Origin of the sequence: Sinosporangium siamense (assembly GCF_016863435.1) — a bacterium.
In the GTDB taxonomy this organism is placed as follows: domain Bacteria; phylum Actinomycetota; class Actinomycetes; order Streptosporangiales; family Streptosporangiaceae; genus Sinosporangium; species Sinosporangium siamense.
The window spans coordinates 1-56,520 of record NZ_BOOW01000058.1 but is presented as its reverse complement, the minus strand read 5'-3'; the positions used below and the strand labels follow the sequence as shown (position 1 = coordinate 56,520).

The window sequence follows — 56,520 nt, the reverse complement described above, 5'->3', positions numbered from 1 at the left end:
GGTGTGTGGCCCGGGAAACTCGACATACAACGATTTCATTGGCCCCTCCCCAGGTACACGGTCTGCCCTTCGGCCGCGCTCTTGTACGCGGCCTCGATGATCTGCATGGATGTAATGCCGTCCGCTGCGTCCGGCGAGGGATGCGCCCCTTCGCGGACCAGCTCGAAGAACGCCCGCATCTGCCCGTCATAGCGCTGCTGAAGTGCGGTTTCGGTGAGCTCGGCGGAGAACCCCGCCTGTGCCTCGGGCTCGGCACCGGTCTTGACGAGTGTGCCGGGGAAGGTCTGCGCGTATGCCTCGGTGCCGCACACATGCACGCTGCCAGAAGGCCCCGGCGCGTAGGGGTGCCACCAGCCCGCCTCCACGCTGGAGCTGGTGCCGTTGTCCCAGTCGATCGTGAGGATCGCCGTGTCGTCGACCGGCAACTCCCGATAGAACGTTCCAATGCGTGCCGTCACGCGCAGCGGCTGCGGATCACCCAGCACGAACCGGCTGGCGTCGATGGCGTGCACCCCGAGGTCCAGCATCGCACCACCCCCCGCGAGCACGGGGTCGGTGAACCAGCCACCCGGCCCAAACCCGGCGTGTACGGCATAAGCCGTCGTGTGCACCGGCCGCCCAAGTGTGCCGTCGCGCACCAGATCGCGCACCCACCGCACCTGCTCGTCGAAGCGCAGGCAGTGGGCGAGCATGACCCTGGCACGCGGCCCGCTTTCGGCGGCGGCGATGGCGGCCGACTCGGCGACGGTCATCGCCATGGGCTTCTCCAGCAGCACTGGAATGCCCGCTTCGAGGGCCTTGGTGGCCTGCTCGGCGTGCAACACGTTGGGCGTGGCGACGATCAGCGCGTCGATGTCGCCGTCGGCCAGCAATGCGTCGATGTCGAGGTATTGGCGGCGGAAGCCGTACCGCTCGGCCAGTGCGGCCAGGGACTCGGCGCGGTGGTTGACGGCGGCGACCAGCTCGCCGCCGGCGGTGGCGACGGCGCGGGCGTGGTAGTCGGCGATGTAGCCGGTGCCGGTGATGGCGACGCGTGGGCGGCTCACGTGAGCTCGTCCATGCGCACGAAACGGGCACCTGCCGCACGCAGACCGTCGATGACCAGCGGTAACGCCCGCCTGGTCGCGTCGGTCCACGGATGGAACAGCACCACCGCGCCGTCGCCGTGCGCGGTCGCCTCTTCGATGACGGTGCGGGCGACCTTCACGCCGGTCGCCTTGCTGCGCCAGTCAAAGGGGTCCACGTGCCACCTCGTCTCCTGATAGCCGAGTTTCTCCAGAACCGACAGGACTGTTGGGTCATGGGTGCCGTCGCCGTACGGGCAGCGGAACCACGGCCGGGTGTCGATCCCGGTGATCCGGCGAATCGCCTGTTCGGCGGCGCGCACATCCTGGGCCAGCCCGTCGGGGGCCAACCAGGTTGACTTCGCGTGGTGATGGGAGTGATTGCCGACCAGGTGACCCTGCGCGGCGATCGTCTTGGTGAGTGCGGGATATGCCTGAGCCCAGCGCCCTTGGATGAAGTGCGTGGCCGTCACGTCGCGTTCGGCGAGCGTGTCGAGCACGAGCTTCGTGCCGTCGGGGTGGGCGGGATGGTCGGAGTGTTCGACGTCGAAGGTGAGTGCGACCCGCCATGGGGCCGGGGGGTGGTGAGGGGACTCCGTCACGTCTGGCCTGCCTTCGGGGAGAAGGAAGTCGATGCCTGCCGTCTTGACAGTGATACCGACCGTAACGAATATTGCTGACAACATTATCATCAAGCAACTGCTTGGCAAGAGTCCGACTCGGAAGGGACTTCGCAAGAATGGCCCGTTTTCGGCTGGAGGCCGGCCCCACCCCCCTGCACCACCAGGTGTATCTCGACTTGAGCTCCGCGCTCGACGAGGGAGAGTGGCAGCCTGGCGACCGGCTACCACCGGAGCGGGAACTCGCGCGCCGCTACGGATGCAGCCTCATTCCAGTACGGCGTGCCCTCGACGAGCTGGCCCGGGAAGGCCGCCTGGAACGCACCCGGGGCCGCGGCACGTTCGTGTTGCATCCCCGGCTCGAAGTCGACCTCGCCACAAGCGAGAGCTTCGCCGACCTCATGCACATGCACGGCATGGACCCCGACACCAGGCTGGTCGACTCCTCCGTCGAACCCGCCGAGGACGCGGTGGCCGCCGCATTGGCTCTTCCCCCGGCGGCGCCGATCATCTACCTTGAGCGTCTACGCATCGCGGACGGGAATCCGCTCATCCTCGAACAGGTCTATCTGCCGGGGGAGCGGTTCAGGGGACTGCTCAACCACGACCTGGAGCGCAACTCCCTCTACAACCTGCTCGTCGAGCAATTCGGGGCCCGGTTCGTCCGCGCTCACGAGACCATCGAACCCATTTTGCTTCGCCCGCACGAGGCTCGCCTGCTCAACAACCCTCCCGCGCGGCTGGCGCTACTCGTTGAGGGGACCGCTTTCGGTCCGGACGGCGAGCCCATCGAATTCACCCGCAGCTACATACCCGGTGGCAGGGCTCGTCTGTCCTTCGAGAGGAAAATCCTTCGCCGCCAATGGTCCACCGGCGCAGACGGCGCCGGAGGGGACACACATCCCCCTGAAGGAGACACATGAAAATCCGACTTCGACTTCTCGCCGCCCTCGGCGCCACCGTGTTAGCTCTCGCGGCATGTGGATCGGGCTCGGACGCGGGTTCGGGCTCGGGTTCGGGTTCCGGCTCGAACGCGGCGCCGGTGGAGATCCGATGGTTCTGCTGCCTCGGCACCGGTGAGCAGGCCGAACAGGTCAAGGCGCAGCAGAAAGTCGTCGACGACTTCAACCGCAAGCAGAAGAAGATCAGGCTCAAGCTCGAAGTCGTCACCTACAACGTGGCCCGCGACACCCTCGCGACGCAGATCGCCTCCGGCAACGGGCCCGACATCGTCGGCCCGGTCGGCATCGGCGGCGCCGCGGCCTTCAACGGGCAGTGGGCCGACCTCGGGCCGCTCATGAAGGAGGCCAACTTCGACCTCAGCCCCTTCGAGAAGGGCAGCGTCGACCTCTATCGCATCGGCTCGGTGCAGGAAGGCATCCCCTTCGCCATCTACCCCTCGACGGTCTTCTACAAGGCCGACATGTTCGAGGAGGCGGGCCTCGCCGTACCTCCGCACAAGTACGGCGAGAAATACAAGTGGCCGGACGGCCGCGAATCGGAGTGGAACTACGAGACCCTGAAGGAACTCGCCCGCAAACTCACCGTCGACAAGAACGGCAAGGACGCCACCGAGTCCGGCTTCGACGCCAAGAACATCGTGCAATACGGCTTCGAACCGGCTCGCGACGACCTTCGCTACCAGGGCTCCGCTTTCGGTGCCGCCTCACTGGACTCCGGCGACGGCAAGACCGTGAAGATCCCCGACACCTGGGCCGACGCGTGGCGTTACTTCTACGACTCCATGTGGAAGGACAAGTTCGTCATGACCGGTCAGGTCTTCGAGACCGACCAGTTCAACGGCGAGGGCGCCGCGTTCTTCTCCGGAAACGTCGCCATGAGCGTGAACTTCCTGTGGTCGACCTACGGCGTGGCCGGCGCGGGCAAGGACTGGAACGTCGCGGCGATGCCCTCTCACAAGGGTAAGACCACCTCTCCCACCAGTGCCGACACCTTCCGCATCCTCGCCAAGAGCAAGCACCCCAAGGAAGCCTTCGAGGTGCTCAGTCACCTGGTGGGGCCCGCCTCCAACGAACTCCTCGCCGCCTACGGCGCGATGCCCGCGCGCACGGCCGACCAAGACGCCTTCTTCGACGTGCTGGCCAAGCAGTTCACCAACGAAGTGGACTGGCAGGTCGTGAAGGACAGCGTGCAGTTCGCCGACAACCCGCACTCCGAATTGCACACCCCGAAGTACAACCAGACCCTCACCATCCTCGGCACCTATCGCAGCCGGTGGATGACCAAGAGCGGGCTCAACATGGACAACGAGCTCAAGAAACTGCAGGACGAGATCCAGGCCGTCTGGAACAACTAACCCCTCGACACCCCCGCCGGCCGCGCCGCCTCGTGAAAGGCTTCCCGTTGACCGCCATCCGTATCCGCCGACGGCCCCCGCTGACCGGAATGGCCCGTCGGGAAGCCCGACACGGGTTCCTGTTCATCCTGCCCTGGATCATCGGGTTCGTCGTGTTCACCCTGACGCCGATGGTCGCCACCTTCGTCTTCACGTTTCTCAACATCTCGCTTGAGGACCAGGGCCCGGTGCGATTCGTCGGCCTGGACAATTACGCCCGCCTGCTCGGCGACGAGCAGGCGTGGGAGTCGCTCTGGGTGACCACGAGATACGCCCTGATGTGGTTGCCCGTGGTCGTCGTCCTGCCGTTCCTGCTCGCCCTCGTCGTCAACAGCAGCCGCGTTCGCGGCACGGGGCTGCTGCGAGTCATGTTGTTCATGCCGTATGTCGTGCCCTTCGTGGCAGGCGGGCTGATCTGGCAGAACATGCTCGTCGAGGACGGCTGGGTCAACAGCGCCCTGCAATGGATCGGCATCAGCGATCCACCGAGCTGGTGGAACGACGCCACCTGGGTCACCCCCGGCCTGGTGATGGTCGGGCTGTGGGGGCTCGGCGCCGGCATCATCATCAACCTGGCCGGCCTGCAGGCCATGCCCAACGACCTTTACGACGCCGCCCGGCTCGACGGCGCGGGATGGTGGCGGCAACTCGTCAACGTGACCGTGCCGATGATGTCACCGGTCATCTTCTACACGCTGATCCTCGCCGTCGTGGAAGTGCTCCAGTATTTCCTCATCCCGCTGGTGCTCTTCAACGGCACGGGTGACCCCGACGGCGCCACCCGCTTCTTCAACCTCTACCTGTATCAAACCTTCTTCACCTACCAGGAGATGTCCTATGGGTCGACGCTGGCCTGGCTGCTTTTCGTCATCACGCTCATCGTGACCCTCGTGTTGTTCCGCGCCTCCCGGCGCTGGGTCTACTACCGCAGCGAGAGGTGACACCGTGAAGAGAATGGATGTCACACGCCGCATCCGCACCGCGCTGATGACCATTGTGGCCTTCGGCATCGCGGCGGCGATCCTCTCGCCGCTCGTCCAGATGGCGTTGTTGTCGGTGAAGAGCAGGGAGCAGGTCTCTCAAGCGCACTCGCCGGTCCTGCCGTCCGACCCGCGCACCTTCGAATACAAGGGCGAGAGCCACGACGTCTACCGGGTGCCGATCGACGGTGAGATCCGAGAACTCGCGCTGGTCGAGAAAGGCCGCACCGAAAGCGGATTCATCGACCCCGACAATCCCGGCGCGGGCCTCATCACCTGGGAGGGGTCCTGGCGCAACCTGGAACCGAGCTGGGAGATCGCGCCGAAGTGGTCCAACTACACCGACGTGTGGGGCCTCATCGACTTTCCTCAGCTTCTGACGAACACCATCGCCCTCGCGGTCATCAGCACCATCGGCACCGTCCTTTCGTGCACCCTGGTCGCGTACGGCTTCGCCCGCTTCCGCTTTCCCGGCCGGGGGGCGTTGTTCACGCTCCTCATCGCCACCATTTTCCTGCCGGCGACCGTCACGCTCATCCCGACCTACACGGTCTACGCGCACATCGGCTGGGTCGGCACCTGGTTGCCACTCCTCTTGCCGACCTTCTTCGCCAACGCCTACAACGTCTTCCTGATACGGCAATACATCATGACCATTCCCCGGGAGGTGGACGAGGCCGCCTCCCTTGACGGAGCCGGTCCCCTGCGCATCCTGGTCTCGGTGATCGTGCCCCAGGCATGGCCGGTCATCACGGCGGTGACGCTGTTCAACTTCGTCTACACCTGGAACGACTTCCTGGTCCCGCTTATCTACCTGTCCGGCAGTCCCGAACTCCAACCCCTCCAAGTGGGCCTAGCCGCATTCAGCGGTCTCCACGCCACCAACCCCGCTTACGTCCAGGCCGCCACCATGATGACGATCGCGATTCCCGTGCTGCTGTTCGCCTTCTTCCAGCGCACATTCGTCCGCGGCATCATGAGCACTGGAATGGACAAATAGCAGAAGCGCTGATCTCGCGGGTCAGGGCTTATCGCTTGCAGGGGATCCGCCGGCGAACGAGGGGGCCGCCGATCGCGACCCCCTCCATGCAACCCGCCGCCTACGAAGCGCGCTCCCTTACAAGGGGATGTTCAGAGGATGTCGAGCGACGGAAGTGCGAGGTTGGGATACGGCACGAGCTGGGTGGGAGCCGGTACGAGCAAGACATCGGGAAAGCTGAAGCTGGTGCCCCCAGCCGGACCGCCCAAAATCGACGGCACCGGGTTGGCGGCCATGGCGGCCGGGGCGACCGGGCCGCTCATCGCGGCAACGAGAAACAGGACGGCGGTGAGACGTTTCGTGATGCGCACGGACAGCCTGCCCTTCATCGAAGTTACTCCCACCAGGGATGATAGCTAGATGAAACTAGATAACTACCTAAAGTGATGACGAAGGGTCGCCTCCCGGTGCCCTCAGAGGTCGTGCTAGCTATGAGGGGGTCGCGGGCCAAGACCTTCGGCGCTCATGAGGACACCTACCGCCGGTCGAGCGGGCGTCGGCTCATCTCAAGCCGAGTGGTCCGGCCGCTCGTGACCGGCCCCACGCAGTGAACCGCCGTTGTTAGAGCATGCTGTGCGGGCAAAGCCCGGGTTCGCGGGAATGCGCACTGAATGCCACCTCTGACGGAGCGCGAAAGCGAGGTCATCGACCGGTAAGCCGCAATCGGGCAATGGCAGCTCGTTCCTGTGTGCCCCTGCCGCTCATCGATCCCACCGCCCAGACGGTTTTGCCGTCCGGCTCGAATGCCATCGCCTCCACCGCGAAGAAGTCACCCTTCCCCGGCGTTTCCGGCAAGGCGGTCAGGCGGCGCATGGTGACCGAGTCCCCGGCGGGCTCCACGTGCCAGCTTTCGCGGAGCAACCGGCCGCTGGTGGCCATGACGAACCCGTCGCCGTCGTCCGAGGCTAGCTTGTGGCAGCAGTAGGGGAACTTGTGCCGCATGGCCACCTTGCGCCATGTCGTCCCATCCCAGCGCACCAGGGCGACCTCGTCCTCCGGTTCGTTCTCTACCTCGCCATGGTTGAAGGTGTGCATGCCGATGGCCCACCCCTTGCCGTCCAGCATGGACACGCCGCTCAAAGAGGACTCCTCCTCGGGGGCGCCCGGCGGCGGAAAGCGATACTCGGGGCTGGGCACCAGTCGCCACGAACCACCGGCGAGGCGCATCGTCGCAGGCTGAGTCAGCGGCTCCTGCGGCTCGGTGGCACGGTGCCCCACCGCCCACAGATCGCCGGGGTCACCCCCTGACAATGCGACCGCACTCGCGGGCAACCGTACGGCCCGCCAGCCGTGCCCGTCCCAATGGTGCGCCCACTCCCCGCCGTAAACCGCCCACACGTTGTCCGGCCCTGCCGTCTTGAGGTCGCTCACCCAGGCGTTCTCCATCCCGGGCCACGGCGGCAGCTCGCCCTGGGAGCGCCACTGCGAACCGTCCCAGCGAAAAGCCGTCAACTGCTTCCCGGGTGTGGCACGGCCCAGCAGCCAGACCTCGCGCGAGCCGGCCGCGGCGAGCCGCACCGGTTCGTGCGGGTTGAGCCCCGAGGGTGCGGCGACCTCGTTCCACCGAGTGCCGTCGAACCGCAGGAGCAGGAGGGAGGACGCCTCCGACCCCTCGGTGTGCGTCGCCCCGATCGCCCACGCGTCGCCGGGGCCGGAGACGACGATGTCCTTCAGCGCGCCGCCCGTTTCACCGAGGTATGCCTGCTGCCACGCGCCGGACGCGATGGGAGGGGCGGACGCGGCCTGGCTCCCGCCGTCGTCGCCTGGGCTGGAAGTCACCGCAGGAGCAGAGGATGTACGGCTCCCGCCGGCGTCGCGTGGGCCGGGGGTGTCGGCCGTGCACGCGGTGAGGAACATGAGGAGGAAGGCCGTGGTCGCCGCTAGCCGGTTCATAACACCTACATACCAGGGCCGGGTTCGCTCGCTCGACCCCCCCAGGAGATCTCCTGGCATATCGGGATGGGAACGGTTCAGGAGACGAAGCCTGGACAATGTGAATCGCAGTTGGAGATCATGACCTGCTGGCTAACCCGAAATTCTCTGGGTGAAATGTCAGCCTCTGTCCCTCGAATCATCATTGGGTAGCCAGTTCCATGCATGCACCCCCCGGGGACCTCCCCTTTGCCCCGCTAGGCCCTGGCGACCCGCGCCAAGTGGGACCTTTCCATCTTTCCCACCGGCTCGGGGAAGGTGGCATGGGGGTGGTGTTCGCCGGCACCGACCGGGACGGTCGTCGTGCCGCGGTCAAACTCATCCACCGCGAACTCGCGCACGACCCGGAATTCCGCCAGCGTTTCTCCAAGGAAATCGATCTCCTCCAGCGGGTCGGCGGCAGATTCACCGTCTGCGTGCTGGACGCGGACGACAAAGCACCACAACCCTGGCTCGCCACCGAATACGTCCCCGGCCCCACCCTCGCCCAGCACGTGGACAACGGGGGACCGCTCGGCGAGGAGCAACTGCGTGCACTCGCGGCCGGATTGGCCGAGGCACTCTGGTCCATGCACGCCGCCGGAGTGATACACCGCGATCTCAAACCCACCAATGTGATCCTTTCGCCCACCGGGCCGCGCGTCATCGACATGGGTGTGGCCCGGGCGTTGGAGGAGAGCAGCGTCACCGGAACCGGGGCGGTGGTGGGCTCACCCGGTTGGATCAGCCCCGAGGAATACCGAGGCGACGAGGTCGGCCCCCCTGCCGACGTCTACGGGTGGGCGCTATTGCTGCTGTTCGCGGCCACCGGGCGCCTGCCGTACGGCATGGGCCGGCCCGAGGTGCTCTCGGTGCGCGTGCTGACCGAGACCCCGTCGGCCAAGGCACTCCCGCCGGCGCTGCGCGGCCTGGTCGAGGGGGCACTCTCCAAGGACCCCGCCGGACGCCCCGGGATCGAGCGGCTCCTGCGCGCCACGACCGGGGAGGGAGAGCCGGAAAGGGCCGGCCAGACCGTGCGGGACGACGTCACCCGTTTCGTCGAGCGGACCTGGGTCATGCCGCTCGGCATGGAACGGGCGTGGACAAGCCCCGCCCCGGGGATCCGGCGGCGGAACAAAACCGCCCTGATCGCAGGGGGAGTGGTCGCCATCGCGGCGGTTTTGGCCGCAGGGATGTTCATCGCCCGGGGCGGGGGACAGGGCAGCGCTCGCCTCGCCTCCGCCGGCGCACCCCCCACGGCGACCGCGTCGGCGTCCACGACCGGCTCGGAGGTGCCCCCGACCACCACGCCCCCGGCCGTCGCCGTCGCCACCGCGTCGCCTTCCATCGCACCCGTGAACGGGGGGAAACGGAAGGTGGTGCTGAGCGAGCGTGTGTCGTTCAGTCTTCCCGAGGACTGGACCTACTTTATGGATCCGGCCGCCGGCCCCCAGTCGATCTGCATGTTTCCCAAGGGTGTTGCAGACAGGGTCGGTTCCTGCGGGGAGCATGGCATATTTCTGCACACGTGGCGAGGGTCGGCGACACCGCCCGGCAGACGGAAACTCGGCGACGACCCCGACGTCCTCAACCAGGACGTCAGCGGTGATGTGTGTTATCCCTCGGGCCCCAGCCGCAAAGGGACGATGCTCAAAAGCGGCCTGCACCGCATCAACGACCGCCGCGCCTATTACCGCCACGCGCGCAGCCACTGCAAAGACGGGTCGCTGGTCGAACGGGAATATCTGCTCCTCCCGATCAGCAAGGTGTACTTCGTCGTCGACTCCTTGTCCAAAAAGCACCGTGCCCAGGCCGAGGAGATCCTCCAGTCCTTCAAGTTCCCCAACAAACCTCAGTGAGCCGCCGTCCGTGAGCGCCCAGCCCCAAGCCACCCTGCTGAAAAGCGATCCCCGGTCCATCGGCCCCTATCGCCTCGTGCACAGGCTGGGCGCGGGCGGCATGGGCACGGTCTACGCCGCGGTCGACCGGCAAGGCATGGCAGACGTCTGACGACCGCGACGTCACCCGGTTTCTCGACCGCACCTGGGTGATGCCTCCTGAAGAGGCACCACCGTGGAAAGTGCCCTCCGCCCGCCGAGTGCGATATTCCCTGGTGGGCGCCGCGGCCGCGGTGTCTCTGGCCTCGGCGGGCGGCCTGTTCGCCGGTGGGTTCATCCGTTGTCACGAACCGTCGTATGACCGAGCCGTTTTCGGCCAGCAGCCATGCCGAGCCGTCGCCCTGCTCGCCGAAGTAGTAAGCCTGTGCCCGGCCGAATCGCGCGCTGAGCGTCCGGCACGACTTGAGCACGTCCTCATGGCGCCCGCCATCACAAGGATCGCACCAAGGACCGATCACCAAGATCCAGCCGTCCACTTCCGGACTGACGTATACCCAGGACAGGTGGCGGCGACCGTCGAGATCACCGTGTGCGGCGGCGTCCAGCAGTTCCCTGGCCTGCGCGAACGTGACCGGTCTCAGTTCGGACAAGCCGAGGATCTCCATCACACCCGCCTGGTCGCCGGTGGGCACCGCCATCCAGTAGTTCCAGCAGGTCGTCACCGGCTCAGGCCAATCTGTGTTCTCAGCTCGCACAGTTCCCACTATGTCGGGTAGGCCCACTCGGCACATCGTGAAGACGGAGTTTGGTGATCCGATCGGTCTGCGGGAGGTGCTGGCTGGGCCTCCTTCCAGTCAGACATGGACCGAGGGTGACACGTCCGGTCCATAAGTGATGACGCAATAGGACGCCAAGTCGTCCGCCAAGGTCGCCAGGGTGTCGGCGGCGTAGTGGGTCGGGTCCCAAGCCGCGTAAAGGTCGATGGCGAGGCTTCCCTGCGGGGTCAGTACGGCGAGGGCCCGCAAGCCATAGCGCGGGTCGTCGGAGACGACGGCGATGCCGTGGCCGGCGGCGGCGAGGGCCTGGGCGATTTGGGGGACGGTGGTTTCGAAGGCGATGTCGCAGCGGTGGCCGGCGTCGAGGACGGCGTGGTCGAAGCGGCGGCGGGTGCCGTGGTCGGCGGTGAGGAGCAGGAGGGGTTCGCTGACGAGATCGGCGACGGTGATGTGGGTGCGGGTGGCGTAGGGGTGGGTGGGGGGCAGGTAGGCCCAGATGGGGAGGTGGGCGAGGGGGCGGCCGGCCAGGTGGCGGGGCGGGGGTGTGGTGGAGATGGCGAGGTCGGCGCCGCGGCCGAGGGTGGCGTAGGCGGTGGCGGGGAGTTCCTCGCGGACGGTGATGAAGGGGTCGGCGGCGGTGGTGGTGGCGATGAAAGGGGCGATGACGTCGGCGATCGTGGTGGGCGGGGCGGCGACGGTCAGGCGGGGCGGACGGCCGGCGGCGAGGTCGCGGAGGGTCGTCTGGGCGTGGCGGGAACGGGCGATGAGGTCGCGGGCGATGGGGAGGAAACGTTCGCCGGCGGCGCTGAGATGGAGGCGCCCGCCGTCGCGGACGAACAGGTCGATGCCGAGTTCGCTCTCCAGGCGGCGGAGCTGGCGGGACAGGGAGGGCTGGGCGACGAGTTCGCGTTCGGCAGCCTTGACGGTCGAGCCGGTCTCGACGATGGCGAGGAAGTAGCGGATGTGCCGTAACTCCATGGGCGTGTGCTCCGGGCCGGGTCAATGCCTGAAAAGCATGGGTCGACGAGCTTGTTGGTATTGGACAGTATTTTCGCAGGTGGGCAGAATGCTGGCAATCGTTCAGGTCTCCGGAACATCAGGAGCCCCTATGCCAACTCCCCTCAAACGACGCGGAACCGCCGCCGCGCTGCTCGCCGTGGCCCTCACGGCGGTGACCGCCTGCGGTGGCGGTGGCGGTGGTGCCGGTGCCAAACCGCCTCCCGCCCGCGTACTCAACGTCGCGACGTCAGCGAACATCACGACGTGGGATCCGGTGAAGTCGTTCTCCACCGAGATCTTTTACATGGCCAACGTCTACGAGCCACTGCTCTGGAAGAACCCGCCCGGATCGGCCGAGCCGTTCCGGCCGGCGCTGGCCGAGAGCTGGGAGGCCAGCGCGGACAAGAAGACCTGGACATTCAAGCTGCGGCAGAATGTAACGTTCCATGACGGCGAGAAGTTCAACGCCGCCGCCGCGAAGGCATCCGTAGAGGCGGCGCAGGAGCGCGGTGGCGCTTCCTTTATCTGGGCGCCGCTGAAGAACGTCAAGGCGCCCGACGACCACACGCTGGTCTTCACACTGAAATACGCCGCGCCGATGGAGCTCATCGCCTCCTCGATGTACGGAGCGTGGATGGTCAGCCCGAAGGCATTGGCCGCCGCCAAGGGCAACGACAAACATTTCGAGAGCGGCACCGTCGACGGCGGCACCGGGCCGTACAAGGTGACCGAATATCAGCCGGGCAAGCAGGTGGTGCTGCGCGGCTTCGACGGCTACTGGGGACAGAAAGGCGCCTACCCCACGGTCGTCTCGCACATCACCCCCGAGGCGGTCACCCAGCAGCAGATGCTGCAAGGTGGCCAGGTCGACCTCGCCTCGGGGCTTCCGCTGGAGAACATCGGCCAGCTCAAGGCCGACCCCAATCTGGACGTGGGGGAGTGCGCCACGGCCAGCAATTATGTGGGCTTCTTCAACACCGCCCGCAAACCGCTCGACAACCCCAAGGTTCGTCAGGCGCTTTCGCATGCTCTGCCGTACGACGACATCATCAAAATCGGCGGTGAGGGCTTCGGCTCAAAGGCCTACGGTGCTGTGCCGCAGAGCATCTTCCCCGGCGGCACCGACGTGCCGACCTACACCTACGACCTCGCCAAGGCCAAGGCGCTGCTGGACGAGGCCGGCGTGAGCGGGCTCAAGCTCAAGATGACCTACGCCGCGGAGAATCAGGCGCAGAAGCGTTTCGCGCCGCTCATCAAGGACTCCTTCTCCAAGATCGGCGTCGACGTCGAGATCAGCCCGATGCTCTTCAACCAGCAGTGGGAACTCGGCAAGGGCGACCCGGCCAAGGCCCAGGACATCTTCCTGCTGCTCTATTGGCCGACCTACAGTGACGGCGGTTCGGACAACCTGTATTCCCTCTTCCACTCCAGCGAGAAGCCGTTCTTCAACCTGAGCTACTGGAAGAACAAGGAGTTCGACGGCCTGCTCGCCAAGGCGGGCACCTTCACCGCGACCGACCCGGACAAGGCCAAGGCGCTCTACACAGGCGCCCAGAAGATCCTCGTCGACCAGGCCCCCGGCTTCTTCCTCTACGACGTACGCAACCCCCTTGTCTCGCCGAAACGCATCAAGGGCCTGACCTGCAACCCGGATTACGCGTTCAACATGTTCTTCAACCAACTGGCGCCTCGATGACACGATTCCTGCTCCGCAGAGCAGCCACCTCCGCCCTGGTGCTTCTCGGTGTGATGCTGGCGACCTTCCTCCTGGCGAGGGTGGTGCCGGCGAGCCCGGCAGTGGCCTACATCGGCCCGAAAGCACAACCGGCGGACATCGCCAGGGTGGAGCGGGAGCTCGGGCTGGACCAGCCGCTGCACATCCAGTTCTGGCGATACCTCAGCGACATGCTGACCGGCGACTGGGGCGACTCGATCGGCACGAAGCAGCCGGTGCTCCAGGAGATCGGCACCCGCCTGCCGGCCACCCTCGAACTCCTGATCGTGGCGATGGTGGTGGCCGTCGCCGTCGGGCTGGTGCTCGGGGTGATCGCGGCCCGCCGCAAAGGCACCAAGCTTGACCATCTCATCAGGCTGCTCAGCATCGGGGGTGTCTCGATGCCGGCGTTCTGGCTGGGTCTGCTGTTGCAAGTGGTGTTCGTCCGGGCGCTCGGCCTGCTCCCCCCGACGGGACGCCTCGGGCCCGAAACGCCGTTCGTCTCCCCGATCACCGAGCTGACCGGCCTCTACACCGTGGACGCCCTCCTCACGGGCAACATGACGGCCTTCGGTGACGCTTTCCTCCACATCCTGCTCCCCGCCGCGACCCTCGCGGCCTACCCGGCCGGAGTGGTGGCCAGGATGACCAGGGCAACCATGATCGAAACGCTTTCCCAGGACCACGTCCGTACGGCACGGGCCTACGGTCTGGCCGAGCGCACCGTGACCTGGCGCATCGCGCTCCGCAACGCGCTGCCGCCGGTGACGACGGTGTTCGGCCTCACCCTCGCCTACTCCCTGACCGGCACCTTCTTCGTGGAGGTCGTGTTCAACTGGCCCGGCCTCGGGCAGTTCGCCGCTCAGGCGCTGCTCAACGTCGACTATCCGGCCATCATGGGCGTCACCGTACTCGGCGCCGTCGGGTATGTGCTGGTCAACCTGGTCGTCGACCTGATCCAGGCCCGGCTCGACCCGAGGGTGGGGCTGGCATGAGCCTGCTGTCCATGTCGAAGACCCCGCCGATCGCGACGCTCCCCGAACGCGGCGTCTACCGCAGGCTCCTGCGCGACGGGCCCGCCGTGCTCGGCTTCGCCCTCGTCGCCCTGCTTGTGCTGGTCGCGGCGTTCGCGCCGCTGCTCGCGCCGTTCCCCGAGCAGGGCGCCGGCGCGGCCAGCGTCGCCGACCGCAACCTCGCCCCGAGCCTCACCCACTGGTTCGGCACCGACGCGATGGGCCGCGACATCCTGTCGCGCATCGTGTACGGCGCACGCCCGGCTCTCCTGGTGTCGATGGCGGTCGTCGGCCTCGCCGTACTCGTCGGGGTGCCGCTCGGGCTCATCGCGGGGTTCCGCGGCGGGCGCCTCGACGAGGCGATCATGCGGGTGGCGGACATGTTCCTCGCCTTCCCGCCACTGCTGCTCGCCATGGTCGTCGTGAGCCTGCTCGGCCCGTCGCTCTGGAACGCGGCGATCGCGCTGGTCGTGTCGTGGTGGCCGTGGTATGCCCGCCTGGTGCGGGGCCTCGCGCTCTCGCTGCGGGAACGCCCGTTCGTGGAGGGGGCCCGCACGCTCGGATTGCGTGACATCACCATCATGCGGCGGCATATCCTGCCGAACTGCTCCTCGCCCATCCTTGTGCAGGCCACGACCGACATCGGCACCGTGCTGCTGGCCGCCGGCTCGCTGGCCTTCATCGGCCTCGGCGCGCAGCCGCCCACACCCGACTGGGGACTCATGGTGGCAGAAGGCCGGACTTACGTCTTCTCCCACTGGTGGATGTCGGCCTTCCCCGGCGCGGCGATCTTCCTCGCGGTGCTCGGCTTCAACCTGCTGGGCGACGCCCTGCGCGACGCGCTCGACCCGAGGGAGGTGGGCCGGTGACGACCCTGCTGAGTGTGGAGGATCTGGAGATCTCCATCGGAAACGGGCGGCCGGTGCGCGGGGTGAGCCTGCGGGTCGGCCCCGGCGAGATCGTCGGCGTGGTCGGCGAGACCGGCTGCGGCAAGACCCTGACGGGCCTCGCCGTACTCGGCCTGCTGCCCCCCGGCGCGCACGCCTCCGGGCGGGTCGTGCTCGGTGGCCGTGACCTGCTCGGGCAGGACAGGCGGGCCATCCGGGGCCGTGAGGTCACCATGGTGTTCCAGAACCCCGGCACCGCTTTCGACCCGGTGACCACCATCGGGGGGCAGTTCGTCAGGGTGCTGCGCGCCCACACCGGATGCACTAGAAAGGCGGCATACGCCAGGGCGGCCGAGCTGCTCACATCGGTCGAACTGCCGGACCGCGTGCTCAATGCCTACCCGCACCAGCTCTCCGGTGGCATGCTCCAGCGCTGCATGATCGCGCTCGCGCTCTCGTGCGAGCCGTCGCTGGTCATCGCCGACGAGGCCACGACCGCGCTCGACGTGACCGTGGCCCGGCAGATCCTCCGCCTCCTGCTCCAGCTGCAACGCGAACACGGCTTCGGCGTGATGTTCGTGACCCACAACCTCGCCGAGGCACGCGACATCTGCGACCGCGTCTACGTGCTCTACGCCGGCCGGGTAGTCGAGGAGGGTACGGCTTCCGCCGTACTCGACGGGCCCCGCCACCCCTACACGCGGGCGCTGCTCGGCGCGCTGCCCCGGCTCGACGCCCCCCGCGGGCGGCTCGACTCCATCCCGGGCAGTGTGACGCACGCCGACCAGGGCTGCTCCTTCGCCGACCGTTGCACCGACGTCCGCGACCTCTGCCGGACCGAGCTGCCGGCCGCGCGCGACGGCGTGGCCTGCCATTTCCCCGGAGGTGCCGCGTGATCCTGTCCGTCACGGGCCTGGTGAAGACGTTCGGCGCGGTGCGGGCCGTCGACGGCGTCGACCTGTCGGTGGCCCCCGGCGAGACCTACGCCGTGGTCGGCGAGTCCGGCTCCGGCAAGACGACGCTCGCGCGATGCGTGCTCGGCCTCATCCGCCCCAGCAGCGGATCGGTCGTGGTCGACGGCGCCGACACCGCCAAAATCAGCTCGGGCGAGCTGCGGCTGCTGCGCCGCCGCGTGCAGATCGTGTTCCAGAACCCGCACGCCTCGCTCAACCCGCGCATGACCATCGAACGCCTGGTCGCCGAACCGATGCGGATCCGCACCGGCTCCAAAGGCGCCGCCCTGCGCGAGGAGGTCGTCGCCGACCTCGAACGCCTCGGCCTCGGCACCGCGCATCTCTCCCGCTATCCGCACGAACTGTCCGGCGGGCAGGCTCAGCGCGTCGCGCTTGCCCGCGCACTGGCGCTGCGGCCACGCCTGCTGGTCCTGGACGAGCCCACCTCGGCACTGGACGTGTCGGTACAGGCGCAGATCCTCAACCTCCTCGCCGACCTGCGCGCCGACGACGGCCCCGCCTACCTCCTGATCAGCCACGACCTCGCCGTCGTGCGCCACCTCGCCGACCGGGTGGGGGTGATGTACGGCGGGCGCCTCGTCGAGGAGGCCCCCGCCGAGCAGCTGTTCGACGCACCAGCGCACGACTACACCCGACAACTCCTCGACTCCGTGCCCGGCCGGGGCCGCGCGTCGATGGACCTATCACTTGGAGTTCAACCTTGAGCAGAATCATCGGGGTCACCGCCGCACAGGTTGCGCCCGTCGTGGGCGACCCCGCCGCGACGCTGGAGAAGTTCCGGTTCGAGGTGCGCACCATGGCGGCGTCCATGCCCGCCGTCGACCTGCTGGTCTTCCCCGAGCTTTACCTCACGGGACTCGGCAGCTTCGACAGCCCGGTCATCCCCGGGTTGTTCCAGGACATCGCCGAGCCGATCCCGGGCCCCCTCACCGACGAGGTGTGCCGGATCGCCGCGGAGGTCGGGAAGTGGATCGTTCCCGGGACCATCATCGAGCGTGTCGGCGACAAGATTCACAACACCGCGATCGCCGTGTCGCCCGAGGGTGAGATCGTGGCGCGCTATCGCAAGCTGTTCCCGTGGATGCCGCACGAGTCGTGCGTGCCGGGCGACGAGCATGTCACCTTCGACATCCCCGGCGTGGGCCGCTTCGGGCTCGCCATCTGCTACGACGGCTGGGTGCCGGAGATCTCCCGCACGCTCGGATGGATGGGCGCCGAGGTGATCATCCAGCCGACCTACACCCGCACCTGCGACCGGGCCCAGGAACTCGTGCTCGCCCGCGCCAACGCCATCACCAACCAGCTCTACCTGATCAACCCCAACGTGGGCAAACTCTTCGGCACCGGCCGCAGTGTGATCGTCGACCCCGAGGGGCGCGTGCTCGCCGAGGCCGGCGACGGCGAGGAATACCTCACCGTCTACCTCGACCTCGACCTCGTCTCCACCGTCAGGGAACACGGCACCGCCGGGCTCAACGCTCTGTGGAAGCAACTCCGCGACGCGCCGCCGCCGTTCCCGCCCGCTCTGTACGGCTACAGCACGGGGGAGGTGATGCGCGACCTCGGCCCGTTCCCCGTCACCCCTGTCGCGTGACCGCCACCCTCGACGTTTTTCGTGGTTTTGGAGCAATAATGCGCACCCCCCTGGTGTTACGTACTGCGATCACCTCACTTCTCCTGGCCGCCGTGGCGGTCAGCCCTGCCGCCGCGACCACCCCCGACGTTTCGGAAGCCGCTCATCGTGGCGGTGCCGTACCCGGCGATCCCCTGACCGGGTCGGGCGCGGTCGACCGGAGCGTTTTGACCTCGGCCGACCTGCTCAACGGCACGGCGTCCGCACCGGTGGCCGACGAGGCCTTCGCCGTACCCGAGCAGGCCGCCATGCCGGCGCACACCTTCGAGGGCAGGCTCACCCTGAGCGGGGAGGCCACCGGCGGCGGCCTCAAGGAGGTGCGGGACGACGACAACGACCTCGGTGACGGGGACAACCCGGCCCGGCATCTGCCGGAGATCTCGCTGGAGTTCACCCAGACCGGCAGCCACCTTGTGCCCAAAGTGCAGGGCCTGGTGATCACCGGACATCCCACCTGGAACCTCATCACCGGGCCCGGCCGGGTATGGCGGGAGAACGGCGACAACGGGTGGTCGCGGGCTTCGTTCCCGTTCGCCCTGGTGTTCCGGAACCACAACTGCACGCAGAACGGGGCGATGTCGTTCCTGTTCAACCGGTCTTCGGTGAGCCAGGTGCGGTACCAGGTCACGCAGGAGACGTGTCTCAGCATCAAGTTCGACATGTGGGGACAGCTTCCGGCTACCTACCAGCCCTACCGGGTGCACGGCGCCCAGGGGCTTCGGGCGGCTCATGCTGCCGAGGTGGGTGCCCGGCTGCCCACCAAGCCGTTTGAGCAGCTCGCGGTGGACTATCCCGGGATCGACCTGGCCCGTTTTGGGGCGGGGACCGGTGTCACGCGTGAGCACCTCACGGTCTATGGCCTGCTCTACAAGGGTGTGAACTACGTGTCCGGGTGTCAGACCCGGCACGGGACCTACGCTTTCTGCGGGGACATGCGTCTTCCGTCGTATTCGACGGCCAAGACGGCGTTCGCCTCGGTGGCGCACATGCGGCTGGCGCAGAAGTACGGGCTCCAGGTGGGCGATCAGCGCATCGGAAACCTCATCCCCGAGGCCCGGCGCGCGGCGGCCGACTGGAAGAACATCACGCTGGAGAACGCCCTCGACATGGCGACCGGCAAGTACGGTTCGCCCGACTACATGGCGGACGAGGACACCTCGATGGGGGCGTTCCTCGGCAGCGAGTCGTTGCGCGACAAGATGCGGGCCGCCCTGCAATACGACACCAAGGAGGCGCCGGGTAAGCGGTGGATCTACCACACCTCCGACACGTTCCTCGCCACCCGGGCGATGGGCGCCTACCTCGACAAGCAGGGCAGCCGTCACCGTGACGCGTTCTCGCTGCTGCGTGACGAGGTGTTCGCCCCCCTCAAGCTCAGCGCCGGGACCATGACCACGCTGCGCACGGACAACAGCCCGCAGGGGGCGCCGTACGGTGGCTATGGGTTGTTCTGGAACACCGACGACATCGCCAAGGTCGCCAAACTCCTCAACAACGACAACGGCAAGATCGGGCGCAACCAGGTCCTGCACCCCAAGGTCCTGGCCGACACCATGCAGCGCAACCCGGCCGACCGCGGCCTGCCCACGGCCAACGTGCCGCTGCTGTACAACAACAGCACGTGGGCCAGCGCCTTCCCGCCCGCCGCGTCTGGCGGTTGCACGTACCACGTTCCGTTCATGTCCGGGTTTGGCGGCATCACCGTGGCCATGATGCCTAACGGCGCTTCCTACTACTACTTCAGCGACAACAACGAGTTCGCCTGGGGCAGCGCCGTACGCGCGGCCGAAAAGCTCGGGGCCAACTGCTAGCACCACTCAAAAGGAAGCCCCAGCTTGCGCCTCTGACCGAGCAAGCTGGGGTCTCTTGTGGTTGTTGCCAGCACCCGTGCTGACTTTGTACTGCCCTTGGCGTGGATACCGGCGACCGGACGATCCCGTCTATCTACGAGGTCCGGTGCTTTGCCCAAGCACCTGCGGCGTGTGCCATCGCCTTGATCCACGGGGAGGAGTCATTGCTCCTGATCTCCTCCCACACACGCACGTTGGCGCGAGCGAACACCTCAACCCCTTCGGATGGCGCGCTCTTCCATGCCGGGAGATCGCGGACCACATCCTCCGCCGCTTGAGGGGTGTGCCCTCCCGCGATCAGGCGCAGGATCAGCGTGGCCGGGTCGATCCATCCGGCGCCCCTGGTCGGCCAGGCCCAGTCGAGCAGGTGAGCACCCCACTCGGTTAGCAGCACGTTGACCGGGTTGTAGTCGGTGTGCAGAAGGCGGTCGCCCTTCAGCCACTTCAATTCTTCTGGCGCACCGACATAGGTACGCCAGCGGTGCTCGGCGACCTTGATCGGCAGGTCGGGGCAGTCGATCTCGCCTAGGACGGCCATGGTCTCGACGATGCTCGGCAGGTCAGGTGAGCCCGCCTTGAAGTTCGCGTGCCGTCCGGCCAGGTGCTCGAAGCCGAGCAGATCCCACTCATCCATGTGCTGCTGACCTCGCCGTCGTCGATATCTCGTCCGGGTCCGTTTCGATCAAACCAGGATTTCTGGTCAATGCGAGAGGTTTATATTCGACTGATTTTCCTTCAGAGGTAATCCAGCAGTCGCGCCGGATCGCTCTCCTGGTGGGGAGGGGCATTCCTGTGAGGCGCCCTTGACGGTCGATCGAGTCGGTGTCGTCGGCGGCGAGGAAACAGCGGAGGTGGCGCCGCTCCTCAGATGCACTTCGACTGCTCTATGCCTCAAAGGCATGGGGTGGCGAGCTTGTTGGTATTGGACAGTATTTTTGCAGGTTGGACAGAATGCAGGGATTCGTGCAGGTCTCCGGAACATCAGGTGCCACTTATGCCAACCCCCCTCAACCGTCGCGGAACGGCAGCCGCTCTCCTTGCCGTAGCTCTCACAGCGGTGGCCGCGTGTGGCGGTGGCGGTGGAGCTGGCGCCAAGCCGGCTGCCGCCCGTGTGCTCAATGTGGCGACGACCGCGAGTGTGACGACTTGGGACCCCGTGAAGTCGTTCTCCAGCGAGATCTTCTATATGGCCAACGTGTATGAGCCGCTGCTCTGGAAGAACCCGCCGGGGTCGGCGGAGCCGTTCCGACCGGCCCTGGCCGAGAGCTGGGAGTCCAGTGCCGACAAGAAGACCTGGACCTTCAAGCTGCGGCAGAATGTAACGTTCCACGATGGCGAGAAGTTCAACGCCGCTGCCGCGAAGGCATCTGTGGAGGCCGCCAAGGAGCGTGCCGGGGCGTCGTTCATCTGGGCGCCTTTGAAGTCCGTGGAGGCTCCTGACGAGCACACTTTGGTGTTCAAGCTGAAGTCCGCCGCGCCGATGGACTTGATCGCCTCCTCGATGCACGGGGCCTACATGGTCAGCCCGAAGGCTCTGGCCGCGGTGAAGGCCGACCAGAATTACTTTGAGCGCGGCACCGGCGACGGCGGGTCAGGGCCATATCAAGTGGCCTCGTATGAGGCGGGCAAGCAGGTTGTGCTGCGTGGGTTCGACGGCTACTGGGGGCAGAAGGGTGCCTTTCCCACCGTGGTCGCGCACATCACTCCCGAGGCGGTGACCCAGCAGCAGATGCTGCAAGGGGGACAGGTCGACATCGCGACGGCTCCGCCGCTGGAGAACATGGCCCAGCTCAAGGCCGATCCCAACCTTGAGGTGCATGACTGCCCCACGACCAGTAATCATCTGGGCTTCTTCAACACCACGCGCAAGCCGCTCGACAATCCGAAGGTGCGTCAGGCGCTTTCGCACGCCATGCCGTACGACGACATCATCAAGGTCGGCGGTGAGGGGTTCGGTTCCAAGGCGTATGGTCCGGTGCCGCAGGGTGTCTTCCCCGGGAGCACCGATGTGCCGACCTACACCTATGACCTGGCGAAGGCCAAGGCGCTATTGGACGAGGCCGGGGTGAGCGGGCTCAAGCTCAAGCTGACGTATGCGGCGGAAAACCAGGCGCAGAAGCGTTTCGCGCCGCTCATCAAGGACTCGTTCTCGAAGATCGGCGTGGACGTCGAGATCAGCCCGCTGCTGTGGAACCAGCAGTGGGAGCTCGGCAAGGGCGACCCGGCCAAGGCCCAGGACATCTTCCTGGTTCTCTATTGGCCGACCTACAGTGACGCCGGTGCGGACAACCTGTTCTCCCTCTTCCACTCCAGTGAGGAGCCGTTCTTCAACCTGAGCTACTGGAAGAACAAGGAGTTCGACGGCCTGCTCGCCAAGGCGGGGACCTTCACCGCGACCGACCCGGACAAGGCCAAGGCGATCTACACCGATGCCATGAAACTTCTCGTCGATCAGGCTCCGGGCGTCTTCCTCTACGACGTGCGCGGTCCTGTGGCTGGATCGAAGAAAATCAAGGGCCTGACGTGTAACCCCGATTACGCCTTCAACCTCTTCCTCAACCAGCTGGCGCCCCGCTGACGAGGGTTCTCATTGTCGCGATGCTTGTGCGATAGACCCGGCCGGGGTACGGCTACGCGGTGTTATCCGCAGCCCATTTTGCCGGAGGCTTCGGGGGTGCTGATCCCTGAGCCTCCGGGTCTCCCCGCCGCCACGACTCTCCGGTGAGCGGCTTCCGGTCGGCCCACCTGGCGATCCTGCCGTCGGGTGGGCACGCAGGGGCGGCGGCCCCGAGCCCCGGACTCGATCTTACGAGTCCGGGGCTTTGGGTTTATGCGAGGCGGGTGGGGATGGGGGCGAGGGTGAAGTTGTCCCACACATAGGCGTCCATCTGGTGCTGGTCGCCCGACAGGTTGAAAACCCGGTCGACCTTGCCTTCGGCGTTGAAATGCCACACCAGGGCCCACAAGGTCTCGACCTTGCCGATGCCTTCGGTGGTCCAGCCCCGGTGGATGTCGACGACGTATTCGTCGTTGGCCTCCAGGAACAGCGGCTCGGCCTGGAAGCCGCCCTTGCCGAGCTGGGTGAAGAAGGCGGCGACCTCCTCCACTCCGCGTTTGGTGCCGGATAACGGGTGGTGGCCGGGGACGGTCCACTCGATGTCGTCGGTCAGCACCTCTCTCATTCCCTCCAGATCTTGGGCGGCATATGCCTGGAAGAACCTGGCGATGGCTGCGGTCTTAGTGTCCTTGTCGGTCACAGTGCGCTCTCTTGGATTTTCGGGGTACGGCGTGGCAGGAGTGCCGTGACCGCGACCCCGGCGAGGGTGATGCACATCCCGAAGGTGATCAGCCCGATGAGGCTGCTCCACTTCACCGTCGGGCGGTTGAGCAGGCGGAGCGGCACCAGCGGATGGCGGTGGTGGGCCTCCGCACGCCGACCGGCTCCGCAACACAATTACCGGCACCGTGGCGTCGCACAGAAGGGGCATGGCCACCCGTCAGGAAGAGCGGAACTCCAGGCGTCCTGCAGAATGGGTCAATCCGAGCCATAGATTATCGCCGAACGGGCGGACCGATCAGGGGATACCGCCGGCGTGAAATCACGCTTCGCCGTCCAATGCCTTACCGACGCGATGAAGATATGCAAACGGATGCTCATGCCAGCCCATGTGTGTGCGGGTGGTGGCGATGTTCACCGCGACGCCGCTGAGGACCCCAAGGGCCCACTGCCAATCCTCGATGGCGAAGGCCGCTCCCGCGCCGGCTACGGCGACCACCACGGAAAGTGACCGGCGCACCCACTCCATTCCCGAGGCCCGCCCGGCCTGCTCCATTTCCCGCCGGGCGACCTGGATTTCCTGGCCGACGTCGCGGAGTGTGTCGAGGGCGTCATCGTGGCCCGGTCCGCGGTGAAGCGTGTGAACGAGGCGGTTGAGAGCGAGCATCATGCGCAGGCGTTCGTCGCCGTATCGCTCCCGGAACTTCAACACCTGGCGGGTGTCGGCCGTCGCGCTGGGAACCGGTAGAAGCCTTCCCACCTCCATGAGGAGCCCGTCCGCCGGCGAGGCCGACCGGGGCCGATGGATGTGTCTCCAGACGTGTGCGTGGTCGGTGTGGGGAACCAGCGCCGACACCGGACGAGCCGATAAGTCGACCAACGCGCCGCGATGAGCCGAGGTGATGAGTTCGGCCTGCATGCCGAGCAGACAGGTCTGCAGGGCCGGGGAAACGACAAGGTGCCATTTGTTGCGATGGTGCGGGCGGGCCAGCCCTTCCTCCAGCAACGCGTGAGTGAGAGAGGTGGGGAGCTTGCCCGGCCGGATCAGGGAAGCCCGGTCCTCGCCGTACAGATCCGGGTCCTGCCGGGGCGGTAACAGGTCGTCGAGCGGTATGGTGCGGCGGAGTTCCTCGAACACCGTTGCCGTGTGGCTGCTGCGGGTGCTCTCACCCTCGAGGGAGTTCTCATAGTAGAGGTCCCGGAGACGGCGTTCGGTGCCGGAAGGGCAGTTGACCGGCCGATACAACCCGGCGTCTCTGACCTGCCGGAGCGGTGTTCTCAGATACTGTTCGTAGTCACCCCGCGGGACGATCGTCGCGATCTCATCCCAGTAAAGAACGGCATGGTGAAGGACTGGGAGCGGGGGGTTGATCAACGGAAAATACAGCATCGCAGGCATGAAGTCCCCGGAGTGTTGTGACGCACATTGGTCGGCACTCGGCGGCAAAGGTTATGACGCCGGCGGGAACGCAATACTACTTCCTTGATCAAAGAATCGAAGGGTCGCTCTCCAAGAATCCCTGAGGAGAGTCGCGTTGCCCCACCCTCCCGGGAGGGATTTCTCCACGGGACGGTGGGGCTGTTGGCGCGAAGTGGGTCACCAGCGGGTCTTAGTCGCCTCTGTCCTTGCAGTACTCGAGCTGATAGTCGCCGTACTTGTAGCAGAACTTGCACCACTGGCCGTATTTGTCTTTCCAATAACACTTTCTCTTGCCGTTGTGCTTGGCGATGTTATCCGGCACGCTCGCGGTCTGGGCTGGGGCCGTGCAAGGAGAGTCTGCCGCGCCGGCGGATGCGGCGCCGACCGTGAGTGTGGACACCGCTAGGGCGGCCGTGACGAGGATTCTCTTCAGCATGGCTCTACTCCGTGCTCTGAGAGGTTGAGCCCAGACCGGGGTCTTGAGCTCTACGGAGCGTCGCACTGGTTCCCGGGACACGTCATGACGGCGCTATGACATTCACCACCATAGCTACGGGCTCCCGGCCGCTCTCCCTACTGGCGGCAAAACCCTGGCTTCCACAAGAAACCACATATCCTTTTTACCGTCCCCACCCTGGGTGGCATGCGTGGATTGCGGTCTTCGGCGAGAGATCGCCCGGTCATGCCGCTCCAGGGTAAACCGGTGATCTCGGGATATCCGGCGGCCTTTTCCCTGGCTTGCTCAAGGCAAGCTCGGGGTTTGGCACACCTCGGGGAAAGAGCCGTTCTCCGGGCTTCGCCGTACTCCAGCGGTTGCAGGGATGCGGCTTCGGCGCTCAGGGGAGGGGAACGCGGTCAAGAACGGGTGAAGAGTACGGCGGGCTGCAACCGACGGTTCCCTCCTTGGTGACAAACTCTTCGCGCCGAGGCCCGGGTCAGGCGTCCTGGGGGCGGTTGTAATCGAGGACGGCGTCGAGGTATTCGCCGATGGCGTCGCGGTTGCGGGTCAGGCATCTGATGCGGTCGGACATGCGGTCGCGTTCGCACGCAAGGGTGGCGATCATCTCGGGGGTGGCGTCGGGGAAGTAGATGGTGCGGGGCTTGTCGAGGCAGGGGAGGATCTGTTTGATGATGCGTGTCGGCAGCCCGGCGTCGAGCAGGCCGCGGATCTGGATCACGCGGTCGACGAAGCGCTCGTCGTATTCCCGGTAGCCGTTCGGGGCGCGGTCGGCCACGATGAGCTGCTGCTCCTCGTAATAGCGCAGTAGCCGGCGAGGGGTGCCGGTGCGGGCCGAGAGCTCGCCGATGCGCATGTGGTCCACCTCACAGATCGCCGCGTTGACCATCACATAGATGTGAAGGTTTGAGGATACACACGTCCCGCGAGAACGCAGCAGACGAGAGGTGTATCGAATGGACAACCGGCTTTTCGACTACAGCCCCATTGTCGAACGGGAGGCGATCCACTGGCCGGGCGGTGCCAGGATCGCGTTCTACGTCGGCCTCAACATCGAGCATTATCTGGTCGACCGCCCGGCGACCAGCATCTTCCCCGACACAAGGACGTTCGCCCCCGACCCGCTCAATTACGGCTGGCGCGACTACGGCCCGAGGGTGGGATTCTGGCGGTTGCTTGAGAGCCTCGACCGGCACGGAGTACGGGCGAGCGTGATGCTCAACTCCGACGTCACCCGGCACTATCCCCAGATCATCCGGGCGGGAAGAGAGCGCGGCTGGGCCTGGATCGCCCACGGCAAGAACAATTCCATTTTCCAGGCCGGCATGACCAGGGACGAGGAGCGCGAATATCTGACCCACGTCGTCGGCGCCATTGAGGAGGCCGTCGGCGCCAGGCCGCGCGGCTGGCTGGGACCGGCGCTCACCGAGACCTTCCACACCCCCGAGTTGCTCGCCGAATTGGGCCTGACCTACGTGCTCGACTGGGCGAACGACGACCAGCCCTACCGCCTCAATGTGCCGGGCATGCTGAGCGTGCCGTATTCCATCGAGGTCAACGACATCAGCCTTTTCGTCGGTAAAAGCCTGAGCGGCCCGGACTTCGTGGCGATCGTGAAGGACCAGCTCGACCAGCTCCACGCCGACGCGGCAGACAGCGGCCGGGTGATGTCACTGGTTCTCCACCCCTTCGTCATCAACCAGCCCTTCCGCCACAAATATCTGGACCAGGCCCTCGAATACATCGTGAACCACCCGGACGTGTGGCTGACGACCAGTGACGAGATCGCCGACCACTACGCCCGGGAGTCCGGGCACTAGGCCGCCCTGGCTTCGCCGTACGGCGCCGCCCTGGCTGGTAGACGTACGGCACTGCCCTGGCTTCGCCTTACGGCACCGCCCGGGCTGTAGACGTACGGCGCCGCCCTGGCTCACGCCGTACGGCACTGCCCCGTCAGCGGCGGATGGCGCGGCCCGGGCGGGCGTCGAGGATCGGTTCGCCGTCGCGGACGACGTGCTGCCCGCCGACGAGCACGTGCGCGTAGCCGGTCGAAGGACGGGTGCTTTCGGCGTAGGTGGCCTGGTCGGTGACCTCGCCGGGGGAGAAGACCACCAGGTCGGCGTCGCATCCGGGCTGTACGCGGCCCTTGCGCCGCATGGCCGGCACCGACGCCTCCAGCACGCGCGCCGGGAGCAGGCTGGATCGGCGCACGGCTTCCATCAGCGACAACGCCCCCGTCTCCCGGACATAACGGCGCAGGACCTTGGAGAATGTGCCCGCCGTGCGGGGATGGGTGACGACGGACGGGGGCAGCGGCCAGGTCAGCGGGTCGGGACGTTCGCCGCCCGTCCAGGTCAGCGGCATGGCGTCGGAGCCGATGACGGTGTCCTCGCTGAGCAGCGCGCGGTCGAGGACGGCCAGGTCGGCGGGGATGTTCTCGTCGAAGAAGTGGATGATCGCCAGGGCGCCGGGGTCGGTGGCGCGCAGTTCGAGCAGCCGTGTCGCGTCGGCGACGCGCTCGCCGGTGGGGGCGTAGACGATCGACGTCGGCCCGATGCCCATCCTGGGCAGGAGTTCGGGGGCGAGGAAGGCGGCGCTGATGCCCGTCATGCCCGCGCCGTAGGGGTATGCCTCGGTCGACACTCGTGCGCCGTCGGCGCGGAACTTGTCGACCAGCCGGAGCACCCGGTCGACCTGGCGGAGGGACGTGCTGTTGATGTGGCAGTAATGCATGTGCGCGCCGGTGGCCGCCGCGGCCCGCAGCACCTCCTCAGCGCCGTCGATCGGGGTGTCGGGGCTCTGTTCGACCAGGTCGCGGGCGTGGGTGTAGGTCGGCACGCCCGCCTCGGCCGCGATCCCGGCCACCGCGAGGTATTCCTCGGGGGCCACACGCGGGGCGTAGCCGATGAGCAGGCCGATGCCGAGGGCCCCGGCGGCGAGATCAGCCCGGATCAGCTCATATAGCGCGTCGAGCTGGCGCGGGGTGGCCTCGCGCCGCCAGGCGGGGTCGCCGAGGTGGCCGAGCGCCGCGTCGAGACCGCCGCCCGGCGGCAGCCCGCCCACGGCGGTCATCCGGGCCTGGGCCCAGGCGGCCGAGAAACCGTAGTTGAGCGGGCGGCCCTCGGCGGCGGCCTCGGCATATGCCTCGGCGACCGGTGCGACGCCCGCCTCCAGGTCGAGGACGGTGGTGACGCCGTCGAGAGCCTGGAGACGGTGGCCGGCGATGGTGTGGGAGTGGCTGTGCAGGTCGATCCAGCCGGGCGCGAGGACAAGCCCGGACACGTCGAGCGTCACCCGCCCCTGAAGCGGGTCCGGGGACACCGCGGTGATCGTCGTGCCGGTCACGCCGACGTTCGCGACCGCGTCGTGGCCGGTCTCCGGATCGAGGACTCGTGCGCCCGCCAGCACCAGATCGTGCATTTCCCCTGTCATGGGGGGAGCCTAAGGCCGGTTCCGGCGCGTGCCATCGTGCGGCACGCAGAAAACGGGTGTGACCGCTGGTGCGTCAGTCCCAGGTGACGGGCAGCCGGTGCACGCCGTAGATGAGCATGTCGTCGCGCAGCGGCACCTCCTCGGCGGGTACGGCGAGGCGCAGTGCCGGGAATCGCGTGAACAGGGCCTGGAACCGACCTGCATCTCGACGCGGGCGAGTTGCTGCCCGAGGCACTGGTGGATGCCGTGCCCGAAGGCCACGTGGCCGGTCGCCGGCCTGGTCAGGTCGAGCGTGTCGGGATCGGCGAACTGCAGCGGGTCGCGGTTGGCGGCGGGGAGCGAGAGGGTGACCGTCTGGCCTGCTTTGACGGTCACCCCGCCGAGTTCGAGGTCTTCGAGGGCGGTGCGAACGGTGGCGGGGATGATGCTGAGGTAGCGCAGCAGCTCCTCGACGGCCTTGGCGGTGCTGTCCCCGCCGGCGCGCAGGCGGCTGATCCGGTCGGGGTGGCGCATCAGCGCGAACACGCCGAGGGCCAGCATGTTGGCGGTGGTCTCGAACCCGGCGCCCACGAGGACCGTGGCGATAGTGGTCAGCTCAGCGTCGCTGAGGTCGGTGTCGGTCACCAGGCCGCCGAGCAGGTCATCGGTGGGATGAGCCCGTTTGGCCGACACCAGGCCGAGCATGGACTCCATCAGCTCACCGACGGCCGCCGCCGCCCGCGCCCTGTCGGTCTTCAAGTTCAGCACCAGCGACATATTGCGCTGGAACGGCTCCTGCACCTCTCGCGGCACGCCCAGCAGCTCGCAGATCATCAATGCCGGCACAGGCAGCGTGTATGCCTCGACCAGGTCCACCGGCGGGCCGTGCCGTTCCATCGCGTCCAGACGGTCGGCGGTGATCTCCTCCAGCCTGCCGGTGAGCCTGCGCATTCTGCGCACGGTGAACTGGCCGGTGAGCAGGTGCCGGTAATGCGTGTGCTCCGGGGGATCCATCGCGTTGAAGGCCCCGGGCGGTGCGGGTTTCCGGTCGTCGATCTTGATGATCGGGTTGTGCGTGAGGTCGGGCCGCCGGCTGAACCGCCGGTCCGCCAGCACCGCGCGGGCCAGCGTGTGGCTGGTCACGAGCCAGCCGACATGGCCGTCGGGGTAGGTCATGGGGGTGATGGGACGCTCGCCGCGCAGCCGCGCGAGCTCCTCCGGCGGGTCGAACGGACAGCCGGGGGGACGTGCCATGGGAAACGTGGTGGGGAGTGGAGCTGGAGCCGGGGCTCCTGGTGTGGTCATCGCGCTCCTTCCTGAGTCGCTCCTAGGCGGGTGGATCCGATCGCGGTGACGCGCCGCCGCCGAGCCGGTCGAGGGCGGCGGCGAGGCGGGCCGCGTCCTCGGGGCCGATCAAGGGGCGCGAGTAGAAGTCGAACATGGCCTTGGAGATCAGCAGATCCGCGTCGGCACCCGGCATCTCGACCCCGAGCGCACGGGACACGTGCTGCCGCAGCACCACGATCGACAACGACATCGCGGTGGCGACGACGGCACGGCTCCTGCGGTCGGCCAGCGGCTCGGCGTCACTGCTGGCGTCGAGCTCTTCGAGCCACAACTCGCTCAACCGCACCATCTCGTCGAACAACGGCGCCGCCCGGCCCTCCGCCAGCGCCCGCGCCATGTACGGCCAGTAGGGCGCCAGCTCCGCACGTGCCCTGTGGATGCGGCCGAGGTCGCCGGCACGGTAGGTGTGCGCCTCACGCTCGACGTGCCGGAGCAGTTTGACCAACTGCTCGTCGCACGCCTCACGCAGCCCGTCCTTGGACCCGAAGTGATGGCGCACCAGACCGGGCGACACATCGGCGGTCTCCGCGATGGCACGAATCGTCGCCCGCTCGAACCCCTCCTCACCGAAGTGCCGCAACGCCGCCTCCCTGATGCGAGCCCGCGCGGTGAGGTCCTGAGGGTCTGGTACGGCTGCCAAAGATGATCCTATCCACCCGTATATTGAACTGTTTCAGTAGATAGCAGACTATACCCACGTATAGCCGCCGTCCAGATCCACCCGCTACGTACGGCGAAGCCAGCCAACCCGGCTCCGCCGTACACGCATGCGAGCGCCTGTGATGAGGGCGGCGAGCACCTAAGGAGTGGAGCGTGCCGGGCCGGCTCGTGTCCGATCCTTACAAGACCGCGGCCGCTTGAGCGCGTAACCTGCGCTCCATGAACACACTTTCCCGCGCCGAGAACTACCTTCACCTGCACGGACGGTTGATCGACCGGCTCAGGTTCGAGGCGATGTTCGCCGGCGGCTCCCGTGAGCGGGTGCTCGACCTGCTGAGCGTCTACCAGAACCCCGACGGGGGATACGGCAACGCCTTGGAGCCCGACCTGCGCGGGTCGGCCAGCCAGCCGGAGCCGGTGTCGATGGCGTTCTGGATCCTCGACGAACTCGGCGAGCTCAACATCGCCAGGGTGCGCGCGGCCTGCGACTATCTGCTCGGCATCACCGCCAAGGACGGCGGGGTGCCGTGGGTGCTGCCAAGTGCGAGATCGACCCCGAGGGCCTTCTGGTGGGAGGAGGCGCCCGACGACCCGCCGGGCAACCTCCTGATCACGGGCCCCATCGCAGCGCTTCTCCACAAGCACGGGATCGCTCACCCGTGGCTGGGGCCCGCCACCGAGTTCTGCTGGTCCGCGGTCGCCGACATCAAGGAGACCACGCCCTACGAGGCAAGAGCCGCCGTCACCTTCCTCAACCTGGTGCCCGACCGGGAACGCGCGGAGGCGGAGTTCGCCCGGCTGCGGGAGGCGATCCTGGCGACCGTGACGTTTGATCCCGACGCGGGGGGTGATGCCCACTTCCCGCTGGACTACGCGCCCGTGCCGCTCCGGCTGCCGCTGTTCGAGCAGGAGGTTCTAGACCGTCACCTCGACGCGTTGGCCGCCTCCCAGTCCGATGAGGGCGGTTGGAGCGCGAACTGGCCCATGTGGACCCCGGTCGTCGAGCACGAGTGGGGCGGCTACCTCACGATGGCGAGGCTCAAGACACTCAAGGCGTACGGCAGGCTCGACGTCACCTGACCGATTTGTCGGTATGCCTCAATAGCCTGGGGGCATGTACGCCGAACATGCCCCCACCTCGGACCTTGCCGACCGCGTCGCCTGCTTCTGGCGGCAGGTCGGCGAGGACGACGGTGCCCAGCTCGTGGTGCCAGACGGGTGTGTCGACCTGATCTGGGGCCCCGAAGGCCCGTTCGTCGCCGGTCCCGACACCGGGCCCGTCGCCACCAAGATGACGATCGGCGACACCTTCACCGGCCTGCGCTTCAAACCCGGCGCCGTCGGCGACCTCTTCGGCGTGCCGCTCTCCGACCTGCGCGACCGGCGCGTCCCCGTCGCCGACCTTACCGTCTTCCGCGTGCCCGAGGCCCCGCCCGCGGGCCACCTGCGCGCCCTGCGCTCGGCCGTCGGCACCCGCATCCGGGAAACCCCGCCTCCAGACACCGCCGCCCCCGCGATCGTGGCCGCCCTGGTCGCGGGCCACTCGGTCGCCGGCGTCGCCGCGGACCTCGGCCTCAGCGAACGCCAGCTGCACCGCCGCAGCGTCGCCGGCTTCGGCTACGCGCCCAAGACCCTGCAACGCGTCGTCCGCTTCCAGCACGCCCTCCGCCTGGCCCGCGCCGGCACCCCCTTCGCCGAGGTCGCGATCACCGCGGGCTACGCCGACCAGGCCCACCTGTCTCACGACGTCAAACGCCTCAGCGGCGCCACCCTCAGCCGCCTTCTCTGACCGGCGGGTACGGCACAGCCATAGGAAAACGAGCCTTCCTCTTGGCGTGCATTTATGTGGGTGGCAATCTCTTTTCCTCGTCGGGAGAATCGCATAAAGCGGTCCGGAAAAACTCCGCGGTGGGTCCGCCTGCCCGCATAATCGGAGTTGTCCGCCCTTTCGGTGCACCCGTGAAATCAGGACACGCCGTATGCCCCGTCGGAACCTGACGCTCACTCTCACCGTCATGCTTTTCGTGGTCTTGCAGGTATTGCAGATCGCAGGCGGCTATCTCACCAATCAGCAGGGCGGCGCGCCCCCGATCCTCCGCGAACTCCAGGCCAGCCCGCTGCCGCCGGTCGTCATCCTGCTCACCCTCGGGCTGCTCCTCACCGTCCTGACCGCCCGCGCCGGTACCGCACCCCCCATCGGAAACCCCAGATGGAACTCCCGCAGATCCCCCTATCCGGGGCTGGACGCCTTCACCGCCGACGACGCGGGCGTCTTCTTCGGCAGGGACGCCGAGATCGGCAGGCTGCTGCAACGCCTGCACCCCGTCTCCACCGCGGACCCGAGACGTGTCGTCGTGGTCGCCGGGCCGTCGGGAGTCGGCAAGTCCTCCTTGGTCCACGCCGGCCTGCTGCCGAACCTCGCGAACCGGCGCACCCGGTGGATCGTCGGCACACTGCACCCCGGAGACGACCCGGTGCGCGAATTGACGCACAACCTCACGAGCCTGCTCGCCGCCGCCCACCGCCCGGTGCGCGGTAGGCGGCGGCACATGCTGCTGGTGATCGACCGGGCCGAGGAGCTGTTCACCCTGGCGGGGGAGGCGGTCCGCGGCGAGTTCCTCACCGTGCTCGACTCGCTGGTGCGCACCCATCCGCAACTATGGGTCGTCGTGGTCACCCGCTCGGAGTTCCTCACCGGGTTCCAGGAGAGCAGCCACGCCCATCTGTTCCAGGAACCCCTCACCCTCGGGCCGCTCGGCCGCGAGCAGCTCGTCGAGGTGATCGTGCGGCCCGCCGAGAGAGCGGGTCTCACGTTTGACCCGCCGCATCTGCCGGGCACGATCGCCGACGACACCGGCGGCGGCCCGTCGCTGCCGCTCCTCGCCTTCACGCTGGAGCAGTTGTTCGCGCGGGCGAGGGGCGGGCCGATCACGGCGAAGGATTACGCCGATCTGGGCGGCGTGCCCGGCGTCATCGCCCGGCAGGCCGACCGGATCGTGCGGGAGCTGAACGGCTCTCCGGCGGCCGACTCGGTGGTCCGTACCTTGTTGCGGCTGGTCGCGGTGCACAACGACGTGCCTGCCCGGCGCCGCGTTCCTCTAGACGGGCTGGACGACGACGAGCGCGTGGTCGTCGAAGCCTTCGTCACCGGGCGTCTGCTCACCCGGGGAGGGGGCGAGAAGGACGCCTCGCCGTACGCGGAGATCGCCCACGAGGCGTTCCTGGCCGTCTGGCCGCCGCTGCGCCAGACCGTCGCCGCCCACCACGAATCGCTCCGTTTGCGCTCGTTGCTGGAGCAGTGGGCCACCGAATGGATCGGATCCGGGGAAAAGCAGTCGTATCTCCTGGGCAGCGAACGGTTGACGCTGGCCCATGTGTGGCTGGACCACCACCCGCGCTTGGCCGCCGACGCGCCGCGAATCGTGCGTCTCGTGGACTGCTCCCGCCGCGCCGCCCAGGCGGCAGGGGAACGCGCCGCCGCGGACATCGCCCGGCGGTCCCTGCTCACCCTGGAGGAATCCCCTGCCGAGGCCCTCGCCATCGCCGTGACCGCCCACGAGGAACATGGACCGGAACCCCTCGTGAGACTCGCCGTCTCCGCCGCGCTCAACGCCTCCCGCTGCCGCCGGATCCTCGGGGCGCACCGCACCTTGCTGCGCGGCGTCGCCTGGCTGCCCGGCGGACGGCGGCTGATCTCCATGTCCCACGACGGCGCCACCCGAGTCTGGGACACGACGACCGGCACCGAGGTCGCCGCCTACACCTGCGTCGGAGCGAAGTTCTGGGGCTGCGACCTGTCACCCGACGGCCGCCTTCTCGTGGCCGGAGCCGAGGACGGCGTCGCCGGCGTGTGGGCGGTGGAAGACGGGCGCAAGGTGCGCGACCTGCGGGGACACTCGGAATGGGTGCGATCCGCCGTCTGGTCGCCCGACGGCGGGCGGGTCGTGACCTCGTCCGACGACCAGACCGCGCGCATCTGGGACGTGGAGCTCGGCGAGGAGGTGAACGTCCTCCAGGGCCACCGCGGCCGCGTCTGGGGCGCCTGCTTCTCGCCGGACGGCGACCGGATCGCGAGCGTGTCCCACGACCGGACGGTCCGCATCTGGGACGCCACCACCGGGCAACCCCTGCACGAGATGCCGGGACACGAGGACGGCGTCGTCGGCGTCGCCTGGTCACCCGACGGAACCACTGTCGCCTCCTGCTCCGACGACGCGACCGTCCGCCTCTGGGATCCGCAGGCGGGAGATCTCGTGCGGGTGCTGCGCGGCCACAAAGGCTGGGTGTGGGGAGTGTGCTGGTCACCGGACTCACGGCTGGTCGCCTCCTCGGGACAGGACCGCACCACCCGGGTTTGGCAGGCCCGCTCCGGCGCGCAGCGGCACGTCCTGCTCGACCACCAGGAAGGCGGCGTGACCGCGGCCGCCTGGTCGCCCGACGGCACCCGCCTCGCCACCGCGGGCGGCGTCTCGCCCAAACTCTGGGACGAGGGCGGCGGCCCCGAACAGCGCGTCCTGCGCGAACACGAGGGCTGGGTCACCGGCGTCTCCTGGAACCCCGGCGGTGACCTGTTGTCCACGATCTCCCTGGATCGCAAACTACGCATCTGGGACCACAGCGCATGGTGGAACGATCACGGCGTGGCCACCGTCCGCACCCACAAGGACGGCATCCTCGCCCACGAATGGTCACCCGACGGCACCCGCGTCGCCACCGGCTCACAGGACGGCACCGCCGCCGTCTGGTCGGCCGGCACCGCGGGCCACCTCACCCTCGCGGGCCACAGCCGATGGGTCTCGGACGTGTCGTGGTCGCCCGACGGCACCCGCCTGGCCACCGCCTCCACCGACCACACCGCGCGCATCTGGTCGGCGGGCGACGGGACTCCGCTGGCCGAGCTGCGCGGCCACACCCAATGGCTCAGCGACGTCACCTGGTCGCCCGCCGGGACCCTTCTCGCCACCGCCTCCCACGACACCACCGCTCGCGTCTGGAACACCGTCACCGGGGAGCAGGTCCACACCGTCCACGGCATGCGGCCCCTCGGCGACTGGGAGGTCACCCAGCACCGTGTCGCCTGGTCATCGTGCGGCGGCACGCTCGCGGTCGTGCTCGCCGACGGGGGAGTCGTGCTCTGGCACGCGGCCACCCGCGGCGAGAAGCGCCTCTACGCAGGTCACACCGGCACGGTGACGGCGTTGTGCTGGTCGCCGGACGGCAGGTGGCTCGCCACCGCGGCCGACGACGGCGCCGTCCTGCTCACGGACGTCGCCGGCCGGGCTCCCGCCGTACGGCTGGACCACGCGGGAGAGGCGGTGGAGAAGGTCGCCTGGTCGCCCGACGGGCTTAAGGTCGCGACTGCGACGGGCGACGGTGCGGTGCGGGTGTGGTCGTCACGCGAGGGGCGGGAAACCCTCACGGCGGGCCGGCATACGCGGTCCGTCACGGCCCTCGCGTGGTCGCCGGACGGCACCCGCCTCGCCACAGCCGCGTGCGACGGCACAGCCCGCGTGTGGAACGCCACGATGGAGACGGCCGACGTCGTCGCCCTCGCCAAGAGCCGCATGCTGTTCCCACTCCCGGGGAGGTACTGCGAAGCCTCCGGGTGAGGGGACCTCGTGAACGCCGCCGGGGGTACGGCGCGGCCGTGGCTGTGCCGTACCCCGGTTCGTCGAGCGTGGAGCTAGGGCGTCGCGAAGCGGTGGAGGCGTTCGTTGATCTTGTAGTAGAGGTTGCCGTGGCGGTCGGCGGTCAGGCCGTCCATGCCGGAGTGGGTGTGGAGCACGGTCACTCCTTGGTCGCCTTGTTGACCTTGAAGATCTGGTTCCCGAGGGTGCCGTACACGTGGTCCGGGTCCTTGGCCAGCGTGAGCAGCACGCCGTCGCGCCACGCGAGGCTGGCCTGTGTCTCCCAGTTCGGGTCGGGGAAGAGCCGTGTCACCGTGATGTCGCCGGGCCGCTCCGGGGCGAGGGTGAACAGCGAGCCGCCCGCGAGGCCCCACAGTTCACGGCCGACCGTCGTCAGGGCCGTGACCGCCTTGGGCTCGGGCAGGGGGAGCGGGTGCAAGGCGATCTCGCCGTCGCGGGGGTCGTACGAGAACAGGGTGGCCGAGGCGCCGGGGGCGTACTTCGGGGAGGGCGCCTCTGGTGGAGGTGCCGCTGAAGATCTTGCCGTCGGCGTGGGCGAGTGACACCACGGACTGGCCGGGCAGGACGCACAGGGTCTTGCCGGGCGTGCCCTTCTTCCAGATGTTCAACGCCCCGCTGCGCTTGCCGTATTTCGGCACGCTGCCCATGTAGCGTCGCGGCGAGGACGGCGGAGGTCAGGACGGGCAGAAGACGCCGGCGTGGACGCGGTGGTTGGGCGGGAGGGGGAGTGAGGACGGCATCACACGCAGCCTTCCAGTGGCACGGCCACTCTTTCCGTAATTTAGGTCCAGACCGTAATCACTCGCGGAGGTTCCGTCAATGCGCGCCGCACCGCGAGACGATCTCGTTTCGGGCTCGGACCGCGTCGTCGGGCTGATCGGCGAAGACCGCGTCCACGCCGAGGGCGAGGTAGCGGCGGTATTCGGCCTGGACATCGCCGTGGTCCCGCTTCCGGTGGCCCCGCCGTAGATCGACTGGGAGATACTTGTTCTCGCTGCGGAAGGTGTAGAGGGCGACCTTCAGCCCGGCCCGGTGCGCGTCGGGCACCAGGGTGGTCGGGGAGTCCAGGGTGCCGCCTGCGGTCCGGGGGATCGCGGAGATCTTCTCGGCGCCGATCCAGCGGGCATAAGTGGCGATCCGGGCGAGCCCGGCGGGCTTCATCATGTGCTTGTAAGTGGTCGCACCCCCGGCGGCGACCTCGTCGTACGGTCGTCCCGACGCCCGCAGATCCTGCATCAGCGGGACACGCAGCGCACCGGAGATCCGCTTGAGGCTGGACGGCTCGAACGACTGCACCACCACGCCGCCGCCCGGATGGTCGAGGCCGTTGCGCTTGATCGTCGCGATCAGCGGCTCCTCCAGCGGCAGCCCGAGCGACCTGAAATAGGTCGGCAGCTTGGTCTCGGGGAGCACACCGACCTGGCGGCCGTAGCTCCGCCCCAGCCGCGCGGCCAGGTCGAGAACCTCCTGGAAGGTCATCACGGGATAGAGCCCGTCAAAGGCGGCGGCCGCCGGCCGCAGGCGGGGCGAACGCTCCACGGCGCGCAGCGTCTTGATCTCGGCGAGCGTGAAGTCCTCGGTGAACCACCCCGTCTCGTGGTGGCCGTTCACAACCTTGGTGGTCTTGCGGTTCGCGAACTCCGGGTGGAAGGCCACGTCGGTGGTGCGGGACAACTCGTTGCCGTGCCTGGCGATCAGCACATGGTCCTTGGTGGACACGAGGTCCGGTTCGATCCAGTCGGCGCCCATGGCCACCGCCAGCTCGTATCCGGCGGCGGTGTGCTCGGGGCGGTATCCCGCGGCGCCGCGGTGCCCGATGACGATCACTCTCCGGCATTCGTCGTGGCCCGGGCCGCCCCCGGCGGCGGCCGAGCCGCCGCAGCAGGCGGTGGCGACGGCCAGCGCCGTGATCGCGATGCTGCGCATGAGTGAACCCCCGCGGTCTTCTCCACCGGCGACGTTCCCCAGTGGATCAGGCCGCGGTTACGGCATAGCCCGGAACTTGTGAATCTTGGAGGACTTATGAAATAGCCATACAAATGCTCTTCATAAGGCGAAAGACCGCAGGGGTTTACCGCGGGACCGCAGCGCCGTTCAACCGCGCAGCCCGGGGCGTTTCAACCGCGCAGCCCGGGGCCGTTCAACCGCGGTCTCACACCACCGGAGCGCCGTTCAGCCTCGCCACGGCGGTGTCCGCGTCGAAACGGGGACCCCGGTTGTAGGGAAGCTTCGCCAGCGCCATGCCCATCGCGCACGTGTTGGTGACGGCGGCGAACGTGAGCCCCGCGCCGATGAACCCCGCGACAAAGCGGGCGCGCGGCCACCGCACACTGGCCAGGATCGAGGTGGCCACGATGCCGCCGGCGACCAGCCGTACCTGCCTTTCCAGGCTCCAGCGCGCTTTGCCGCCGCCCGCCGTCACGGGCGCGGCGTCCGCCGCCCACGCGTTCATGCCGCCCTCCAGCACCACCGCCCCGGCGGCGCCGGCCTCGGCCAGCGCCGCCTGGGCTCTCGCGGCCCGCGCGCCCGACTGGCACACCAGCACCAGCGGCGCCACCTCGGGCACGGCGAGCCTCGGCAGGCGGGCGACGAGCTCGTCCAGCGGGAAGTTGATCGCGCCGTCGATGTGCGCGGACACGAACTCGCCCGGGGTGCGCACATCAAGCACCCGCGCCTTCGGATCGGTGGCCAGCACCGTGCGCGCGGTGGGCACACTCATGGTCGGGGTCATGGGAACACTCCTTTGGTCGGACTCAGGCAAGATCAGCTACTCCCGCACCGGAGAGCACAACGGGCTCATACCCGGCATTCAGCAGCAGGGTGGCGGCGATGCTCGCCCGCCTCCCGGACCCGCAGGCGACCAGCACCGGCCGCTCCCCGTCGAGGTCCTTGGGCACACCCTCGGTGACAAGATCGGGCAGGAACCGGTGCACGGCGCCCGGCAGCGCCGTCTCCTTTTGCTCACTCGGCATGCGCACGTCGAGAAGCTGCGCCCCCGGGAGGGCCAGCCGCCCGGCGAAGTCCTCCCTGCCGAGCACCTCGAAGGTGAGCTCGGCCGCCTCCCCCGGATCGGTGATCACACCGCGCACGTCGTCGTACCCGATCTGAGCGAGCTGGGTGACCGCCGCCGCGACATCCTGCCTCGCCTCGGCGACAAGCACCACGGGCGCGCCGTACGGCACAAGCCAGCCCACCCAACTCCCGAAATCATCGCCGAACTCCACGCCGACCGACCCCGGCAGCAGCCCGGCCGCCTGCGACGTGCGCGGCCTCATGTCCACCAGCCGGGTGTCGTCGGGCAGCGCCGCCAGATCCGCCGGAGTGAGCGCCGGCACCGCGAGCGGCGGCATCGGCGGGACACCGCGCAGGTTGGCCGGGCCCATGTGCTCGTAGAACGCCGGAATCGGCATCGGATCGGCCAGCATGCGGTCGGCGAACGCCTCGGCGCCCGGAAGGGCGAGCAGAGGGTTGCCGGAGTTCTCCGCGGCGATGGTGGAGGTGCGCCGGGGTGAACCGCTGATGGAGCAGAACGACCCCTGCCCGTGCGTCGGCAGCAGCGCCACCTCGCCGGGCAGCGCCGCCAGCCGGTGCACCGACCCGTGTTGCAGCCGCGCCAGCGTGTGCGCCCGCTCGGGACCGAGCAGGTCGGTGCGTCCCGCGGCCGAGACCAGCAGGCTTCCGCCGGAGAACACCGCGACCGGCTCTCCGTCGATCAGCACCAGGTAGCTCGTGTGCTCGGGGGTGTGACCGGGCGTGTGGATCGGCCGCACCGTCAGGCCGCGATCGCCGGGGATGTCCTCCAGGTGGAAGGCCGGTGTGTAGGGATAGGCGGCAGCCGCCGCGGCGGGCAGCACCAGCTCGGCGCCGCTCGCCCGCGCGGCCTCCCGCGCGCCCGAGAGATAGTCGTTGTGGACATGGGTCTCAAGAACGAACCGCAGCTCCACGTCGCGCTCGGCCGCCTCGCTCAGGAAGCGGCCGATGTCGCGCTGCGGGTCGACCAGCACTCCGCGGCCCCCGTGGATCAGCAGATGTGTCTGGTCGCCCAAGCCGGGCGTGCGAAAGGAGACGACCTCCATAGGAACCACCGTTTACCCATCGTGTTGCTCTCACGCATACCCGGGGGGGTATTTGAGGGACATGCGTGGACTTTTCTGGCTGGAGGCCACGCCTGGTCAGGCCAGCGACAGGAAGAGCTTCTCCAGCTCCTCATCGCTCATCGGCGCCGCCTCTCCACGCTCCTGCGCCGCCTGGCAGTGCCGCAGCCCACTGGCGACGATCCTGAAGCCGGCCCGGTCGAGCGCCTTGGAGACGGCGGCGAGCTGGGTGAGCACCTTGCGGCAGTCCTCACCCGCCTCGATCATCGCGATCACACCGCCGAGCTGCCCGTGCGCACGGCGCAGCCGGGTCATGGCGTCACCGAGCATGGCCTCCGTCATCTCCATTGGCTCAACATACCCGGGGGGGTATCCGGGCGGCAAACGTCTGTTGGGAAAGTCACATGCGGGCTCACGCTTTAGTGCGCACCCGGCCGTCCGCACTGTCAGCCGGCCAGCCGGGCTGTGATCCCGTCGAGCACGATGTCGAGCCCCGGGAGAACCCCTCGTCGAAGTCGCCGTTTCCCACGCCGACGTGCCGGACGATCGCCTGGTAGGACTCGGCGTGCTCGCTCAGATGGCTCTGGAGCCGCCCGCGCACGGCGTCGGCCGCCGGGGTGGGGGTGCTCTGCGGGGAGCCGGATCTGGAGGGTGAGCAGGCGAACGCGATAAATGTGGCGCGGGAAACCGGGTTCGTTATCGTTTTCCACGAGCTACGCGCACAATCGCACCTGCCATTCGGTCGCCTCGCGCCCCAAAACGTGGTCGGGGTAACAATTCTTCTTACCAAACCCATCGCTCGCCGCGAAGATACGGCTTGAAGCTGGGAACAGGGCCCCTCCACCTGCGCCAAACCTGGGGGCGGCTCATGTATGTGTTGCCTATTCCTCGTCTGCTTGAGTGCGCGGTTGTGCGGACATCGGCATAACGCATTCTGCCGCGAGGTGCGGACAGGCGCGGTTTCGGGCATGCAAAGTCCTGACGCCGACAACCATCGAGGAACTGCGAAAAAGGATTTATCTAGGATCCTATGTGCCGTACAGTCACGGTGGGCCCATGAGACAGAGGTGATCATTATGTCGCCGGACAGAATCCTATTCGTCGGGCGTGGGGCCGAGTTGGCGAGAATGAATGCGGAGCTCGGGAAGGTCCGAGCGGGATCCCCGAGGATTGTCGTGGTCGACGGGCAACCCGGAATCGGCAAGACCGCATTGGTGCGGCATTTTCTGAGCCGCAACCCGGACGTCACCGCCATGTGGGCGAGCGGAGAGCAGAACGAATCACGACTTTCCTACGGAACCATCGATCAGTTTCGCGGAGTGGAAGCCGAGGTGGCGGACCCGTTGGAGGCCGGCGCGGCTCTGCTGGAGACGATGGGGGACCTCCAGGCCGGTGGCGAAGTGGCGGTGATCCTCGACGACGCCCATTGGGCGGACACCGCCTCACTGCATGCGATCACTTTCGCGCTCCGGCGCCTGCGCGCCGATCGCATCATGGCGATCGTCATCGTGCGCGACCCGGACGACCACTGTCTGCCGGAGGGCCTGCGCCGGCTGCTCGCGGCCGAGTCCACCGCGCGCATATCGCTTGCCGGGCTCGATGCCGAAGAGGTCCGGAGGTTAGGTGACACGCCGCTGCCGCTGCGTGTGGCCTCGCGGCTGCGCGACCACACGAGCGGCAATCCACTCCATATCCGCGCCCTGCTCGAACAAGTGCCCGCGGATGTCCTCGCCGATCTCACCTCGCCGCTGCCCGCGCCTCGTTCCTACGCCATGCTGGTGTTGTCGCGCCTCGCCGATTGCGACAGCCGTACACAGCGTCTGGTGGAGGCGATGTCCGTGCTCGGCGCCTCGGCTCCGCTGTGGCAGGCCGCGAGGCTGGCCGGGCTCATGGATCCGGTCGCCGCGCTCGACCAGGCTGTGACGGCACGCCTGTTAGAGGAACGTTCCACTGAGAACGGGGTAGTGGTCGCCTTTCCCCACCCGCTTGTCCAAGCCGCGGTCTATCGGGATCTGGGGCCGGCGCGCCGCATGGAGCTGCACGGCCAGGCGGCCGAGGTCACCGGTGACGAGCTCGCCGGCCTGAACCATCGCCTGCGATCGGCCAGTCACCCTGACGACACCCTGGTCGCGGAGCTGGCGGCCTTTGCCCGCCGGGAAGCGGGGGCGGGCCTGTGGTCCAGCGCCGCAGTGCACCTCACCCGCGCCGCCAGGCTGGCCAGGGCGGAAAACGAACGAGTGCGGCTGACCGCCGACGCACTCGAAGCACTGCTTCTCGACGGGCAGGTCACCGGCGCGGTGACGTTGACAAGAGAGCTGCCGCAGGGGTGCCCTGTCGCCATCAGCGGGTACGCCCACGGCGCCCTGGCGTTTGTGACCGGAAGGCTGAACGAGGCCTACGATCTGCTCACGGACGCCTGGGAGCACTGCGTTCCCGACGACGAGCCGATATTGGCGGCCCGGATCGCCGAGAACCTCGCAGCCCTGTGCGTCATGCGAGCCGAGGGGGCACAGGGGGCCTGGTGGGCGGGACAGGCATTACGGCTGGCGCCCGGTCGCCCCGGCATGGGCCTGGCCCGATATCTGCGGCTCGCCGGCCTTGGAATCTCCGGGAACATAGCCACAGCTCTTGCTCTCCTGCCCTCCCTGCCCAATCCGGAGTTCGCCACCTCCTTCGAATTGGACGCGATCCTGGGGCGGGGCGTGCTGCGCACCTGGGCCGACGACCTGGAAGGAGCTCTGCGCGACCTGGCCGGAGTCGTCACGGCCTCAGCGGGCCGTTCGGTGCCGTTCAGGCTGCTCGCCGCGTCGATGCTTGGTTATGCCGAGTATCGCGCCGGGCTTTGGGATGACGCCGTCGTCCACGCGGAAATCTCCACCTCGATCGCCGACGGGGCCGGCCAGGTCTGGCACGCCGACATCGCGCACGGGTTCGCCTCCTGGGTGCCCGCCGCACGCGGCGAGTGGGATCAGGCCGCCGAACACCTCAAAGCCGCGGCCGGGTTGCGTCTGGCCGGCACCGCCACATACGCGACCGTGTGCAGCGCCGAGGCGCACCTGGCGGTCGCGAAAGGCCATCACGATCAGGTCGTCGCCGTGCTGAAACCCCTCGCGGACCTCGGCCACCGGGAGGGAAGCCACGAACCCGGGGTGATCGCGTGGCAGGATCTGCTCGCCGACGCCTACATCGCCGTGGGCGAGGACAAGGAAGCGGAGGCCATCCTCATCCCCTGCGAGAGACTGGCCCGCCAGCGGGGCCGGCATTCGGTGCTGGCCGCCTGCGCGCGGGTCCGCGGCAACCTCCATGCTTTCCGGGAGGAGCATTCCGCAGCCGACGAGGCGTTCCAGGCGGGCCTTGTCCACCTCGCTCGGATCTCCATGCCGTTCGAGAGCGCCCGGCTACGACTCGCGTATGGAGAATTCCTGCGAAGATGGGGTAAGCGCGCCCTGGCGGCAGAGCAGCTGCGGGCCGCCCGCGACGTGCTGAAACGACTCGGCGCCCGGCCCTACCTTCAGCGATGCGAACGCGAACTCGCCGCCTGCGGATTGAGGACATCGGCCGGTCACGCCCGCCAGGGAGACCTCACTCCGCAGGAGCAGGCGGTGGCGAGATTGGCCGTCACCGGCATCGGCAATCGCCAGATCGCCCGTGAACTCATGCTCAGCACCAAGACCGTCGAATATCACCTCAGTCACATCTACGCCAAACTCGGCGTCACCTCTCGTGCGGCCCTGATCGCGATTTCCAACACCGACACGTGAGTCACCAGGGGGAAGCACTTAGGAACCTCCCGATCCGTTTCCCTCCACCACGGGGCTACCTTTCGCTCATGCGCTTCGTCATCGACCTCGTCTACACAGTTGACGGAGTCCATGGCCAGGTGCTGCGCGAGGGATCGCACACCCCCGAGACCTTCACCGGTTGGCTGGGACTCCTCAGACTCCTCGAACCCTCGTCAAACCTGTTCGAGGAGGATTGACCGTCCGGCGGCGGCATTTCGCTTCCCTACGGCCTCGGACGGTCTCAGGCGATTGAAGGAGCACCCGGACTCCCAGGCGCCCACCGTCCCGAGCTCCTGTCCGGTGCAGTCGCACGGCCGCACGCCCGCAGTGCCGCTCCTGCACGAGCACTGAAAAGCCGGCGGCCAAACCGGGATCTGAATTCGTGCGCGCGCCCTGCATTCGCCCGTGAGCCGGCCAGCTGATTCAAGATGCCATGTCACAGGCATCCATTGCCGGTCGCTACTTGAAGTTTCCGGTATCTGTTGAGACCTGCTTCCCGTTCGGACTGAAGGAGTGGCGGCAGGCCTGTCGGGCCACCGGCTCCGGGAGTGGCCTAGGGGAAACCCTGGGTGTTCCTGAAGGAATGCCTGTTTAGGGAATCTCCTGATTCCACCCCGGACGCAGTGTCCCCGAGCAGTTGCCTACAGTCGCGGATATCCCTCTTGGAAAGGCACTGGCCGAGACGCTTGGGGGCGCGGCCGATCGTCAGACGGGGGAGGGGAGAGTGCCTTTCCCGGATCGGATCGACTCATCAAGAGAAGCGCGGCCATTCGGCTCTGCCGCAGCTCGCCGAACACCTTGCGGATTATCAATTCCTGAGCAGGTCAGAGTGATTTCCCACTTCCCCGGACTATCACTCGGATGTGATATTTCCCTTTCGCGTAGAAGACGAACTGGAGGTCACCTTGTGAAAGATGTCCCTAAAGTCCCTTCGGCGCCCGCCGGCGAGAACGGTGACGCCGCCCCGGGTGCGGGTGGGTGCAACGTGTACCGATCCTCCGACGACGTGCGGAGCGGCTACGTGCGCGGGATCGACGCGTTCCAGGTCAAGCCCGTGCGATACTCCGCGATCGACGGCCTTGCCATCTTCGAGGGCGACATCGCCCTCGGCTCGGTCGACCTCATGGACCAGATCAAAGCAGAGGTCGAGTCGGAGTCGGCGGACGCTGTCCGTGACCCCAAGGTCGTCGAAGGCGTCGTCATCACCGGGCTGCGCTTCCGCTGGCCGAACGGCCTCATCCCCTGGACGAGCGTCGCCGCGCTTCGCCCGCTGGTCCTGCAGGCGATCGCGCACTGGGAGGCGAACACGCGAATCCGGTTCGTCGAACGCACTGCGGCCAACCAGGCGAACCACCCCCACTTCCTGTCCTTTCAGCAGCTCGACGGGTGCTGGTCGTTTGTCGGCATGCAGGGCGGCGAGCAGGTCATCTCGTTAGGCGCGGGCTGCGGCTTTGGCCAGGCGGTCCACGAGATCGGTCATGCGGTCGGCCTCTGGCACGAGCAGAGCCGCGAGGACCGCGACCGCAACGTCAGGATCGTGTGGGCGAACATCGAGCCCGGGCGTGAGCACAACTTCAACCAGCACATCACCGACGGCGAAGACATCGGCGCCTACGACTTCGGCTCGATCATGCATTACGGCAGGACGGCGTTCGGCCTGAACGGCCAGGAGACGATCGTGCCGCTCGGCGGCCAGGCGATCGGCCAGCGCAACGGTCTCAGCGCCGGCGACATCGCCGCGGTACGCGCCATCTACCCCTCCCTCGAACCCACCGTCGGCTGGCGCGGCACCCAGTTCGTCGGCACAGTGCCCGCTGGAGCCACGTGGACGTGGTTCACCCACAGCTGGCCCTCGCACTGGTTCGTGCAGTGGGTGACCGTGCCGACGTCCCCGGTGGTCGACGGCGACCGGCAGATCGAGCTCACCGTGCGCACGACCCGCCAGGCCGAGCGCCTCGTCAAGTACTTCCTCTCCATCCAGAACCATGGGCCGAGCAGCGTGACCTTCGAGGCGCGCTACGAGGTCCTCGGCTGGGCCCGAAGCTTCATCTGACATCGGAGGCATGAACACATGCGCGTGACAATTCACATCAACATCGGGGACGCGAGCGACGCCGAGGACGCGGACGTCACCGTCTCCGGCCCCTTGACCTCCGCGTCCGCCGGCACGGCGGCGGACGCCGGATCCGGCCCGGCGGGCAGCGCGTCGGCCGAAGCCGTCACCGACGCCGGCGGCCCGCCCGCGTCCCTGCTGGAGGAGATCCGCCGGGCCGAAGCCGCGGTCGGCGGCTCGTAGAACGACCAGGCGCCCGGCCTCACGGACGCGGGTGCAGTACGGCAAAGCCGAGTCAAGCGGATACAAGGAGGGCACTTCATGATCTTCGGCACACAGTTCACCGGCAACGTCCCCGCGGGACAGACCCGACGGTGGTTCACCCACAGCTGGAACGCATCCTGGAACGTCGTCTGGGTGATGATCCCGACGAACCCGCCCGTCGACGGTCCCGCACAGATCGAGTGGAAGATCCAGAACACCCGGCAGGCGCCCGGCCTCGTCAAGTGGTTCATCGAGGTGAGAAACGTCACGAACGTTCCCGTGGACTTCCAGGCCCGCTATGCGATCCTGAACGCGTGAGCGGATCGGCACGGCATGACTGAGCGGCGAACGGTCACAGGCCGCATCGCCTTCCCCAGCGCGATCGGCGCCGGCGCGGCAGCCGTACACGTCCTCGTCGAGGACGTCAGCCGCGCCGACGCCGCAGCGCGTGTCGTCGCCGCGATCGACCTGCCGCTCGGCCACGCGCTCGGCGCGGGCGAGACGCTTTCGTTCTCACTCGCCGTGCCGGTGGAGAGCGACATGCAGCGGCTCTCGGTCCGCGTGCACGTCGACCGGTCCCGCGACGGCACGATCGCCGAGGGGGATTGGATCTCCACCGCCGCGCATCCCGTGCTCACGCAGGGCGCCGGGGACCATGTCGACATCGAAGTGCGTCCGGTCTGAGCGGTTCCGCAACCGGGCACGCATCTGAGCCGTCCGGTTGGGAATCGTCCTGTCCTTCCGGTGATGTGTCCGGACGCATCGGAGAGGAAGAAGGTCGCCGGTCCGGCGACGTCCTCGGGGGATCCAGGACATGCCATCGGAATAACGCTCTGCCGGCGGCTCCGTACCTGCTCCCGGGAGCCGCCGGTGAGCTCTGCCCGTTCTTCCCGAATCCGGTGGTGAGCGGGAAGCGCATGACGGGGCGTCACATGCTCGGCCGCGTACGGCGGGCCGGATCGGACGGCGGGGTGACCTGATTGACGGGTGGGGGCCCAGACGGCACCGGGGACGGCCAACGTTACGGTCGCTGTTGGGCTCCCACCCGACCCACTCCCTGAAGGCAGACGATGAGGCTTAAGGCAGGCATCACGGCACTGGCGGTGACCACCCGCGCCACCACCCGCAGCCAGACGGTGATCCGAGCCTACGGGCTCACCCCATGACCCGGCTCCGGCGGCTCCGGCGATCATCGCCGGGGCCACCGGAGCCGCCCGTATCGCGAGGCCAAGGGTGTGTGAAGCCACGCCCGGACGGCTCCCGCCGTACCTAAAGAGACCTACCGACCTGCGGAAACAAGCCGGTCTTCCACGCGTGACGCGGCGGCGGGGCGGGGACATCGCCCCAAACGCGCCAGCGCCCACGAGAGGAGCCCGCCGTGCGGGACTGGAGACCGGCCTTCGCCGCCACCGCCTTGGCCGCCACGACACTCGCCTCCGGCAACCCCGCCGCCCACGCCGCGGCCGCCCCCACCTGCGACAGCAGATTCAACGTGACCCGCTGGGGCAACGTGGTGCCCTGGAGCGAGACGTCGCGTACAGGCAGCAGGACCTTCACGGCAAACGCCCGCGTGGCCAAAGCCCTGGCCTGCCTCGTCAACGCCGAACGCGCCCGGCACCGCCTGCCCCGGCTGACCGCCGCCTACGCCCTCGGCCGCGCGGCCCAGCGCCACGCCCGCGAGGCCGCCTCCCAGCAGTGGTGGCACCCCACCGACGGCCGCGGCACCCATCTCAACCCGGCCACCAACTCCACCCCGAAGACCCGCGTCGCCGACGCGGGATACTGTCCGGGCGCCTCCTGGGACATCAGCGAGGTCACCTACGCCGGTGCGAAAGGCGCCGGCCTGGCGTCGCGGGCGCTCAACTGGTGGGTCAACGTCAGCACGCAGGGCCACCGCGGGGCCGTGCTGGACAGTGCGTGGACGCACTTCGGCTACTGGGCCACGGGGCAGTCCGCCTTCCGCCGGCACGCGCGGGCGAAGGACGGCGGCACCTTCGTGGTGGTCTTCGGGCGGTGCTCCCGGTGAGGCGGTAATTTGCCGCATTTCTCCGGCGGACCAATGATGTATTCACGTCCAGAGCGACGTCCTGGGCACCTGCGTCCAACTGCACGGCGGCTACGGCTACATGAACGGATATCGCGTCGCCCGCGCCTGGCAGGACGCCCGCGTCACAAAAATCTGAGCCGGCTCCGACGAAATCATGAAGGAGCCGATCGGCCGCGACCTCGGCCTCTAGACGCCCCACACACATAGGCCGGCCGGTAGGCTGCCCGGGTCAATCGACTGCAAATCGATGGGGGCCACGGATGCCCGAGGTGCAGAAGGTCCCGGCCAATGGCCGGCACCCTTCGGTGGCCGGCGTCCACCGAGTCCTGGCCGACGAGGCCGCCGCGGCCCCTGGAATCCGCACATGACCTGGCAGGGTGACCTGCTGGGGTTCGTCGCGGGGTTGCTGATCGCTGTCTTCACCGCGCCCGTGGGGGTGTCCGGCGCGGTGTTCCTGCTGCCGGTCCAGCTCAGCGTCCTCGGCGTGCCCAGCCCGGCGATCACACCGACGAACCTGCTGTACAACGTGGTGGCCACTCCCGGCGCCCTGGCCCGCTATCGCGCCAACGGCCGACTGTTCACACCGCTTACCAGGCTGCTCGTCTACGGCACCCTGCCAGGTGTCGTCGTGGGAGCCGTCATCCGCGTGTTCGCCGTGCCCGGCGCCGATGTGTTCCGTCTGCTGGTGGCCGTGCTGCTGCTCCCGCTGGGGGTTTGGCTGTGCGCCCGGGCGGTACGCCCGCCGCCGCGGCCGGTCCGGGGCGAGCCGTCCTCGCGCTTGGTGGTCGTCCTGGCCCTGGCCGTCGGCGTCGTCGGGGGCATTTACGGAATCGGCGGCGGATCGATCCTCGGCCCGATCCTGGCGGGTCTCGGTGTGCCCCTGGCGCTGGTCGCGCCGGCTGCGCTCGCCTCCACCTTTCTCACCTCTGTGGCCGGGGCCGCGACTTACGCCCTGCTCTCCTTGTCAACCCCCGGTGATATCGCCCCTGAGTGGGGCCTCGGCCTGATGTGCGGGCTCGGCGGCTTGATAGGCGGGTATCTCGGCGCGCATTTGCAACCGCGCCTGCCCGAACCCGCCCTGCGCTTCCTCCTCGGCGCCTTGGCCACTGCTCTCGCCCTGCTCTACTTCGTGCAGACCCTCACCTGATCTCCCTGCCGGGGAGGGGGCGGTTCAGGGTCGACGGCGCCCGCCCCCGCACTGCGGGCTACGGCGAGGCGAGGTGGGCCAGGCCGCCCTCGACGCGGAGTTTGGGGGGCTCGGCCAGCAGGGGCACCGCGGGCGGGTCCTCGTCGACGCGCCAGTCCTGGACCGGGACCAGGCCGGGGCCGATCAGGTCGAAGCCCTCGAAGAGGGAGAGGACCTCGTCGCGGCCGCGGAACACCGACTGGGCGGGGGAGCCGGCGGTGGCCATGCGCAGCTGGGCGATGGCCTCGGGGGAGCTTTCCGCCATCGAGTGGGACAGGGCGAGGTAACTGCCGGGGGCCATGCGCTCGCGGAAGGCGGCGATGATGCCCTTCGGGTTCTCGCCGTCCATGACGAAGTGCAGCACCGCGATCATCATGACGCCGACCGGGCGGTCGAAGTCGATCAGCGAGGTGACCTCGGGGGCGTTCAGGATGCCGGCGGGATCGCGCAGGTCGGCCTGGAGGCTCACCACGTCGCCGGCCGAGCCGAGCAGCACCTCGGCGTGCAGCTGAACGACGGGGTCGTAGTCGACGTAGACGACACGTGCGTCCTCGTGCACCTCGCGGGCGATCTCGTGCACGGCGGGGGAGGTGGGAATGCCGGTGCCGAGGTCGAGGAACTTTCATAGAGGTACGTTGGATACATGACGAACCCTCTCTCCGCCACATCGCCTCTGCCTTCCGGCAACATCTTGCCCACCGGCCGTGAGTACCTGCGTGTCTCCAAAGACCGGTCCGGTCGGATGAAGTCCCCCGCCCAGCAGCACGACGAGAACAAGAAGTCATGCGACCGGCACGGCATCACGCTTGGAGAGCCGTACACCGAGAGCAAGGCCGTATCGGCCAGCCGGTACTCCGATGAGACCCGCGACGGTTTCGAGCGCCTGATCACCGATCTGCGAGACGGCCGATTCGGCGCTGATGTCCTTGTGATGTGGGAGTCCTCGCGGGGGTCTCGCCGGGTCGGCGAGTGGGTCACCATGCTTGACCTGTTGGAAGACCGTGGGACGCTTGTCCATGTCACCACGCACGGCCGGACCTACGATCCCGCCAATCCGCGCGACCGGCGAACGCTGCTGGAAGACGCGGTTGACAGCGAGTACGAGTCCGCCAAGACCAGGGGGAGGATCAAGCGGGACATGAAGGCCAGCGCCGCCGAAGGCCGCCCGCACGGCGTATGCCCGTACGGCTATCTGCCCGTCTACCGCTCCGACCGCCGGGCGTTGGACACGTGGAAGCCCGACCCCGAGCGCGCCCCCGTGATCAGGGAGTTGTTCGAGCGGTTGCGCAATGGCCACAGCTTCAAGTCGATCACAAGGGATTTCGCCGCGCGGGGAATCGTGAACCGCAAGGGGCAGCCGTTCAGTCACCAGCATCTCCGGGACATGGCTGCCAAGGCCGTCTACGCCGGGTACCGGGCGTACCTGCCGAAGGACCAGAAGGGCAAGGGCATCAAACCCGAGCTGATCGAGGGCACATGGGAACCGATCGTTGATCGGGCGCTGTGGTGGGACGTGCAGCGCATCCTGAGCGAGCCCGGTCACCAGAGCAAGGCACCGCGCCCAGGGCGTGTCCTGCACGAGTACACGGGCACCGTGCGGTGTGACGTGTGCAGGGGGCCGATCGGCACCGTAAGCAGCGGACAGCCGGGCGTCCTCGACTACAAGTGCGCCATCGGCGGGTGCCTGCGCATCCGGAAGGCCGACGTCGACGAGGTCATCACGGGCGTCATCCTGGCCTACCTTGAGCGTCCGGACGTCTATGCGTCGCTGACGGCGGGCTCGACGACGACGGCGGAGGTGCAGGAGGCCCAAGCCGAGCTTGCACAGCTTCGGGCGGAGCTGGAAGAGGCGGAGAACGACACCCCCGCCACGCTGGGAGAGGCAAAGGCGGTGGGCAAGCTGATCGACAGGCTGACAGGCGAAATCGCCGACGTCGAGAGGCGTGTCCGCGAGTTGACCGCGCCCGGGGACCTGATGGCGCTGATCGAGCCGGGAGCGGACGTGGCCAAGCGCTGGAAGGCCGCCCCCGTGTCGGCACGGCGGAAGGCCGCCGCGATCCTGCTCACCCCTGAGCATCTGGGACAGGTGCGGCTCACCCGCTCTCCTGTCCGCAACACGCGGGTACCCGCACACCAGCGGATGATCTGGGACAGGGAGGCGCGCGACGCCGCCTAGTCCCCCGGGAAGGGCGAACCCCCCGTCGGCATTGACCAACGGGGGGTTCTCGGTGTTCATCGGCTAGAGGTAGCCCAGCAGGGCCGCGAGGCGAGCCGCGCTGTCATCGCTGAGCGGAGGGCAGCGGCCGACCACACCGGCGATGTAGTCCGCCAGGTCCGGATCGGTCGGCGGGGTGCCGTGGTCACGTCTACCGGTGCGGCGGTCGGCCTTGATCTGTCCGATGGTGTCGTCTCTGCTCTGCTCTGACGGGTCTACTTCGGCCGTCCCGGGTAGTGGGTGTTCTCCCGGTCCTCCGAACGCGGCGGCCTTACTTGCCGCCCCATTGCCCGAGGCCCTTCACCGTCCGGTTGAGCACCTCTCCGTCCTTCCAGGTCCAGGCGTACTGGCCCCGGGCGGACATCACATACACCTCCACGACGCCGCCGAGCAGTGACCGGCGTGCCGCCGCAGCGGCGATCACCTCCCACGGCCCAGAGACCCATTCCCAGTCCACCCAGCCCGGGGTGACGTGCGAGGTATCAGGCCGGGTGCCCATGAGGACCCGTTCCCGGTTGCGCCAGTCGACCCACCGCGCAATCAGCGGCCCGCCCAGCGCTTTCAGCGCCAACGGCACCAGCACGACCGCGAATAGAACAATCAGCAGCGTATTCATCGAACCCTCCGGGATTTGTATCGATCGACTACGTGCGCTGTGCACCGGTCGGCGCGCCCCAGCTCCGGGCCGCCGTCCCCGTCCTGGCCGCTCACCTCAGCCACCCCGGCAACCTGTCCGCCTCAACACGGCCTTTCAGGTCGCGGTGATCCAGTAGCGGGCTCCCCCAGTACACCGCGCGCTCTCCCTTGGGGATGGCGTGCCTCTGGGCGACCACCCACCCGCGCCGCCGCCGCAGTGCCTTCCGGTACGCCTTCCTCCGCTTGTCGATGGCTTCGGCGGTCAACGCCATCGCCACCGGGAATCCGATGATCAAGCCCCAGATCATGAGTTCGCCCATCAAAGACCACCTTCCGTATCGAGTGCTCGTAATCGAGCCCTGAGCAGTTGCACGGCCGCCACCTGCCGCAGCAGCACCACGGCCCGGGGAGGCAGCAACGGGTCGCCCGCCGGGACGGGCATCCACACGGCGTCGCAAGAGGTGCCGGTTGCGTCGGGCAGGCCGAGCATCGCCAGCACCCAGGCCCGCCGGTCTGCGGCGTGGTCGGCGAGCGTCTTGCCCGACCAGCGGCGCGACACCAGGACCCGACGCCCCCCGTAGCCGAGGTGGCTCGCCTTGTGCGCCCTGCCCCGGCACCGGCCCGGCAGCAGCCCCGCCTTGGCGCTCTTCGGCTGCACCCCGTACCGGAGCCAGTTGGCGCACGTCGGCGAGCACGGCTCGTACCGGAGCGCCTCCACCAGGCGCGCCACGTGCGCCGCCCGGTCCACCCCGAGTGTCTCGGCGCGCCTGTCGCCGCCCAGGCTCTTGGTCAGGTACTTGGTCAGGTAGCGAACCGTCTGGTCTGCGTCGACGCTGCCAGCAAGCACGCCCTTGGCATCCAGTTGGGTGCCGAACCTGACGACGTGCAGCGGTTCGGCATCGTCCCCCAGGGCGTCAAGTGCCTGATCCCAGGTGGGGAGCGCCTCACCGGTCGACGGGTCGCAGTAGTCGCCCGCCCCGCCTGCACCGGCCGCCCACACCGGCAGCCGATCGCCCTCGAAGCGGACCACGTCGACCGGGGGCCACCACACTTGGTGGTAGGTCGCGGCCACCACCGCCCGCAGGTCCGCCCGGCTGATCGTGCCCCGCACGGCCATGTGCAGGTGCGGCGCGCCCCGCCTCTGCGGCTCCACCACCGCGAAATACTGCACGCTGTATCCGGCGATGCGCCGCAGGTTCTGCACGAACCGGTCGACGAGCTTGGAGAAGTGGATCGCGTCACGCACGGCGCGGGTGTAGTCGTAGGCGGCCGGATCGGCGGGGACACCGCCCCTGATCCTCCCGTAGGAGGGGAGTGTGAGCGTGACGAACATCGAGGGCCGCAGCCGCTTGCCGTCGCGGGTGGCGTAGACGCGGCCCAGCGTCGTGTCACGCCGGGCACGGCGAGGCAGATCCGGGGTGTCCTGTCGGCGTCGGGTCGACCGGTTGCGGCGAGGAGGCGCACCCGGCTCCCCCTCGTCGGCCGACCCCCCGCCGGCACGACCCTGAGCTGCGGAAACACCATCTGGGGCGGGGCGATCCCGCACCGGCTCATCTTCGACGTGCCAGCCCTCCCGGCACTGCTGCACCCGCAGCGACCGAGCCCGCCGAGCGCACGGAGGGCAGGCCGCCTCAGCCACAGACCCGCACCGGATGGCCACCGTCTCAGCCGTGCCGTCACCGTCAAGGCGACGCATCATCACCGGCCGCAGGCACACCCCGTTGTCATCGGCCAGGCGTTCGGCCACCTGATCCGACAGCAGCCCCGCCGCCCGCAGCCGCCCCAGCACGCTTGCGCCCTCCGCGGTCACCAGGAGTCCCGAGCGGCCGAGTAGCGCAGCGACATCTGCTCAATGTCGGCATCGGTGACCAGGGCCGCCCGCACCCGTGCCGGATCGGGTGAGTTCTCCCTGCGGACGTAGCCGGTGCCCGCGCCGATCTCGGGATCGGCCGAGTCGTGAGGGATCTGGTCGGCCAGCGCACCCCGGTCACGCGCGCCGTCGCCGAGCACCATGTCGACCTGATCGGGCTCGTCGAGACGCAGCGCCACCCGCACGGGGAACAGGTTGCGGATCGCCAAGACGTCCTTGCGGGGGTCCTGGAGTGCGGCGACGACCGAGAACCCGACCGCCCTGCCCTGCGTGGTGAGCGTCGCCAGCGCCGCCGTGATACGCAGCCTGAGCCCCTTGTCGGGCTGGTAGGCCGTCAGGAACGCCACCTCGTCGATGACGATCACCACGAACGGATCACGTCGTGTCGCCACGTGGAACCGCTGCACACCCGCGTACCGGTCGGCACGCTCCTGCATCGCCGCCACCGCCGTCTCCAGCAGATCGGCGCATCCGGCCGGAGTGGCCGCGTAGCGGGTGAACAGGCCCTTGCCGTAGGCGAACTCCATGCGCTTGGGATCAAGGCCCCAGATCTCCGCCCGACCGGCGGCCTGAGCAGGCAGCAGCCCCCGCACGATCGACCACAGCCACGACCCCTTACCCGAACCTGTGGCACCCGCGATCAGCACATGAGTGCCGTGCAGCCGCAGCCGGTAGGGCTCACCGCCCTCGCAGACGCCGATCTCCACACTGTCCACCTCCGGGAGCACCGGCAGCGGCCGAGCCGGGATCGTCACCGCCAGAAGGTCGCGGCGGGGAAACACCAGGGTCACCCAGCCCGCGCGGAGGGAGCGGACGACGGCGAGATCGGCACCGAAGCCGTGCGCGAGGTTGGCCACCCGATCGGCGAACTCCTCAAGGCTCTGCCCGCGCAGCATGCGCACCGTGACCGTGTCGGCCGCCGCCGAGGACACCACCTTGACCAGGTCGGGCACATACCCGGTGCCCCGCACCGACCGCACCAGCCCCGCCACCGCCATCACACCGCCCCAGTGACGCCGGTAGACCCACATCCACCGCCACCACGACACCACCCGCCAACCGGCGTACCGCATGAACGTCCGAGGGCTGACACCCGCCCAGATCGAGGCGATGATGCCCGCCCCCGCGACGCCACCGGCAACCGCGCGCCACCCCCACAGCAGCCCCACCGCGACACCCAGCCACACCAGCGCCGAGGCGATCGGGTGGCGGACCACCGTCTTTGCGGTGCCCGCGACCAGACGCCACGTCCAGGCGAGCACGACCAGGATCGCAGGCGTCTTGAAAACGGTAGGCGTGTAGACAATCGACGTGTCGGGGCGCGTCGACACAACATGCTGTATCTCGGTGCCCGGCAATTTGCGCAGCACTGAAAAAGGCCATCCCTTCGATGACGACGAAATATACGCGTGCTGAACGAGCAGAAGAAAAAGCAGAGCCGCAGAAAGGAAGTGGACAGCGGCGAAGCAGCCGTGAAAGAGGGGGCCGCCGGAAGGCGACAGCGGCGGCGGCCCCACGGCCCGCTACACCGCACACGGTCTACTACATCGGGAAATCCCGCCGATGCGCTCGAAGCGCCAGTTCAAAGCGCCAGGCGCTTTCGGTCAACTCGCCCGCGAACCGCACCGCCGCCGCGAGCCCCTCAGGTATGTCTTTCCGCGCCGAGACCGAGCAGGAGACCGCCCCCACGCGGATCACCAGGATGGGCGGCCTGTCGGCGAAGGTGTGGCAGGTGGCCTCGGCGTCCAGGCCCAGGTGGACGCCGATCTGACTGAACGACCGCGCATCGCTACCGGTCAACCGGCGTCCTTCGCCCGCACCGGAGCAGCCGCATCGGCCGCCGACACCGGCCGCATGCCGTTGGCCCGGTAGGAGTAGGCGAGCCTGCTCGTGCCCTGGTCGACGTACGGCGTGACCGTCATGCCGACGAACTCAACGGGGATGAAGGGCAGGCCGAGCGCGGCCAGGGCCGCAGGAGCCGGGGGGATCACCGGCTTGGTTGCGGAGGCGATCTTCACGGCCAGGGCCTTTTGGCGGGTCCTGGCCTCAGGGTCGGCGTCCACGACCGGGACGCCCCACATCGGCAGGTTGGTGTCCTTGTCGCGTGCTTGGACCTGGTTGTCTTTCGTTGACGCGTCGAAGTCGGCGATGGCGACGACCTCACCGACGACGTAGCAGCCGTTCGGGAATACGGCGTTGTGGGCTACAGGGATTGCGCCCTGAAGGGCCAACTTTCCTCCCAATCCGATGTTACTGACGAGTAATTTATGCAGGTACATACCGGACAACGGGCATGCCCTGAACGGGGTTCCCGTCAGCCGAAAAATTTCCCGGCGAAACGGATACGTTATCCCGCCGTGATCTGACCGGCGACCGTTCCCGATTTACCTGCTGAAACACCGGCCGACAGGTCTGCCGAGTCGTGGCGGTGCCAGTTGCCGAATTAGCCTTATAGGTATCAAGGCGGCGGCGCTCCGCGCCGCCGCGTGCGGCCCGGCT

At 68.2% G+C, this 56,520-nt stretch carries 53 protein-coding genes and 3 pseudogenes (1 of these 56 only partly in view); 29 read left to right on the top strand and 27 right to left on the bottom strand.

Features of this window, described 5'->3' with window-relative positions; translation table 11 throughout:
- The 3 genes in view from Ssi02_RS37215 to Ssi02_RS37205 are tightly spaced (each overlapping or abutting the next) and all read right to left on the bottom strand, a layout consistent with a single transcriptional unit that may run on beyond the window.
- Nucleotides 1-39 carry the 5' end (the start) of a zinc-dependent alcohol dehydrogenase gene (locus Ssi02_RS37215; protein WP_204033070.1) on the bottom strand. The gene continues 981 nt to the left of window position 1, outside the view, so 39 of the gene's 1,020 nt are visible here — the first part of the coding sequence; its start codon is at nucleotides 37-39; the stop codon falls past the left edge of the window.
- Nucleotides 36-1,046 (bottom strand): Gfo/Idh/MocA family protein, encoded by a 1,011-nt coding sequence (locus Ssi02_RS37210; protein WP_204033068.1) that lies wholly within the window; start codon nucleotides 1,044-1,046, stop codon nucleotides 36-38. The genes Ssi02_RS37215 and Ssi02_RS37210 overlap by 4 nt, the downstream gene beginning before the upstream one ends.
- The gene (locus Ssi02_RS37205; RefSeq protein ID WP_204033066.1) at nucleotides 1,043-1,666 is read right to left on the bottom strand and encodes a polysaccharide deacetylase family protein; all 624 of its coding nucleotides are present in this window, start codon (nucleotides 1,664-1,666) and stop codon (nucleotides 1,043-1,045) included. Before Ssi02_RS37205 ends, Ssi02_RS37210 begins: the two co-directional genes overlap by 4 nt.
- 137 nt (nucleotides 1,667-1,803) lie before the next feature.
- Here Ssi02_RS37205 and Ssi02_RS37200 point away from each other — a divergent pair, with 137 nt between their 5' ends.
- The 4 genes from Ssi02_RS37200 to Ssi02_RS37185 are packed head-to-tail and all read left to right on the top strand — an operon-like array spanning nucleotide 1,804 to nucleotide 6,020.
- Nucleotides 1,804-2,607 carry a GntR family transcriptional regulator gene (locus Ssi02_RS37200; protein WP_204033064.1) on the top strand — a complete coding sequence of 268 codons (804 nt, stop codon included), beginning with the start codon at nucleotides 1,804-1,806 and terminating at the stop codon, nucleotides 2,605-2,607.
- The gene (locus Ssi02_RS37195; protein WP_204033062.1) at nucleotides 2,604-4,001 is read left to right on the top strand and encodes an ABC transporter substrate-binding protein; all 1,398 of its coding nucleotides are present in this window, start codon (nucleotides 2,604-2,606) and stop codon (nucleotides 3,999-4,001) included. Before Ssi02_RS37200 ends, Ssi02_RS37195 begins: the two co-directional genes overlap by 4 nt.
- Before the next feature lie 47 nt (nucleotides 4,002-4,048).
- Entirely contained in the window at nucleotides 4,049-4,981 is a 933-nt protein-coding gene (locus Ssi02_RS37190; protein WP_204033060.1) for a carbohydrate ABC transporter permease, read from the top strand.
- A gap of 13 nt (nucleotides 4,982-4,994) precedes the next feature.
- Nucleotides 4,995-6,020: a carbohydrate ABC transporter permease gene (locus Ssi02_RS37185; protein ID WP_239130368.1), complete on the top strand. Its 1,026-nt coding sequence runs from the start codon at nucleotides 4,995-4,997 to the stop codon at nucleotides 6,018-6,020.
- A gap of 131 nt (nucleotides 6,021-6,151) precedes the next feature.
- Here the strand turns inward: Ssi02_RS37185 and Ssi02_RS37180 are convergent, their stop codons facing one another.
- Entirely contained in the window at nucleotides 6,152-6,388 is a 237-nt protein-coding gene (locus Ssi02_RS37180) for a hypothetical protein (protein ID WP_204033056.1), read from the bottom strand.
- Nucleotides 6,389-6,701: 313 nt separating this feature from the next.
- Complete coding sequence (locus Ssi02_RS37175; RefSeq protein WP_204033054.1) at nucleotides 6,702-7,952, bottom strand: hypothetical protein; 1,251 nt, start codon at nucleotides 7,950-7,952, stop codon at nucleotides 6,702-6,704.
- Nucleotides 7,953-8,152: 200 nt separating this feature from the next.
- Here Ssi02_RS37175 and Ssi02_RS37170 point away from each other — a divergent pair, with 200 nt between their 5' ends.
- Both Ssi02_RS37170 and Ssi02_RS37165 read left to right on the top strand, forming a co-directional pair.
- Nucleotides 8,153-9,829, top strand: coding sequence for a serine/threonine protein kinase (locus tag Ssi02_RS37170; protein ID WP_275410803.1), 1,677 nt, complete (start codon nucleotides 8,153-8,155; stop codon nucleotides 9,827-9,829).
- A gap of 10 nt (nucleotides 9,830-9,839) precedes the next feature.
- On the top strand, nucleotides 9,840-9,980 hold the full coding sequence (locus Ssi02_RS37165) for a hypothetical protein (RefSeq protein ID WP_204033146.1): 141 nt from the start codon (nucleotides 9,840-9,842) through the stop codon (nucleotides 9,978-9,980).
- Nucleotides 9,981-10,662: 682 nt separating this feature from the next.
- Here Ssi02_RS37165 and Ssi02_RS37160 read toward each other — a convergent pair.
- On the bottom strand, nucleotides 10,663-11,562 hold the full coding sequence (locus Ssi02_RS37160) for a LysR family transcriptional regulator (protein ID WP_204033050.1): 900 nt from the start codon (nucleotides 11,560-11,562) through the stop codon (nucleotides 10,663-10,665).
- A 130-nt stretch (nucleotides 11,563-11,692) separates the two neighbouring features.
- Here Ssi02_RS37160 and Ssi02_RS37155 point away from each other — a divergent pair, with 130 nt between their 5' ends.
- Genes Ssi02_RS37155 through Ssi02_RS37125 form a run of 7 tightly spaced genes read left to right on the top strand, consistent with a single transcriptional unit; the run spans nucleotide 11,693 to nucleotide 19,615 of the window.
- On the top strand, nucleotides 11,693-13,279 hold the full coding sequence (locus tag Ssi02_RS37155; RefSeq protein WP_204033048.1) for an ABC transporter substrate-binding protein: 1,587 nt from the start codon (nucleotides 11,693-11,695) through the stop codon (nucleotides 13,277-13,279).
- Complete coding sequence (locus Ssi02_RS37150; RefSeq protein ID WP_204033046.1) at nucleotides 13,276-14,292, top strand: ABC transporter permease; 1,017 nt, start codon at nucleotides 13,276-13,278, stop codon at nucleotides 14,290-14,292. Before Ssi02_RS37155 ends, Ssi02_RS37150 begins: the two co-directional genes overlap by 4 nt.
- A complete protein-coding gene (locus tag Ssi02_RS37145; RefSeq protein WP_239130359.1) occupies nucleotides 14,289-15,179 on the top strand; it encodes an ABC transporter permease in 891 nt (296 codons plus the stop codon). Before Ssi02_RS37150 ends, Ssi02_RS37145 begins: the two co-directional genes overlap by 4 nt.
- A complete protein-coding gene (locus tag Ssi02_RS37140) occupies nucleotides 15,176-16,093 on the top strand; it encodes an ABC transporter ATP-binding protein (RefSeq protein ID WP_204033044.1) in 918 nt (305 codons plus the stop codon). The genes Ssi02_RS37145 and Ssi02_RS37140 overlap by 4 nt, the downstream gene beginning before the upstream one ends.
- Entirely contained in the window at nucleotides 16,090-16,875 is a 786-nt protein-coding gene (locus tag Ssi02_RS37135; RefSeq protein ID WP_204033042.1) for an ATP-binding cassette domain-containing protein, read from the top strand. Before Ssi02_RS37140 ends, Ssi02_RS37135 begins: the two co-directional genes overlap by 4 nt.
- On the top strand, nucleotides 16,872-17,765 hold the full coding sequence (locus Ssi02_RS37130; protein ID WP_204033039.1) for a carbon-nitrogen hydrolase family protein: 894 nt from the start codon (nucleotides 16,872-16,874) through the stop codon (nucleotides 17,763-17,765). Before Ssi02_RS37135 ends, Ssi02_RS37130 begins: the two co-directional genes overlap by 4 nt.
- Nucleotides 17,766-17,803: 38 nt before the next feature.
- Nucleotides 17,804-19,615, top strand: coding sequence for a serine hydrolase domain-containing protein (locus Ssi02_RS37125; RefSeq protein WP_204033037.1), 1,812 nt, complete (start codon nucleotides 17,804-17,806; stop codon nucleotides 19,613-19,615).
- Between the two features lie 133 nt (nucleotides 19,616-19,748).
- Here the strand turns inward: Ssi02_RS37125 and Ssi02_RS37120 are convergent, their stop codons facing one another.
- A complete protein-coding gene (locus tag Ssi02_RS37120) occupies nucleotides 19,749-20,288 on the bottom strand; it encodes a hypothetical protein (protein WP_204033035.1) in 540 nt (179 codons plus the stop codon).
- A gap of 504 nt (nucleotides 20,289-20,792) precedes the next feature.
- Between Ssi02_RS37120 and Ssi02_RS37115 the strand changes: the two genes are divergently transcribed.
- Nucleotides 20,793-22,232, top strand: a complete 1,440-nt coding sequence (locus Ssi02_RS37115; RefSeq protein ID WP_204033033.1) for an ABC transporter substrate-binding protein — start codon at nucleotides 20,793-20,795, stop codon at nucleotides 22,230-22,232.
- Between the two features lie 250 nt (nucleotides 22,233-22,482).
- Here Ssi02_RS37115 and Ssi02_RS37110 read toward each other — a convergent pair whose 3' ends face one another.
- The 5 genes from Ssi02_RS37110 to Ssi02_RS37090 all read right to left on the bottom strand — a co-directional run bounded on the left by Ssi02_RS37110 (nucleotide 22,483) and on the right by Ssi02_RS37090 (nucleotide 25,664).
- Nucleotides 22,483-22,911, bottom strand: a complete 429-nt coding sequence (locus tag Ssi02_RS37110) for a nuclear transport factor 2 family protein (RefSeq protein ID WP_204033031.1) — start codon at nucleotides 22,909-22,911, stop codon at nucleotides 22,483-22,485.
- Nucleotides 22,908-23,108, bottom strand: coding sequence for a hypothetical protein (locus tag Ssi02_RS37105; RefSeq protein WP_204033029.1), 201 nt, complete (start codon nucleotides 23,106-23,108; stop codon nucleotides 22,908-22,910). The genes Ssi02_RS37110 and Ssi02_RS37105 overlap by 4 nt, the downstream gene beginning before the upstream one ends.
- 145 nt (nucleotides 23,109-23,253) lie before the next feature.
- Complete coding sequence (locus Ssi02_RS37100; RefSeq protein WP_204033027.1) at nucleotides 23,254-24,330, bottom strand: hypothetical protein; 1,077 nt, start codon at nucleotides 24,328-24,330, stop codon at nucleotides 23,254-23,256.
- 211 nt (nucleotides 24,331-24,541) lie between these two features.
- Nucleotides 24,542-24,787, bottom strand: a complete 246-nt coding sequence (locus Ssi02_RS37095) for a hypothetical protein (RefSeq protein WP_204033025.1) — start codon at nucleotides 24,785-24,787, stop codon at nucleotides 24,542-24,544.
- A 499-nt stretch (nucleotides 24,788-25,286) separates the two neighbouring features.
- Complete coding sequence (locus Ssi02_RS37090) at nucleotides 25,287-25,664, bottom strand: MerR family transcriptional regulator (protein WP_204033023.1); 378 nt, start codon at nucleotides 25,662-25,664, stop codon at nucleotides 25,287-25,289.
- Nucleotides 25,665-25,764: 100 nt separating this feature from the next.
- Between Ssi02_RS37090 and Ssi02_RS37085 the strand changes: the two genes are divergently transcribed.
- Nucleotides 25,765-26,628, top strand: coding sequence for a polysaccharide deacetylase family protein (locus Ssi02_RS37085; protein WP_204033021.1), 864 nt, complete (start codon nucleotides 25,765-25,767; stop codon nucleotides 26,626-26,628).
- Between the two features lie 133 nt (nucleotides 26,629-26,761).
- Here the strand turns inward: Ssi02_RS37085 and Ssi02_RS37080 are convergent, their stop codons facing one another.
- The 3 genes and pseudogenes from Ssi02_RS37080 to Ssi02_RS37070 form a co-directional block, all read right to left on the bottom strand.
- Complete coding sequence (locus tag Ssi02_RS37080; RefSeq protein ID WP_204033018.1) at nucleotides 26,762-28,240, bottom strand: amidohydrolase family protein; 1,479 nt, start codon at nucleotides 28,238-28,240, stop codon at nucleotides 26,762-26,764.
- A 73-nt stretch (nucleotides 28,241-28,313) separates the two neighbouring features.
- Nucleotides 28,314-29,524 (bottom strand): annotated as a pseudogene (locus tag Ssi02_RS37075) (cytochrome P450).
- Between the two features lie 22 nt (nucleotides 29,525-29,546).
- The gene (locus Ssi02_RS37070) at nucleotides 29,547-30,206 is read right to left on the bottom strand and encodes a TetR/AcrR family transcriptional regulator (protein WP_204033016.1); all 660 of its coding nucleotides are present in this window, start codon (nucleotides 30,204-30,206) and stop codon (nucleotides 29,547-29,549) included.
- 239 nt (nucleotides 30,207-30,445) lie between these two features.
- On the opposite strand from Ssi02_RS37070, the gene Ssi02_RS37065 reads away from it, so the two are divergent.
- The 3 genes from Ssi02_RS37065 (at nucleotide 30,446) to Ssi02_RS37055 (ending at nucleotide 35,835) form a co-directional block, all read left to right on the top strand.
- Nucleotides 30,446-31,306 (top strand): hypothetical protein, encoded by an 861-nt coding sequence (locus tag Ssi02_RS37065; RefSeq protein WP_204033013.1) that lies wholly within the window; start codon nucleotides 30,446-30,448, stop codon nucleotides 31,304-31,306.
- Nucleotides 31,307-31,340: 34 nt separating this feature from the next.
- Complete coding sequence (locus Ssi02_RS37060) at nucleotides 31,341-32,015, top strand: helix-turn-helix transcriptional regulator (protein ID WP_204033011.1); 675 nt, start codon at nucleotides 31,341-31,343, stop codon at nucleotides 32,013-32,015.
- Nucleotides 32,016-32,205: 190 nt separating this feature from the next.
- Entirely contained in the window at nucleotides 32,206-35,835 is a 3,630-nt protein-coding gene (locus Ssi02_RS37055; protein WP_204033009.1) for a WD40 repeat domain-containing protein, read from the top strand.
- Between the two features lie 178 nt (nucleotides 35,836-36,013).
- On the opposite strand, the gene Ssi02_RS37050 is transcribed toward Ssi02_RS37055, so the two are convergent.
- Nucleotides 36,014-36,292: a hypothetical protein gene (locus tag Ssi02_RS37050; protein WP_204033007.1), complete on the bottom strand. Its 279-nt coding sequence runs from the start codon at nucleotides 36,290-36,292 to the stop codon at nucleotides 36,014-36,016.
- 80 nt (nucleotides 36,293-36,372) lie between these two features.
- Here Ssi02_RS37050 and Ssi02_RS37045 point away from each other — a divergent pair, with 80 nt between their 5' ends.
- Entirely contained in the window at nucleotides 36,373-36,525 is a 153-nt protein-coding gene (locus tag Ssi02_RS37045) for a hypothetical protein (RefSeq protein ID WP_204033005.1), read from the top strand.
- Nucleotides 36,526-36,690: 165 nt separating this feature from the next.
- Here the strand turns inward: Ssi02_RS37045 and Ssi02_RS37040 are convergent, their stop codons facing one another.
- From Ssi02_RS37040 to Ssi02_RS37025, 4 genes are all read right to left on the bottom strand, one after another.
- On the bottom strand, nucleotides 36,691-37,800 hold the full coding sequence (locus tag Ssi02_RS37040; protein WP_204033002.1) for a glycerophosphodiester phosphodiesterase family protein: 1,110 nt from the start codon (nucleotides 37,798-37,800) through the stop codon (nucleotides 36,691-36,693).
- Nucleotides 37,801-38,026: 226 nt separating this feature from the next.
- Nucleotides 38,027-38,605 (bottom strand): rhodanese-like domain-containing protein, encoded by a 579-nt coding sequence (locus tag Ssi02_RS37035; protein WP_204033000.1) that lies wholly within the window; start codon nucleotides 38,603-38,605, stop codon nucleotides 38,027-38,029.
- Between the two features lie 22 nt (nucleotides 38,606-38,627).
- A complete protein-coding gene (locus tag Ssi02_RS37030; protein WP_204032997.1) occupies nucleotides 38,628-39,950 on the bottom strand; it encodes an MBL fold metallo-hydrolase in 1,323 nt (440 codons plus the stop codon).
- Nucleotides 39,951-40,046: 96 nt separating this feature from the next.
- Nucleotides 40,047-40,316 carry a metal-sensitive transcriptional regulator gene (locus tag Ssi02_RS37025; protein WP_204032995.1) on the bottom strand — a complete coding sequence of 90 codons (270 nt, stop codon included), beginning with the start codon at nucleotides 40,314-40,316 and terminating at the stop codon, nucleotides 40,047-40,049.
- A gap of 524 nt (nucleotides 40,317-40,840) precedes the next feature.
- On the opposite strand from Ssi02_RS37025, the gene Ssi02_RS37020 reads away from it, so the two are divergent.
- The 9 genes and pseudogenes from Ssi02_RS37020 to Ssi02_RS36980 all read left to right on the top strand — a co-directional run bounded on the left by Ssi02_RS37020 (nucleotide 40,841) and on the right by Ssi02_RS36980 (nucleotide 49,261).
- Nucleotides 40,841-43,729 carry a helix-turn-helix transcriptional regulator gene (locus Ssi02_RS37020; RefSeq protein ID WP_307825876.1) on the top strand — a complete coding sequence of 963 codons (2,889 nt, stop codon included), beginning with the start codon at nucleotides 40,841-40,843 and terminating at the stop codon, nucleotides 43,727-43,729.
- Between the two features lie 68 nt (nucleotides 43,730-43,797).
- A complete protein-coding gene (locus Ssi02_RS37015) occupies nucleotides 43,798-43,947 on the top strand; it encodes a hypothetical protein (RefSeq protein ID WP_204032990.1) in 150 nt (49 codons plus the stop codon).
- Nucleotides 43,948-44,735: 788 nt separating this feature from the next.
- On the top strand, nucleotides 44,736-45,803 hold the full coding sequence (locus tag Ssi02_RS37010) for a M12 family metallopeptidase (RefSeq protein ID WP_204032988.1): 1,068 nt from the start codon (nucleotides 44,736-44,738) through the stop codon (nucleotides 45,801-45,803).
- Between the two features lie 18 nt (nucleotides 45,804-45,821).
- Entirely contained in the window at nucleotides 45,822-46,046 is a 225-nt protein-coding gene (locus Ssi02_RS37005) for a hypothetical protein (RefSeq protein WP_204032986.1), read from the top strand.
- Nucleotides 46,047-46,124: 78 nt separating this feature from the next.
- Nucleotides 46,125-46,385: a hypothetical protein gene (locus Ssi02_RS37000; RefSeq protein ID WP_204032983.1), complete on the top strand. Its 261-nt coding sequence runs from the start codon at nucleotides 46,125-46,127 to the stop codon at nucleotides 46,383-46,385.
- Between the two features lie 15 nt (nucleotides 46,386-46,400).
- Entirely contained in the window at nucleotides 46,401-46,751 is a 351-nt protein-coding gene (locus tag Ssi02_RS36995) for a YbaY family lipoprotein (RefSeq protein WP_204032981.1), read from the top strand.
- Between the two features lie 694 nt (nucleotides 46,752-47,445).
- Complete coding sequence (locus Ssi02_RS36990) at nucleotides 47,446-48,093, top strand: CAP domain-containing protein (RefSeq protein ID WP_204032978.1); 648 nt, start codon at nucleotides 47,446-47,448, stop codon at nucleotides 48,091-48,093.
- A 58-nt stretch (nucleotides 48,094-48,151) separates the two neighbouring features.
- A pseudogene (locus Ssi02_RS36985) lies at nucleotides 48,152-48,250 on the top strand (acyl-CoA dehydrogenase family protein); the annotation flags it as partial.
- A gap of 228 nt (nucleotides 48,251-48,478) precedes the next feature.
- Nucleotides 48,479-49,261 carry a TSUP family transporter gene (locus tag Ssi02_RS36980; RefSeq protein WP_239130358.1) on the top strand — a complete coding sequence of 261 codons (783 nt, stop codon included), beginning with the start codon at nucleotides 48,479-48,481 and terminating at the stop codon, nucleotides 49,259-49,261.
- A gap of 58 nt (nucleotides 49,262-49,319) precedes the next feature.
- Here Ssi02_RS36980 and Ssi02_RS36975 read toward each other — a convergent pair.
- Nucleotides 49,320-49,907 (bottom strand): annotated as a pseudogene (locus Ssi02_RS36975) (SAM-dependent methyltransferase); the annotation flags it as partial.
- Nucleotides 49,908-49,943: 36 nt separating this feature from the next.
- Between Ssi02_RS36975 and Ssi02_RS36970 the strand changes: the two are divergent.
- Entirely contained in the window at nucleotides 49,944-51,476 is a 1,533-nt protein-coding gene (locus tag Ssi02_RS36970; RefSeq protein ID WP_204032974.1) for a recombinase family protein, read from the top strand.
- Nucleotides 51,477-51,786: 310 nt separating this feature from the next.
- Here Ssi02_RS36970 and Ssi02_RS36965 read toward each other — a convergent pair whose 3' ends face one another.
- The 6 genes from Ssi02_RS36965 to Ssi02_RS36940 form a co-directional block, all read right to left on the bottom strand.
- The gene (locus tag Ssi02_RS36965; protein WP_204032971.1) at nucleotides 51,787-52,131 is read right to left on the bottom strand and encodes a hypothetical protein; all 345 of its coding nucleotides are present in this window, start codon (nucleotides 52,129-52,131) and stop codon (nucleotides 51,787-51,789) included.
- A gap of 91 nt (nucleotides 52,132-52,222) precedes the next feature.
- Nucleotides 52,223-52,471, bottom strand: a complete 249-nt coding sequence (locus Ssi02_RS36960; protein WP_204032969.1) for a hypothetical protein — start codon at nucleotides 52,469-52,471, stop codon at nucleotides 52,223-52,225.
- Entirely contained in the window at nucleotides 52,471-53,961 is a 1,491-nt protein-coding gene (locus Ssi02_RS36955; RefSeq protein ID WP_307825873.1) for a replication initiator, read from the bottom strand. The genes Ssi02_RS36960 and Ssi02_RS36955 overlap by 1 nt, the downstream gene beginning before the upstream one ends.
- Nucleotides 53,958-55,352 (bottom strand): FtsK/SpoIIIE domain-containing protein, encoded by a 1,395-nt coding sequence (locus Ssi02_RS36950; protein ID WP_239130357.1) that lies wholly within the window; start codon nucleotides 55,350-55,352, stop codon nucleotides 53,958-53,960. Before Ssi02_RS36950 ends, Ssi02_RS36955 begins: the two co-directional genes overlap by 4 nt.
- 211 nt (nucleotides 55,353-55,563) lie before the next feature.
- A complete protein-coding gene (locus tag Ssi02_RS36945) occupies nucleotides 55,564-55,821 on the bottom strand; it encodes a hypothetical protein (protein ID WP_204032964.1) in 258 nt (85 codons plus the stop codon).
- Nucleotides 55,818-56,252 (bottom strand): plasmid replication, integration and excision activator, encoded by a 435-nt coding sequence (locus Ssi02_RS36940; RefSeq protein WP_204032962.1) that lies wholly within the window; start codon nucleotides 56,250-56,252, stop codon nucleotides 55,818-55,820. The genes Ssi02_RS36945 and Ssi02_RS36940 overlap by 4 nt, the downstream gene beginning before the upstream one ends.
- Nucleotides 56,253-56,520: the final 268 nt, after the last annotated feature.

Coding starts and splice junctions, on each gene's coding strand:
- Ssi02_RS37200 (WP_204033064.1), top strand. CDS start 1,804: ATGGCCCGTTTTCGGCTGGAGGCCGGCCCCACCCCCCTGCACCACCAG.
- Ssi02_RS37195 (WP_204033062.1), top strand. CDS start 2,604: ATGAAAATCCGACTTCGACTTCTCGCCGCCCTCGGCGCCACCGTGTTA.
- Ssi02_RS37185 (WP_239130368.1), top strand. CDS start 4,995: ATGGATGTCACACGCCGCATCCGCACCGCGCTGATGACCATTGTGGCC.
- Ssi02_RS37180 (WP_204033056.1), bottom strand. CDS start 6,388: ATGAAGGGCAGGCTGTCCGTGCGCATCACGAAACGTCTCACCGCCGTC.
- Ssi02_RS37175 (WP_204033054.1), bottom strand. CDS start 7,952: ATGAACCGGCTAGCGGCGACCACGGCCTTCCTCCTCATGTTCCTCACC.
- Ssi02_RS37170 (WP_275410803.1), top strand. CDS start 8,153: ATGCATGCACCCCCCGGGGACCTCCCCTTTGCCCCGCTAGGCCCTGGC.
- Ssi02_RS37160 (WP_204033050.1), bottom strand. CDS start 11,562: ATGGAGTTACGGCACATCCGCTACTTCCTCGCCATCGTCGAGACCGGC.
- Ssi02_RS37155 (WP_204033048.1), top strand. CDS start 11,693: ATGCCAACTCCCCTCAAACGACGCGGAACCGCCGCCGCGCTGCTCGCC.
- Ssi02_RS37150 (WP_204033046.1), top strand. CDS start 13,276: ATGACACGATTCCTGCTCCGCAGAGCAGCCACCTCCGCCCTGGTGCTT.
- Ssi02_RS37145 (WP_239130359.1), top strand. CDS start 14,289: ATGAGCCTGCTGTCCATGTCGAAGACCCCGCCGATCGCGACGCTCCCC.
- Ssi02_RS37125 (WP_204033037.1), top strand. CDS start 17,804: ATGCGCACCCCCCTGGTGTTACGTACTGCGATCACCTCACTTCTCCTG.
- Ssi02_RS37120 (WP_204033035.1), bottom strand. CDS start 20,288: ATGGATGAGTGGGATCTGCTCGGCTTCGAGCACCTGGCCGGACGGCAC.
- Ssi02_RS37100 (WP_204033027.1), bottom strand. CDS start 24,330: ATGCCTGCGATGCTGTATTTTCCGTTGATCAACCCCCCGCTCCCAGTC.
- Ssi02_RS37095 (WP_204033025.1), bottom strand. CDS start 24,787: ATGCTGAAGAGAATCCTCGTCACGGCCGCCCTAGCGGTGTCCACACTC.
- Ssi02_RS37090 (WP_204033023.1), bottom strand. CDS start 25,664: ATGCGCATCGGCGAGCTCTCGGCCCGCACCGGCACCCCTCGCCGGCTA.
- Ssi02_RS37085 (WP_204033021.1), top strand. CDS start 25,765: ATGGACAACCGGCTTTTCGACTACAGCCCCATTGTCGAACGGGAGGCG.
- Ssi02_RS37080 (WP_204033018.1), bottom strand. CDS start 28,240: ATGACAGGGGAAATGCACGATCTGGTGCTGGCGGGCGCACGAGTCCTC.
- Ssi02_RS37065 (WP_204033013.1), top strand. CDS start 30,446: ATGAACACACTTTCCCGCGCCGAGAACTACCTTCACCTGCACGGACGG.
- Ssi02_RS37060 (WP_204033011.1), top strand. CDS start 31,341: ATGTACGCCGAACATGCCCCCACCTCGGACCTTGCCGACCGCGTCGCC.
- Ssi02_RS37055 (WP_204033009.1), top strand. CDS start 32,206: ATGCCCCGTCGGAACCTGACGCTCACTCTCACCGTCATGCTTTTCGTG.
- Ssi02_RS37040 (WP_204033002.1), bottom strand. CDS start 37,800: ATGCGCAGCATCGCGATCACGGCGCTGGCCGTCGCCACCGCCTGCTGC.
- Ssi02_RS37035 (WP_204033000.1), bottom strand. CDS start 38,605: ATGACCCCGACCATGAGTGTGCCCACCGCGCGCACGGTGCTGGCCACC.
- Ssi02_RS37030 (WP_204032997.1), bottom strand. CDS start 39,950: ATGGAGGTCGTCTCCTTTCGCACGCCCGGCTTGGGCGACCAGACACAT.
- Ssi02_RS37025 (WP_204032995.1), bottom strand. CDS start 40,316: ATGGAGATGACGGAGGCCATGCTCGGTGACGCCATGACCCGGCTGCGC.
- Ssi02_RS37020 (WP_307825876.1), top strand. CDS start 40,841: ATGTGTTGCCTATTCCTCGTCTGCTTGAGTGCGCGGTTGTGCGGACAT.
- Ssi02_RS37015 (WP_204032990.1), top strand. CDS start 43,798: ATGCGCTTCGTCATCGACCTCGTCTACACAGTTGACGGAGTCCATGGC.
- Ssi02_RS37005 (WP_204032986.1), top strand. CDS start 45,822: ATGCGCGTGACAATTCACATCAACATCGGGGACGCGAGCGACGCCGAG.
- Ssi02_RS37000 (WP_204032983.1), top strand. CDS start 46,125: ATGATCTTCGGCACACAGTTCACCGGCAACGTCCCCGCGGGACAGACC.
- Ssi02_RS36995 (WP_204032981.1), top strand. CDS start 46,401: ATGACTGAGCGGCGAACGGTCACAGGCCGCATCGCCTTCCCCAGCGCG.
- Ssi02_RS36980 (WP_239130358.1), top strand. CDS start 48,479: ATGACCTGGCAGGGTGACCTGCTGGGGTTCGTCGCGGGGTTGCTGATC.
- Ssi02_RS36970 (WP_204032974.1), top strand. CDS start 49,944: ATGACGAACCCTCTCTCCGCCACATCGCCTCTGCCTTCCGGCAACATC.
- Ssi02_RS36965 (WP_204032971.1), bottom strand. CDS start 52,131: ATGAATACGCTGCTGATTGTTCTATTCGCGGTCGTGCTGGTGCCGTTG.
- Ssi02_RS36960 (WP_204032969.1), bottom strand. CDS start 52,471: ATGGGCGAACTCATGATCTGGGGCTTGATCATCGGATTCCCGGTGGCG.